Origin of the sequence: Marinobacter sp. (genome assembly GCF_048266785.1) — a bacterium.
GTDB lineage: Bacteria > Pseudomonadota > Gammaproteobacteria > Pseudomonadales > Oleiphilaceae > Marinobacter.
Genome location: NZ_JBLWYX010000011.1, coordinates 57,672 through 115,342, shown reverse-complemented (window position 1 = coordinate 115,342; position 57,671 = coordinate 57,672). Strand labels below are relative to the sequence as shown.

The 57,671-nt window shown below is 55.0% G+C and carries 49 protein-coding genes, 1 tRNA gene and 1 pseudogene (1 of these 51 only partly in view); 33 read left to right on the top strand and 18 right to left on the bottom strand.

The features are described from left to right. Positions 1–109 precede the first annotated feature (109 nt). Both ACN0V1_RS15125 and ACN0V1_RS15120 read right to left on the bottom strand, forming a co-directional pair. Positions 110–292 (bottom strand): hypothetical protein, encoded by a 183-nt coding sequence (locus ACN0V1_RS15125; protein ID WP_417545785.1) that lies wholly within the window; start codon positions 290–292, stop codon positions 110–112. A 335-nt stretch (positions 293–627) separates the two neighbouring features. After that, complete coding sequence (locus ACN0V1_RS15120; protein ID WP_417545784.1) at positions 628–1,695, bottom strand: AraC family transcriptional regulator; 1,068 nt, start codon at positions 1,693–1,695, stop codon at positions 628–630. A gap of 135 nt (positions 1,696–1,830) precedes the next feature. Here ACN0V1_RS15120 and ACN0V1_RS15115 point away from each other — a divergent pair, with 135 nt between their 5' ends. From ACN0V1_RS15115 to ACN0V1_RS15095, 5 genes are all read left to right on the top strand, one after another. After that, positions 1,831–2,973, top strand: coding sequence for an acyl-CoA dehydrogenase family protein (locus tag ACN0V1_RS15115; protein ID WP_417545783.1), 1,143 nt, complete (start codon positions 1,831–1,833; stop codon positions 2,971–2,973). A gap of 50 nt (positions 2,974–3,023) precedes the next feature. Next, positions 3,024–4,211, top strand: a complete 1,188-nt coding sequence (gene bktB, locus ACN0V1_RS15110) for a beta-ketothiolase BktB (protein ID WP_417545782.1) — start codon at positions 3,024–3,026, stop codon at positions 4,209–4,211. 110 nt (positions 4,212–4,321) lie between these two features. Beyond that, positions 4,322–5,083: an SDR family NAD(P)-dependent oxidoreductase gene (locus ACN0V1_RS15105; RefSeq protein WP_417545781.1), complete on the top strand. Its 762-nt coding sequence runs from the start codon at positions 4,322–4,324 to the stop codon at positions 5,081–5,083. A 25-nt stretch (positions 5,084–5,108) separates the two neighbouring features. Then, positions 5,109–6,260, top strand: coding sequence for an acyl-CoA dehydrogenase family protein (locus ACN0V1_RS15100; RefSeq protein ID WP_417545780.1), 1,152 nt, complete (start codon positions 5,109–5,111; stop codon positions 6,258–6,260). 18 nt (positions 6,261–6,278) lie between these two features. After that, entirely contained in the window at positions 6,279–7,460 is a 1,182-nt protein-coding gene (locus ACN0V1_RS15095; RefSeq protein WP_417545779.1) for an acetyl-CoA C-acyltransferase, read from the top strand. A gap of 5 nt (positions 7,461–7,465) precedes the next feature. On the opposite strand, the gene ACN0V1_RS15090 is transcribed toward ACN0V1_RS15095, so the two are convergent. Genes ACN0V1_RS15090 through ilvG form a run of 3 tightly spaced genes read right to left on the bottom strand, consistent with a single transcriptional unit; the run spans position 7,466 to position 10,678 of the window. Next, the gene (locus tag ACN0V1_RS15090) at positions 7,466–8,668 is read right to left on the bottom strand and encodes an MFS transporter (protein WP_417545778.1); all 1,203 of its coding nucleotides are present in this window, start codon (positions 8,666–8,668) and stop codon (positions 7,466–7,468) included. Between the two features lie 28 nt (positions 8,669–8,696). Beyond that, positions 8,697–8,981, bottom strand: coding sequence for an ACT domain-containing protein (locus ACN0V1_RS15085; protein WP_339781724.1), 285 nt, complete (start codon positions 8,979–8,981; stop codon positions 8,697–8,699). Next, positions 8,978–10,678: an acetolactate synthase 2 catalytic subunit gene (gene ilvG / locus ACN0V1_RS15080; protein ID WP_417545777.1), complete on the bottom strand. Its 1,701-nt coding sequence runs from the start codon at positions 10,676–10,678 to the stop codon at positions 8,978–8,980. Before ilvG ends, ACN0V1_RS15085 begins: the two co-directional genes overlap by 4 nt. A gap of 334 nt (positions 10,679–11,012) precedes the next feature. On the opposite strand from ilvG, the gene ACN0V1_RS15075 reads away from it, so the two are divergent. Both ACN0V1_RS15075 and ACN0V1_RS15070 read left to right on the top strand, forming a co-directional pair. After that, positions 11,013–12,095, top strand: a complete 1,083-nt coding sequence (locus ACN0V1_RS15075) for an efflux RND transporter periplasmic adaptor subunit (RefSeq protein WP_417545776.1) — start codon at positions 11,013–11,015, stop codon at positions 12,093–12,095. 5 nt (positions 12,096–12,100) lie between these two features. Then, positions 12,101–15,178 (top strand): efflux RND transporter permease subunit, encoded by a 3,078-nt coding sequence (locus tag ACN0V1_RS15070; RefSeq protein ID WP_417545775.1) that lies wholly within the window; start codon positions 12,101–12,103, stop codon positions 15,176–15,178. Positions 15,179–15,214: 36 nt separating this feature from the next. Here ACN0V1_RS15070 and ACN0V1_RS15065 read toward each other — a convergent pair whose 3' ends face one another. Together ACN0V1_RS15065 and djlA are read right to left on the bottom strand one after the other, a co-directional pair. Then, entirely contained in the window at positions 15,215–15,478 is a 264-nt protein-coding gene (locus tag ACN0V1_RS15065) for an amidase family protein (RefSeq protein WP_417545774.1), read from the bottom strand. A 115-nt stretch (positions 15,479–15,593) separates the two neighbouring features. Then, positions 15,594–16,370 carry a co-chaperone DjlA gene (gene djlA, locus ACN0V1_RS15060; RefSeq protein WP_417545773.1) on the bottom strand — a complete coding sequence of 259 codons (777 nt, stop codon included), beginning with the start codon at positions 16,368–16,370 and terminating at the stop codon, positions 15,594–15,596. 197 nt (positions 16,371–16,567) lie between these two features. Between djlA and alkB the strand changes: the two genes are divergently transcribed. Next, positions 16,568–17,218, top strand: a complete 651-nt coding sequence (alkB, locus tag ACN0V1_RS15055) for a DNA oxidative demethylase AlkB (RefSeq protein ID WP_417545772.1) — start codon at positions 16,568–16,570, stop codon at positions 17,216–17,218. Positions 17,219–17,229: 11 nt separating this feature from the next. Here alkB and ACN0V1_RS15050 read toward each other — a convergent pair whose 3' ends face one another. Beyond that, a complete protein-coding gene (locus ACN0V1_RS15050; protein WP_417545771.1) occupies positions 17,230–18,510 on the bottom strand; it encodes an MgtC/SapB family protein in 1,281 nt (426 codons plus the stop codon). Between the two features lie 194 nt (positions 18,511–18,704). Between ACN0V1_RS15050 and ACN0V1_RS15045 the strand changes: the two genes are divergently transcribed. The 3 genes from ACN0V1_RS15045 to ACN0V1_RS15035 all read left to right on the top strand — a co-directional run bounded on the left by ACN0V1_RS15045 (position 18,705) and on the right by ACN0V1_RS15035 (position 21,861). After that, a complete protein-coding gene (locus ACN0V1_RS15045) occupies positions 18,705–20,192 on the top strand; it encodes a SulP family inorganic anion transporter (protein WP_417545770.1) in 1,488 nt (495 codons plus the stop codon). Position 20,193: 1 nt separating this feature from the next. After that, positions 20,194–21,075: a universal stress protein gene (locus ACN0V1_RS15040; RefSeq protein WP_417545769.1), complete on the top strand. Its 882-nt coding sequence runs from the start codon at positions 20,194–20,196 to the stop codon at positions 21,073–21,075. A gap of 246 nt (positions 21,076–21,321) precedes the next feature. Then, positions 21,322–21,861: a type 1 glutamine amidotransferase domain-containing protein gene (locus ACN0V1_RS15035; RefSeq protein WP_417545768.1), complete on the top strand. Its 540-nt coding sequence runs from the start codon at positions 21,322–21,324 to the stop codon at positions 21,859–21,861. 50 nt (positions 21,862–21,911) lie between these two features. Here the strand turns inward: ACN0V1_RS15035 and ACN0V1_RS15030 are convergent, their stop codons facing one another. From ACN0V1_RS15030 to ACN0V1_RS15020, 3 genes are all read right to left on the bottom strand, one after another. Beyond that, positions 21,912–23,105: an NAD(P)/FAD-dependent oxidoreductase gene (locus ACN0V1_RS15030; RefSeq protein WP_417545767.1), complete on the bottom strand. Its 1,194-nt coding sequence runs from the start codon at positions 23,103–23,105 to the stop codon at positions 21,912–21,914. A gap of 61 nt (positions 23,106–23,166) precedes the next feature. Further along, a complete protein-coding gene (locus tag ACN0V1_RS15025) occupies positions 23,167–23,973 on the bottom strand; it encodes a PhzF family phenazine biosynthesis protein (RefSeq protein WP_417545766.1) in 807 nt (268 codons plus the stop codon). Next, complete coding sequence (locus ACN0V1_RS15020) at positions 23,970–24,251, bottom strand: hypothetical protein (protein ID WP_417545765.1); 282 nt, start codon at positions 24,249–24,251, stop codon at positions 23,970–23,972. The genes ACN0V1_RS15025 and ACN0V1_RS15020 overlap by 4 nt, the downstream gene beginning before the upstream one ends. Positions 24,252–24,480: 229 nt before the next feature. Between ACN0V1_RS15020 and ACN0V1_RS15015 the strand changes: the two genes are divergently transcribed. Then, on the top strand, positions 24,481–25,896 hold the full coding sequence (locus tag ACN0V1_RS15015; RefSeq protein ID WP_417545764.1) for a PLP-dependent aminotransferase family protein: 1,416 nt from the start codon (positions 24,481–24,483) through the stop codon (positions 25,894–25,896). Between the two features lie 20 nt (positions 25,897–25,916). On the opposite strand, the gene ACN0V1_RS15010 is transcribed toward ACN0V1_RS15015, so the two are convergent. Then, positions 25,917–26,570 (bottom strand): response regulator transcription factor, encoded by a 654-nt coding sequence (locus ACN0V1_RS15010; protein ID WP_417545763.1) that lies wholly within the window; start codon positions 26,568–26,570, stop codon positions 25,917–25,919. Next, positions 26,563–28,041, bottom strand: coding sequence for a sensor histidine kinase (locus ACN0V1_RS15005; RefSeq protein ID WP_417545762.1), 1,479 nt, complete (start codon positions 28,039–28,041; stop codon positions 26,563–26,565). The genes ACN0V1_RS15010 and ACN0V1_RS15005 overlap by 8 nt, the downstream gene beginning before the upstream one ends. A gap of 175 nt (positions 28,042–28,216) precedes the next feature. Here ACN0V1_RS15005 and ACN0V1_RS15000 point away from each other — a divergent pair, with 175 nt between their 5' ends. The 5 genes from ACN0V1_RS15000 (at position 28,217) to ACN0V1_RS14980 (ending at position 33,728) form a co-directional block, all read left to right on the top strand. Then, positions 28,217–29,845 carry an acyl-CoA synthetase gene (locus tag ACN0V1_RS15000; RefSeq protein ID WP_417545761.1) on the top strand — a complete coding sequence of 543 codons (1,629 nt, stop codon included), beginning with the start codon at positions 28,217–28,219 and terminating at the stop codon, positions 29,843–29,845. Positions 29,846–29,941: 96 nt separating this feature from the next. Then, positions 29,942–31,318 carry a solute carrier family 23 protein gene (locus tag ACN0V1_RS14995; protein WP_417545760.1) on the top strand — a complete coding sequence of 459 codons (1,377 nt, stop codon included), beginning with the start codon at positions 29,942–29,944 and terminating at the stop codon, positions 31,316–31,318. Positions 31,319–31,430: 112 nt separating this feature from the next. Then, positions 31,431–31,802 (top strand): metal-dependent hydrolase, encoded by a 372-nt coding sequence (locus tag ACN0V1_RS14990; RefSeq protein ID WP_417545759.1) that lies wholly within the window; start codon positions 31,431–31,433, stop codon positions 31,800–31,802. A gap of 219 nt (positions 31,803–32,021) precedes the next feature. Then, complete coding sequence (locus ACN0V1_RS14985; RefSeq protein WP_417545758.1) at positions 32,022–33,056, top strand: hypothetical protein; 1,035 nt, start codon at positions 32,022–32,024, stop codon at positions 33,054–33,056. Between the two features lie 51 nt (positions 33,057–33,107). After that, positions 33,108–33,728 carry a LysE family translocator gene (locus ACN0V1_RS14980; protein ID WP_417545757.1) on the top strand — a complete coding sequence of 207 codons (621 nt, stop codon included), beginning with the start codon at positions 33,108–33,110 and terminating at the stop codon, positions 33,726–33,728. A gap of 73 nt (positions 33,729–33,801) precedes the next feature. Here the strand turns inward: ACN0V1_RS14980 and fdxA are convergent, their stop codons facing one another. Together fdxA and mutS are read right to left on the bottom strand one after the other, a co-directional pair. After that, positions 33,802–34,125 carry a ferredoxin FdxA gene (gene fdxA, locus ACN0V1_RS14975; RefSeq protein ID WP_096783204.1) on the bottom strand — a complete coding sequence of 108 codons (324 nt, stop codon included), beginning with the start codon at positions 34,123–34,125 and terminating at the stop codon, positions 33,802–33,804. A 148-nt stretch (positions 34,126–34,273) separates the two neighbouring features. Beyond that, positions 34,274–36,892: a DNA mismatch repair protein MutS gene (gene mutS / locus ACN0V1_RS14970; RefSeq protein WP_417545756.1), complete on the bottom strand. Its 2,619-nt coding sequence runs from the start codon at positions 36,890–36,892 to the stop codon at positions 34,274–34,276. An 82-nt stretch (positions 36,893–36,974) separates the two neighbouring features. On the opposite strand from mutS, the gene ACN0V1_RS14965 reads away from it, so the two are divergent. From ACN0V1_RS14965 to ACN0V1_RS14930, 8 genes are all read left to right on the top strand, one after another. Then, the gene (locus tag ACN0V1_RS14965) at positions 36,975–37,475 is read left to right on the top strand and encodes a nicotinamide-nucleotide amidohydrolase family protein (protein WP_417545755.1); all 501 of its coding nucleotides are present in this window, start codon (positions 36,975–36,977) and stop codon (positions 37,473–37,475) included. Between the two features lie 165 nt (positions 37,476–37,640). Next, the gene (gene recA, locus ACN0V1_RS14960; protein WP_417545812.1) at positions 37,641–38,687 is read left to right on the top strand and encodes a recombinase RecA; all 1,047 of its coding nucleotides are present in this window, start codon (positions 37,641–37,643) and stop codon (positions 38,685–38,687) included. Positions 38,688–38,707: 20 nt separating this feature from the next. Continuing rightward, positions 38,708–39,178: a flavodoxin family protein gene (locus tag ACN0V1_RS14955; RefSeq protein ID WP_417545754.1), complete on the top strand. Its 471-nt coding sequence runs from the start codon at positions 38,708–38,710 to the stop codon at positions 39,176–39,178. A 444-nt stretch (positions 39,179–39,622) separates the two neighbouring features. Next, positions 39,623–40,651, top strand: a complete 1,029-nt coding sequence (locus ACN0V1_RS14950) for a hypothetical protein (protein ID WP_417545753.1) — start codon at positions 39,623–39,625, stop codon at positions 40,649–40,651. A 91-nt stretch (positions 40,652–40,742) separates the two neighbouring features. Then, positions 40,743–41,783, top strand: a complete 1,041-nt coding sequence (locus ACN0V1_RS14945; protein WP_417545752.1) for a 2Fe-2S iron-sulfur cluster-binding protein — start codon at positions 40,743–40,745, stop codon at positions 41,781–41,783. Between the two features lie 433 nt (positions 41,784–42,216). After that, positions 42,217–44,625 carry a Lon protease family protein gene (locus tag ACN0V1_RS14940; protein ID WP_417545751.1) on the top strand — a complete coding sequence of 803 codons (2,409 nt, stop codon included), beginning with the start codon at positions 42,217–42,219 and terminating at the stop codon, positions 44,623–44,625. Positions 44,626–44,664: 39 nt separating this feature from the next. Beyond that, a complete protein-coding gene (gene fixJ, locus ACN0V1_RS14935) occupies positions 44,665–45,291 on the top strand; it encodes a response regulator FixJ (RefSeq protein ID WP_417545750.1) in 627 nt (208 codons plus the stop codon). Positions 45,292–45,337: 46 nt separating this feature from the next. Further along, positions 45,338–46,930 (top strand): response regulator, encoded by a 1,593-nt coding sequence (locus ACN0V1_RS14930; RefSeq protein WP_417545749.1) that lies wholly within the window; start codon positions 45,338–45,340, stop codon positions 46,928–46,930. On the opposite strand, the gene ACN0V1_RS14925 is transcribed toward ACN0V1_RS14930, so the two are convergent. After that, a complete protein-coding gene (locus tag ACN0V1_RS14925; protein WP_417545748.1) occupies positions 46,927–47,802 on the bottom strand; it encodes a MaoC/PaaZ C-terminal domain-containing protein in 876 nt (291 codons plus the stop codon). The genes ACN0V1_RS14930 and ACN0V1_RS14925 overlap by 4 nt on opposite strands. Before the next feature lie 170 nt (positions 47,803–47,972). Between ACN0V1_RS14925 and ACN0V1_RS14920 the strand changes: the two are divergent. Continuing rightward, a pseudogene (locus ACN0V1_RS14920) lies at positions 47,973–48,122 on the top strand (helix-turn-helix domain-containing protein); the annotation flags it as partial. A 134-nt stretch (positions 48,123–48,256) separates the two neighbouring features. Beyond that, positions 48,257–48,333 (top strand) — tRNA-Asp (locus tag ACN0V1_RS14915). A 49-nt stretch (positions 48,334–48,382) separates the two neighbouring features. On the opposite strand, the gene ACN0V1_RS14910 is transcribed toward ACN0V1_RS14915, so the two are convergent. After that, positions 48,383–49,303: a LysR substrate-binding domain-containing protein gene (locus tag ACN0V1_RS14910; protein WP_417545747.1), complete on the bottom strand. Its 921-nt coding sequence runs from the start codon at positions 49,301–49,303 to the stop codon at positions 48,383–48,385. 197 nt (positions 49,304–49,500) lie between these two features. On the opposite strand from ACN0V1_RS14910, the gene ACN0V1_RS14905 reads away from it, so the two are divergent. Both ACN0V1_RS14905 and fghA read left to right on the top strand, forming a co-directional pair. Next, a complete protein-coding gene (locus ACN0V1_RS14905) occupies positions 49,501–50,628 on the top strand; it encodes an S-(hydroxymethyl)glutathione dehydrogenase/class III alcohol dehydrogenase (RefSeq protein ID WP_417545746.1) in 1,128 nt (375 codons plus the stop codon). A gap of 53 nt (positions 50,629–50,681) precedes the next feature. After that, positions 50,682–51,521, top strand: coding sequence for an S-formylglutathione hydrolase (fghA, locus tag ACN0V1_RS14900; protein WP_417545745.1), 840 nt, complete (start codon positions 50,682–50,684; stop codon positions 51,519–51,521). A 70-nt stretch (positions 51,522–51,591) separates the two neighbouring features. Here fghA and ACN0V1_RS14895 read toward each other — a convergent pair whose 3' ends face one another. After that, positions 51,592–52,656 carry an AraC family transcriptional regulator gene (locus ACN0V1_RS14895; RefSeq protein WP_417545744.1) on the bottom strand — a complete coding sequence of 355 codons (1,065 nt, stop codon included), beginning with the start codon at positions 52,654–52,656 and terminating at the stop codon, positions 51,592–51,594. A 146-nt stretch (positions 52,657–52,802) separates the two neighbouring features. Between ACN0V1_RS14895 and ACN0V1_RS14890 the strand changes: the two genes are divergently transcribed. The 4 genes from ACN0V1_RS14890 to ACN0V1_RS14875 all read left to right on the top strand — a co-directional run. Then, positions 52,803–54,872, top strand: a complete 2,070-nt coding sequence (locus ACN0V1_RS14890; protein WP_417545743.1) for an FAD-dependent oxidoreductase — start codon at positions 52,803–52,805, stop codon at positions 54,870–54,872. A gap of 113 nt (positions 54,873–54,985) precedes the next feature. Then, entirely contained in the window at positions 54,986–56,230 is a 1,245-nt protein-coding gene (locus ACN0V1_RS14885) for a DNA repair protein (protein ID WP_417545742.1), read from the top strand. Positions 56,231–56,367: 137 nt separating this feature from the next. Then, positions 56,368–57,252, top strand: a complete 885-nt coding sequence (locus tag ACN0V1_RS14880) for an NAD(+) kinase (RefSeq protein ID WP_417545741.1) — start codon at positions 56,368–56,370, stop codon at positions 57,250–57,252. Between the two features lie 2 nt (positions 57,253–57,254). Continuing rightward, positions 57,255–57,671, top strand: partial view of a metallophosphoesterase gene (locus tag ACN0V1_RS14875; protein WP_417545740.1) — the start only. It continues 603 nt past the right edge of the window; only the first 417 of its 1,020 coding nucleotides appear in the window; it begins with the start codon at positions 57,255–57,257; its stop codon lies beyond the right edge, outside the window.

Genomic DNA, 57,671 nt, shown 5'->3' with positions numbered 1-57,671 from the left:
GGATTGTAACAGAAGGCATTCAGGGGCTGTGTGGGCCGCAGAGGGCGGTATAGCGGTCTTGGGGCGCCCGGCTCACTCCAGAAGCGGTGAGCCAGGCGAGGAAGGGCCTTTAGCCGAGGTCGTCTCTGAGCTTTCGTTTCAGCAGTTTGCCTGCGGTGTTCTTGGGCAGTTGTTCTCCGGGTTTGCAGTCTTTGCCGGTTGCCGGATCCACGATTCGGGTCATAACGGTTTGCATGGGACGGCCGGCACCGGGTAGCTTCTCGCCAAGCTCTTTCACAACCTGGCCGGGCATGATGGACGCGCCGTAGTAGAGCTTGTTCAGGTGCTGCAGTTTGTCCGGGTTGAATTGCGGATGATGCAGCAGTGCAATCCAAACGGTAGGCGGCGCAAAAAAGGCGTTAAGCCGGTCGCCGACAATCAGCCCGGCTTTTGCGCAGAGCCCGCTGGATACCCGCCGATACGGAGGAAGAAGCGGATGTACGGGAGTTGTTCACGCATATACCCCTTTAGCTGTTGTTATTTCGTGCGTGCAGGCATTAACTCAGAGGAGTGGACCCAACGGGAATGATCGGTCAGGTCGAAAAAATTGACCCAATCGGTCAGCGCGGTGTTTTAACCGGCGGATTATTATCCAGGCCACTGGGACGGCGATTTGCCAGTCCAGCGCTTGAAGGCCCGGCAAAACGAGGCCGTTTCTGAAAAGCCAACACGCTCGCTCACATCTGCAACGCTCAGGTTTTCCGTGCTCATGAGCTTTATCGCGTACTCCCGTCGCAAAGACGTCTTGATCTTGCGCAGGGAGGTGCCTTCTTCCTGAAGCTTGCGCCCAATGCTTCTGGGCGTCATGTGCAGGCGTTGGGCAAGCTCATCCAGGCTCGGCATGTCCCTGAGGTTTTGCCGGACCAGCAGAGCGCGAATCCGGTTGCGCAGGCTTTCGTCATGATCCGGTCGGTGCAGGATGTAGGCGGGCGATTCCTTCAGGAAAACGGCGAGCTCGTCCTCGCTCCGGGTATTTGGCAACTGCAGGTATTTTCCGTGCAGGTAAAAACCGCAAACAGATTCATCAAACTGCAACTCGGTTGGGAACATGGCCCGGTATTCGGCAACATGCGGCGGCGATGGGTAACTGAACTGCGTGGTTGCAAATGGAATCTGCTGGTCCACCAGCCAGCATGCGAACCTCTGCCACATGAGCAGCAGGAACTCCTGCAGCATGTGGTCAGTGTCCTGGCTGGCGTCTTCAAGGCTCAGGCGGAAAAACACCAGTTTGTTGCAGTTGCTTTCACCCAGTCCGATATCCACGTTATCGCAGGCGATACTGAAAAAGCGCGCACTTTTTCTCAGCACGGCGCCGAGGGTTGCAGATCCGAGACAGTAATCTGTCATTAGTGCGAATGTGCCGTTCTTGCAGCGGCTGTTGGATAGCCCCATGAATTCGTCGCGCGTTACCCGCCATACCGTCTTTATAAGCCGGGTGAATTGTTCTTCGGTGATCAGTTGCTCAGGCTTGCTGAACCACGCTGCTGGCACACCCGCGCTGGCCAGCAGCGCCTCGCGCTGAAACCCTTGTCGTTCGGCACCGCGAATGGATGCCTGAAGATAGTGGTTTGCAATATGGGGTCTGGGCTGGAAGTCGCGCATGGCTATGACGATTCTGGTGCGTAATGTGTCAATTATTTCGGCTTGTACGGCCATTCTCGCGGAACAGAATAACCCTTTAAATGGTCGACTGCCTGATTAATCAGTTTTACTACGGGGTTATTTAGAGACTATTTAGAGATTATTTAGAGAGTAGTAAGAGGCTATCAAGAGGCTATCAAGAGGCTATGTATGTCCGAACATCAAGAAGATACTGAGTTGTTTCACTCCATGATCAACAGGGTGCTCGACAAGGAAGTCGCACCTTTCTACGAGCAGTGGGAGGAGGAAGCCGCCATCCCGCGCGACGTATGGCGTAATCTGGGGCAGGCCGCAATGCTCGGCATTGATATGCCGGAGGAGTACGGCGGGGCGGCGGCGAGCTTTGAAATCTCACAGCTGGCGATTGAAGAAATGGCCCGCAAGGGCTTTGGTGGCCTTGCCTCAGGCTACAATATTCACGCCAACATCGTGATGCCCTATATTTTGCACCTTGGCTCCGAAGCCCAGAAACAGCGTTATCTGCCTGATATGATCAGCGGCGATGTGCTCAGTGCCATCGCCATGACCGAGCCGGGTGCAGGCAGTGATCTGGCGGCTATGCGCACCACGGCACAACGCACAGAAAAGGGCTATGTGATCAACGGCGCCAAGGTGTTTATCACCAACGGTTTGCAGGCGGAGCTGGTGATCGTGTGTGCCAAAACCGATCCCGGAGCCGGCGCCAAAGGCGTATCCTTGTTTCTGGTGGATACCAGCCTGCCCGGGTTTTCCCGGGGTAAAGGCATCCGCAAAATCGGCCAGCACGCCAGTGATACCGCCGAACTCTTCTTTTCGGATCTTGTGGTTCCCCATGGTGCCCTGCTGGGTGAGGAAGGGCGCGGATTTGCCTACCTGATGCAGGAATTACCGCGTGAGCGCCTGGGCGTTGGCGCCCAGGCAGTGGGGGCGACCGAAGGTGTGCTGGCGATTACTCTGGATTACGTGCAACAACGTAAAGCCTTTGGCCAGAGAGTGGCCGATTTTCAGAATACGCGGTTCAAGCTCGCCGAAGCCCGTGCACGGCTGGAGATGGCGAAAGCCTACCTGAAGCAATGCATCGCAAAATATCTTAAAGGCGAGATGGGGCCAACAGACGCTGCCATTCTGAAGCTGATGCTCACGGAAATGCAGTGCGATATAGCCAACGATTGTCTGCAACTGTTTGGCGGTTACGGCTATACCGTTGAGTACCCCGTATCGCGCTTCTTTGTGGACGCCCGGGTACAGACCATCTACGCCGGCACATCTGAAATCATGAAAGAAGTGATTGCTCGCTCCATGCTGGGCAAATAGATTATTCGTTCTCCAGACTTTTATTGACCTGAAACTTGAGGAAACAAACGATGAAACTGACCGATGTAGTAATTCTCGACGGCGCACGCACGACCATCGGCGGCTTTGGTGGCAGCCTGAGCTCGCTGAGCCCCGCCGAGCTGGGAACCTGCGCGGCGAACGAGGCTATCAAACGCTCGGGAGTGCCCGCAGAAGACATCGACCATTCCATTTTCGGACATATTATTCCGACTGGCCCGGCAGATGCCTACGTTGCGCGTCACATTGGTCTCAATGCCGGTCTGCAAAAAGGTTCTGCGGCGCTCAATGTGAATCGCCTCTGTGGTTCCGGCGTTCAGTCGGTTATCAGTGCCGCGCAAATGATCATGATGGGCGACAGCCGGATTGCACTGGCCGGTGGTGCCGAAAGCATGAGCCAGGGGGCCTATATTCTGCCCAATGTCCGCAAGGGCTTGCGGATGGGTGATGGTAGAGCGGTGGATATGACGCTGGGCACGCTTAGCGATCCGTTTGGCAGTGGCCACATGGGCATGACGGCGGAGCGAATCGCAGAAAAGTATGGCCTCAGCCGTGAAGACCTGGATACCTTCTCGGCAGAAAGTCACCGCCGTGCCAGCCACGCCATTGAGAGCGGTTACTTTAAAGAGCAGATTGTGCCGGTGACCGTGAAACAGGGCCGCAAGGAAGTGACTTTTGAGCAGGATGAGCATGTGCGTGCTGGCACCACAGCAGAAAGCCTTGCGAGCCTGAAGCCGGCCTTTACCAAAGAAGGCATCGTAACGCCGGGCAACGCTTCCGGTATTAACGACGGTGCGGCCGCCTTGGTGCTGACCAGCGCGGCAGAGGCCGAAAACCGTGGCTTGAAAGCGCGCGCACGCATCGTGGGCTACGCGTTTGCAGGGGTGGATCCCAGCGTAATGGGTCTGGGCCCGATCCCTGCCGTGCGCAGTGTGCTTGAAAAGACCGGCCTGAGTGTGGCAGATCTGGATGTGATCGAGTCCAATGAAGCTTTTGCGGCTCAGGCGCTTGCCGTCAGTAAGGAGCTCGGCCTGCCGGCCGACAAGGTTAACCCGAACGGCGGTGCTGTTGCCCTTGGCCACCCGGTGGGTGCTACGGGTTCCATTCTCATCATCAAAACTCTTGCAGAGCTTGAGCGCACCGGTGGTCGCTATGGCCTGATTACCATGTGCATAGGCGGCGGTCAGGGGATTGCGCTGATTGTTGAAAGTATCGCCTGAGCACGCGGTTTTATTTCTTTTTGAGGCTGAATTGAGTAAAGTTTACGTTAACGTAAAGATTGGCTTGTTTCCGATTCAGCCGACAACACCTGATGCGAAGGGAGAAAGTGATGGAATTCAAAAATATACCGGCCATTGTAACAGGTGGTGCCTCCGGGCTTGGTGAGGGTGCAGCCCGTGCACTTGCTGCTGCCGGCTGTAAAGTTGCCATCCTGGATCTGAAAAAAGAGCAGGGCGAGAAGGTTGCTGCGGATATTGGCGGCATTTTCGTACATTGCGACGTGAGCTCGGCTGAAAGTGCCGAAGCGGCGTTGGCGACAGCCCGTGACGCCCACGGACTCTGTGGCATTGCGGTTAACTGCGCGGGTATTGCGCCGGCGGCGAAAATTCTGGGCCGCGACGGTGTTATGCCGCTCGAGAACTTCAGCATGGTCATACAGATTAACCTGATCGGAACCTTCAATATTCTGAGACTGGCGGCCGCCAGTATGGCGCAGCGCGAGCCCAACGCAGAAGGTGAGCGCGGCGTGATTATCAATACCGCTTCGGTCGCCGCTTACGAAGGGCAGATTGGACAGGCGGCTTACAGCGCTTCCAAGGGTGGCGTTGTTGCTCTGACTATTCAGTCGGCCCGGGAGCTGGCCCGCGAAGGTATCCGCGTGAATACCATCGCACCGGGCCTGTTTATGACACCCATGATGTCCGGCATGCCGCAAGAAGTGCAGGACAGCCTGGCGGCCACGCTGCCGTTCCCCAAGCGCCTGGGTAAGCCCGAGGAGTTTGGCATGATGGTGGATCAGATGGTGCGCAACCCGATCCTGAACGGAGAAACTATCCGGCTGGACTGTGCCTTGCGTATGGCGCCTAAATGAATTCAAGCACATAAGGGAGAGCGCAATGACTAGCACTGTGGATCAAGAAGAACTCGCACTGTTCCGGTCGTCCGTCATCAAGGCTCTGGAAACAGAAGTAGCGCCGCATTACGAGGCCTGGGAGAAATCCGGCCTTGTACCTCGCGAACTCTGGAACACGCTCGGCGATGCCGGCATGTTATGCGTGGACATTCCCGAGGATTGCGGCGGCTGCGGCGCACCGTTCCAATACTCCGTGGTGGTCGGCGAGGAACTGGCTCGCATGGGGTTTGGTGCGCTCTCTACCAATGTGATGGTGCACTCAGACATTGTGGCACCCTATATTAGCCACCTGGGTAACGAGGCCCAGAAACAGCAGTGGTTGCCGAATATGGTGTCTGGAGAAGTGGTGGGCGCTATCGCAATGACCGAGCCGGGTGCCGGCAGTGATTTGCAGGCAATGCGCACCAGTGCGGTGCGGGACGGCCACGACTATGTCCTGAACGGCTCAAAAACCTTCATTACTAACGGTCAGCATGCCGATATGGTGATTGTTGCGGCGAAAACCGACCCTTCTGCGGGTGCCAAGGGCATCAGTCTTTTTCTGATCGATACCACCTTGCCGGGTTACAGCAAAGGGCGGAATCTCGACAAGATAGGCCAGCACAGCGGTGATACATCCGAGATGTTCTTTTCGGATATGCGTGTACCGGCATCGGCGCTTGTGGGCGAAGAGGGCAAAGGCTTTGTTTACCTGATGCAGGAGTTGCCACGGGAGCGGCTGGTGATCGGCGCGCTGGGCGTGGCGGCCGCAAGAGGAGCGCTGGATCTGACCATAGCTTACGCCCACGAGCGGGTGCTGTTCGGACAGAAGTTGGCGCAGCTGCAGAATACTCGTTTTGAAATCGCCCGTATGGAAACCGATTATCAGGTTAACAAGGCGTTTGTGGCTCAGTGCATAAGTCAGTACGAAGCCGGCGAGCTGGATGCGCCTACCGCGTCCATGGCCAAATACAGTGCGACCGAAATGCAGTGCCGTGTGGCAGATGGTTGCCTGCAGTTGTTTGGCGGTTATGGCTACACCACGGAATATCCGATTTCCCGTGCGTTTATGGATGCCCGTGTTCAGCGCATCTATGGCGGCACGTCGGAAGTCATGAAAGAAATCATCGCCCGCTCCGTTCTGGGACGAGTCTGAAATCAGTGAGGTTTGAATATGAGCGATAACAGCGTTGTGATTGCGGGTTCTGCACGTACTCCCATAGGTGGCTTGATGGGGTCGTTGAGTTCCGTGCGTTCTCCGGAATTGGGTGCCACTGCCATCAAAGCCGCCATTGAGCGCAGTGGTTTGAAACCTGTGGACATTCAGGAAGTGATAATGGGTTGCGTGTTGCCGGCCGGGTTGGGCCAGGCGCCGGCACGTCAGGCTTCTCGTGCTTCCGGCATTCCGGACAGCTCGGGCTGCACCACCGTGAACAAGATGTGTGGTTCCGGAATGCAGGCGGTGATCATGGCCCATGACCAGATCAAGGCAGGTACCAACGACATCATGATTGCCGGTGGCATGGAGAATATGAGTCAGGCGCCTTACCTGTTACCCAAAGCTCGCGGAGGCTTTCGCATGGGCCACGGGCAGGTGATGGACAGCATGTTTCTTGACGGCCTGGAAGATGCCTACGAAGGTGGCCTTATGGGCGGCTTTGCCCAGCGCTCGGCCGATGACTACAAGATCACCCGTGAGGCCATGGACGAGTTTGCCATCGGCTCACTGAACAAAGCGCTGGCGGCGATAGAGAACGGCTGGTGCAATCCTGAAATCGCGGCGGTTAGCGTTCCCGGCCGTGGTGGCGAAACCCTGGTAGATACCGATGAGCAGCCGGGTAACGCCAGGCCGGAAAAAATCCCCACGCTCAAACCGGCTTTTGCCAAAGACGGCACGGTTACCGCCGCTAACTCCAGCTCCATCAGTGACGGTGCGTCTGCTCTGGTGCTCGCTTCTGCCGCTGAAGCCAAAGCCCGTGGGCTGACCCCGCAGGCCCGTATTGTGGCCCATGCGACACACGCCCAGTTGCCGGCCGAGTTCACTCTGGCGCCCATCGGTGCGATCGAGAAGGTGCTGAAAAAGGCAGGTTGGAGCAAGGACGATGTGGATCTGTTTGAGATCAACGAAGCCTTTGCGGTCGTTTCCTTGCTGGCGATCAACGAGCTGGGATTGGATGCTGAGAAAGTAAACGTCTACGGCGGCGCCTGCGCTCTCGGGCACCCGATTGGCTCGTCCGGTTCCCGGATTATCGTAACGCTCATCAATGCGCTGAAGCAGAAAGGGCTGAAACGAGGAGTAGCTTCCCTTTGTATAGGCGGCGGTGAGGCAACCGCGGTTGCTGTTGAGCTGATCTGACGCAGTCAGTATTGATGCTGGCTCTGGCATTCCTGGTTGTTGAGCCGGCGCATTGACCAGAGTCCCAGGACCGGGCCAGGCAGCAGCCAAAGTGTTACCCAGGCCCCTTGGGATTCCCAGAGATTGCTGGTGATCCAGATTGCCGGTAGGGTCAGTGCAAAGCCGATGGCATTCATTACGGCCAGCGATGCACCAACGAATTCTCTGGGCGCTGCGGCTGCAGCCAGTGCAGAAAACTGGGGAGAGTCGGCAATGACGGTTATTCCCCACAACGCCAGCAGGAAAAGTAGCGTTCCGGGCGGAGCCCAGGGAAGAAACGGGTAGGCAAGGCAGATTATTCCTGAGATTGCCAAGGACCCGTTTGCTACCCATTCACTCCCAAACCGTCGGCTGAGTTTACCGCCGCCTATACACCCCACAAACCCCAGTCCGATCACCACGAACGAAAGTAGGGGTATCACTGTTGGAGATGCTTGCATGCGCAGCACTTCCCGTGTGATCAGCAGAGGTGTCAGTGTCCAGAAAGCATAGAGCTCCCAGCAATGGCCAAAGTAGCCGCCGGCTACTGCCCGAAACCTGAGCGATCTGAGCCCGGCGAGCCCGGTGCGCAATCGCGTTTTTGCAGTGCTGATGGGCAGGTGAGGGCCATCCCCCAAAAACAGAATCATCATGCCGCCAAGAAGGGCCAGAACCGAGGAGCCCAGTAGCGGCCATTGCCAGGGCAGGCCGGGCGTTATGCCGCGTAACAAGTGCGGCATGGCGGTACCAAGGGTCAGCATGCCAACCAGCCAGGCCAGCGCCGTCCCCGTGTGTTTGGGGGTCCAGCCTATAACCAGTTTCATACCGAGTGGGTAGATGCCGGCAAGACAAAGGCCCGTCAGAAAACGCATGAAAAGGTCAAACGGTGGAGAAGATGCTGTTAGCACAAAACCGGCGTTCATCAGAGCTCCAAGCAGGCTGGAGCATGCAAAAATGTAGCTGGCCCGATAGCGATCAGCTAGCCCTGTAATGGCAATGGCCAGCGTGCCGATGATGAAGCCGGCCTGTACAGAGAGCGTCAGGCTTCCCAGGTCTGATTCAGATAGCCCTAGCTCCCGGGAAAGTGATAGCCAGACCCCGTTTATACTGAACCACAGCGAGGTGCCGCAAAGCTGTGCCAGGACTATGACAAATAATGGATGGCGTTGCGCAGTTTTGCGGAGTATCACGGGGTTTCCCTGTCGTCGTCCCGAACTGTCAGGCTGTGCGGCTTGTTGCAGGTGCCGGGACTGGTGTGGTTAGTATAACCTCTGCCACAGTGTGCAGCTTTTTCAACTGCGATTGAAGCATAGTTAAAGGTCGGGTGCCTTGAACGGTCAGAGCGATATCCAGAACGCCGCCCGAAGTTTCCACCGCCATCTTTTCAATCCGGAAGCCACGGATACGAACCACTTGGCACAAGCGCTCAAGCGCGGCCGCTTCGTGGTTCATCCGACAGGTAATTGTATAGCTGGGCGTTTTATTGCTGCTCTCAGTGGTCATGCAATGTTCTCCTTTTTATCCGCAGTGGAGCGGCGGGTTTCATCAATCATTTCCTTGTTACTTCCACCCGGCTTTACGATCGGCCAGACGTTTTCTTCCCGGGCAATAGCCACATGCAGAAGCATTGGTCCGTTATAGGCGAGTATGGTTTCAATTCCCCTCCGAACCTGATCAGTGCGCTCAATTTTCAGGGCAGGGATGTCGAACGCTCGGGCCATGGCGACAAAGTCCGGATTGTCGTCCAGATTAATCTGGCTTTCCCGGTTGTTGTAGAACAGCTCCTGTTGCTGACGCACCATGCCCAAACACTGGTTATCCATGATGATCAGCTTTACTGGCAGGTTATATCGGCGAATAGTGGCCAGCTCCTGCGCGTTCATCATGAAGGAGCCATCACCGGTCACGTTCAGAACGGTGCTTTGGCGGTCGGAAAACTGGGCGCCGATTGCCGCTGGCAAACCAAAACCCATGGTGCCGAGACCTCCGCTGGTCAGGTGATGACGCGGGTGAGCAAACTGGTAATGCTGGGCGACCCACATCTGATGCTGGCCTACGTCACACGCAATAATCGTGTCATCCGGGGCAACTCGGGAAAGCTGCCGGATGAACGCAGGGCCGGTAATTGGCGCCAGCGGCTCTTCGTTGTCTGCGGTCTGAAATCCGCCCGTCGTGCGCCAGGTCTGGCATTGTTTTCGCCAGTCGCTGATCGCCAGAGGTGTTTCTCTGAGCGCCCGCGTCAACTCGCCGAGGATGGCGTTCAGATCACCGCGAACTGCCAGCTCTGCGCTTCGGAGCTTGTTGAATTCTGCTGCATCGGCATCAATGTGGATTGTCCGGGCATTGGGTGCGAAGCCCTCCAGCTTGCCGGTGGCCCGGTCGTCCAGGCGGGCACCAATAACCATTAAAAGGTCACACTCGTCCACCGCACGGTTGGCGGCGCGGGAGCCGTGCATGCCTAGCATGCCGAGATTGTGAGTGCTGTATTTACCGGGGTTCCCGATACCCTTGAGAGTCACAACCGCCGGCAGTTCTGAGCATTCAACAAACTTGCGAAAGCTGTCTTCCGCATGAGCCAGGCTAATGCCACCACCGCTGTAAAGCAGCGGGTTTCGGGCCGCACGCAGCAAGTCTAATGCACCCGTCAGGTCCGGGCAGGCCGCTTGCGGCTGCGCAGGCGTCGGGATGGGCGCAGTGGTGGCTTCTGTCAGTAATACATCCTTGGGGATGTCGATCCAGACCGGCCCGGGCCGCCCGCTTTGGGCAAGCGCTATGGCTTCTTCCAGAATAGCGGGCAGCTCGTCTGCACTTTCAACCAGATAACTGTGTTTTACGATGCCAAGCGTCATCCCCAATACATCGGTTTCCTGAAACGCATCGGTGCCGATCAGGGGTGAGGGAACCTGGCCGGTAATAACCAGCATGGGAATGGAATCCCGGTGCGCGTTGGCTACGCCGGTTATCAGGTTGGTCGCGCCGGGGCCGGATGTCGCAATACAAACCCCCAGCCAGCCGCTTGCCCGGGCATAGCCGTCTGCGGCCAGGGCGCAGCCTTGTTCGTGGCGGCAGAGCACATGTTCCACGCGTACATCATCCACAAGGGCATCGTACAGGGGCATAATGCAGCCGCCCGGATAGCCAAAAACCGTCTGGATGTTGTGGCGGTGGAATGCTTCAAGAATGTGCTGTGCGCCGTTCATTGTCGTTTTTCCTGTTTTTTCTTCCGCAAAAAAGAAACCCCCGGGACCTTGCGGTGCCGGGGGTTTCTGGTGTTTTGTCAGGTTTGTCGCTATCTCACCCGCTTATCCACGCAAAATCCCCCGGAAGGTACCACTACCACCAGGACGAGCTTTGCAAGAATAATTAATGAGTTGAGGTTCATAAAAAGGACATACTTCATCTGAATTCGTAAAAAGATTCTGTGTAGAATCTACCCCACGTTTTTAACCGGTTGCAACCGTTTTAATCCTGTTTTTTCAGATAACGTCTTTTTTACTGTCATCATTCACCAATTTCGGGCTGTGTAGGTATTTCATGAGCAAAGTAAAATGGAGTTCGCTGGGGCTGTCTGTGGTGGTTGTGGTCGTTCTGGTGATCTGGATGGCAACGGGCGATATCAAGGTTGCGAGTACCAAAGCGCCGGCACAACAGGAAGTTGAGCAACAGGAGCGCACACGGGTGCAGGTAACAACCCTCAACGCGCGATTATATGAGCCCGGTCTTTTGCTTCAGGGTCAGCTTGAACCATGGAGTGCTGTAAACGTGAGCGCCAGGGTAGCTGGCACAGTCGAGAGCATTGAAGCAGACCTCGGTGATTCGGTAAAAGCCGGTCAGGTGCTTTTAACCTTGTCTGAAGACGGCCGTGGTGCAGGGGTTGATCGCTGGCAGGCAAGGGCCAGGAAACTGGAAGCGGATTTGGTGGCAGTGAGGAAATTGGGTTCCAGAAACCTGGCGTCGCAATCAGATATTCTCGATGTGGAAAGCGAACTGGCGGCCGCTCGGGCGGAATTGAAGAGCGCTCAGCTTGCAGTTTCTCACCTCAGGCCGACGGCGCCGTTTGATGGGCTGATTAACAGCAAAAACGTTGAGGACGGAAGCTTGGTCGAGGTTGGCTCTCCCTTGTATGAGTTGGTTCGTATAGACCGGCTCAAGGCCAAAGGACAGGTGCCTCAGCAGTCTGTTGCACAAGTGTCACCGGGCCAGAAGGTGCGAGTGCGCCCTCTGGATGGAGATGCGCTTGACGGCGTAGTCACCTTTGTAGCCAGTGCAGCAAACGCCGATACCCGCAGTTTTGCCGTAGAGATCGCCGTTGAAAACCCGGATCAGAAACGCATTGCAGGTGGCAGTGCCAACCTTCGTGTTGCCTTGGCCGATGTTCAAGCCACGTTTATTTCCCCGGCTTATCTCTCCCTTGGGAACGACGGGCGCCCGGGCGTGAAGTATGTTGATGAACAGAACCGGGTCGTTTTTCGCACGGTAAAGTTGCTCAGTGTTTCTACTGAAGGTGCCTGGGTAACGGGCTTGCCAGATGAGGTTCGCCTGATCACCCGTGGTGCGGGCTTTGTAAGCGAGGGTGAGTATGTTGAGCCTGTCGATGCGGCTGATGAGCGGGGCTGAGTAACATGCGCTCACTTATTTTCGCGGCCATAGACCGCAGCCGCACCACGCTTCTCACTCTGTTGTTCCTCACGGTGGGTGGCATTGCGGCATTTCAGACGATCCCCCGGGAGGCAAACCCCGACGTCACCATTCCCATGATATATATCTCCATGACCCTGGAAGGTATAAGCCCGGAAGATGCGGAGCGCCTACTGGTGCGGCCCATGGAGCAGGAGCTGCGCTCGCTTGAGGGCGTCAAGGAGATGCGTGGCACAGCCTCCGAGGGGCATGCCTCCGTGATGCTGGAGTTTGATGCAGGCTTTGATCCGGATACCGCCCTGGTGGATGTTCGGGAAAAAGTCGATACAGCCCGCAGCAAGCTCCCCCGGGAAGCAGACGAACCGCGGGTGAATGAAATCAACGTTTCCCTGTTCCCGGTATTGTCCATTGGCCTTTCGGGACCGCTCTCTGAGCGTGAACTTATAACGGTTGCCCGTGGACTTCAGGATGCCATCGAAGCCATTCCCGAAGTGCTGGAAGTTGACATTGGTGGCGACAGGGAGGATCTGCTGGAAATTGTTGTAGACCCTCAGGTGCTGGAAGGCTACGGCATAGATTTCGACCAGCTCAGCAATCTGGTCACCCGCAATAACCAGTTGGTGGCAGCTGGGTCGCTGGATACCGGCAATGGCCGTATGACACTAAAAGTGCCCGGTGTTATCGAAAATATCGAAGACGTTATGTCCATGCCTATCAAAGTTGATGGCGATACGGTGGTCACCTTCGGTGACGTTGCCATGCTGCAGCGCACCTTTAAAGACCCGACGGGATTCGCCCGCATTAACGGCGAGCCGGCACTTGTGCTGGAGGTGTCCAAACGCACAGGGGCCAACATCATTGAAACCGTGGGCCAGGTGCGAGAGCTGATTGCCCGGGCAAAACCGCAGTTGCCGGATCCACTGGATATTCGCTACATCATGGATCAGTCCGAAGACGTCCGCGACATGCTGAGCGATCTGCTCAATAACGTGTTGACCGCCATTGTGCTGGTCATCATCGTGATCATCGCCGCCATGGGGCCGCGTTCGGCCATGCTGGTGGGGCTTACCATTCCCGGTGCGTTCCTTACCGCTATTCTGGTGATCTGGAGTATGGGCCTCACCCTCAATATCGTTGTGCTGTTCAGCCTGATTCTGGTAGCTGGCATGCTGGTAGACGGCGCCATTGTGGTATCAGAGCTGGCAGACAGGAACCTGTCGGAAGGGCAGACGGTGAAAGACGCGTGGGCAGAGGCCGCAAGCCGCATGGCGTGGCCGATCATTGCGTCTACGGCGACCACTCTGGCGGTGTTCGTACCGCTTCTTTTCTGGCCCGGCGTGGTAGGCGAATTCATGAAATTTCTGCCTATTACCGTGATCATTAGTCTGACAGCTTCTCTGGCAATGGCCCTCGTGTTTTTGCCGGTTCTGGGTGGCGTGAGTGGCGGCCATCGGGCCCGTACCGTCAGTGAAAACGGGCGAATGATGCAGGGCTATCGCCGGCTGCTCTCCACACTTCTTTCCTCGCCTGGTTTCACTCTGGCAGGTGTGCTGGGAGTGGTTTTGGTGGTCTACGTCGCCTATGCCAAATTCAACTATGGTATTGAGTTCTTCCCCAGTGTGGAGCCGGATTCGGCACAGGTGCAGGTGCGCGCACGCGGGGACCTGTCGGTTCTCGAGCGGGACGCCATTGTGCGGCAGGTGGAGGGCCGTTTGCAGGGAATGCCGGAAGTAAAAGCGCTTTATGCGCGATCAATGGTGAGCGCCAGCACGCAAATGGCACCGGATGTGATCGGGGTGCTCCAGTTCCAGTTTACCGACTGGTTTACCCGCCGCCCGGCCAGCTCAATCCTGGATGATTTCCTCGCCCGCACGGAGGACATTCCGGGCATTGCGCTGGAATTCCGTAAGCAGGAGAACGGCCCCGCTGGTGGCAAGCCGATCGAGCTGCAGATCAGCAGCCGCGACAGTAGCAAGCTTAACGGGTATGTGGATCAGATCGAGAATCAGATGCGCGCCCAAGGCGGTTTTCTGGATATTGAAGATGACCGCAGTTTGCCCGGTATTGAATGGCGCCTGGAAGTGGATCGCGTGGCCGCTGCCCGTTTCGGAACCGATGTGCTCAGCATTGGCAGTGCGGTTCGCCTGGTGACCAATGGCCTTGTGCTGGCAACCTACCGGCCTGAAGACGTGCGTGACGAGGTGGATATTGCCGTGCGGGTTCCCAACAACTGGCGTGAACTGGATCACTTGCAACGCCAGACGCTCAACACATCGCGCGGGCAGGTGCCGCTGTCGCAGTTTCTTGATCTGCAACCGGGACACAAGACCGGCAGCATTGCCCGGGTGGACGGGCAGCGAACGGTCACCATCAAATCAGACATTCAGCCTGGCGAGCAGGTGGATAGCTTGCTGAAAGGGCTGCAGGCTGAGCTGCCGGAGGCACCGGAAGGTGTTACTGTCAAATTTGCCGGCGAAAACGAAGATCAGCAGCAGGCTTCCAATTTTCTGGTAGGTGCGTTTCTGGTTGCGATTGCCATGATGCTGCTCATTCTGGTGACCCAGTTCAACTCGTTGTATCAAAGCTTTCTGATTCTCTCAGCGATTGTGCTCTCCACGGCCGGGGTTCTTCTGGGACTGCTGCTGAACGGCCAATCTTTCGGGATCGTGATGGTGGGTATGGGGATCATTGCGTTGGCGGGCATTGTGGTGAACAACAACATCATTCTGATAGACACCTACAACCACATGAAGAAAGAGGGAATGGCGGCGTATGAGGCGGCGCTGGAGACCAGTTGCCTGCGTTTGCGGCCAGTGCTGCTCACCGCTGTGACCACGGTGCTGGGCCTGATGCCGATGGTGCTGAGTATCAACGTCGACCTGCTGACACCATCCCTCGGGCTGGGCGCGCCATCGACTCAGTGGTGGGCGCAGCTTTCCAGCGCCATTGCGGGCGGCTTGGCGTTTGCCACCATACTGACACTACTGTTGACGCCGGCCATGCTCGTGCTTGGTGACAAGGTCGGACAGAAAGTAAGAGGCTTGGCCCCCAGGTACTCATGACCAATCCGCTTACAGAGCTGTTCCGAAAATTAACACTTATTGCAGATAGAACCAGGGATTATCGGCATCGAGCCCAAACGCGATCTCCAGGAGCGTGCGGTCGTCCCCATGACGACCCATAAGTTGCACTGAAACGGGCAGGTTCTCGGGTGTCAGCGCCATGGCAAGTGAAATGGCGGGCGCGCCGGTTAAGTTGGCCAGCGGCGTGAAGTTGGCATACCGGGTATGTCGGTCGAACAAGGTATCGAAAGCTACGTTCGGGCTGAGGTGGCCAAGTTTGGGCGTGGTATGGCCCAACATTCCTGGAGGAATACTCTACTCGAACGCAAAACACGACGACATGTCATTTCAGGTATGAGTTCACAAGCCCGCTATCTTAAGTGGGCTTGCAGGGTGTTTGAGGAGGAGTGCTGTGTCAGGCGCTGTTTTTGCGGGATTCCTTGATGATATCGTAAGCGTGTGTGATTTCCTGCGTACGCTCTTGTGCCATTTCACGCATGCTTTCCGGAAGGCCGCGCCCTGCGAGTTTGTCGGGGTGGTTTTCGCTCATCAGCTTGCGATAAACCTTCTTGAGTTCTGCATCGCTGACAGAGGGGGATACCCCCAGAATTTTGTAAGCATCCTCATTCTGCTGAGCGCTGGACCGTTGGCTGCCAGCCTGCCCGGCATGAGCGCCACGCAACATGGCTTCCAGTTGATCCACCTGGCTCTCGGGCAGGCCAAGGCCGCGGGCTATGCGAACCAGCATTGCGTGCTCAGCCGGGTGTATAACGCCATCTGCCGCAACCGCAGAAACCTGTACCTGAAGAAACATCTGCAGAAAAGCCGGTTGGCGACCGCTGATGCTTAAAAAGTGGTTCAGCTCTGCATCCAGATCAAAGTCTTCGGCCTTACCACGACTGAACGCGGCTTTGGCTGTTTCTCTTTGGGCTTCGTTCAGGCGAAAGCGCACAAACATGGCTTCGGCCATCTGTATTTCATCTGTCGATACAACGCCATCTGCCTTGCAAAGGGCGCCCATAACCGCAAAAACAGATTCAATAAAGCCCGATTGGATGTTCTGGAGCTTGCCAATCAGGCGGCTTTTCGCGCGGTTCAGCAGAAATGCACCCAGAGCGGCCCCCACCAGCAAACCGGGGAACTTGCCAAAGGTGTAACCAATCAGACCACCAATGATAATTGCAAACAGCATTAAAGCGTCCTTAAGGGATAATGAATCAGGCTACAGAATATACGTGTTTTTCAGTGAATCTTCATGAACAGGCTTTCATTCAGGCCATCTGTTTTTAAGTGAGCCTGGGGGTTGGCAGGTTTTTCGTGTTAAAAATATGGACTATGGCTTGCGCTTTAAATGAACCGTTGATGACTTTCGTTTCATAAGAACCGTTGATGACTCCTGACCTGTTTGCAGACCAGCCGATTGACGCGACTACCGAGATTCTTTCGGAGGGTGGGGTTGTGCTCCGGCAATTTGCTACTGCGCAAGGGCCGGATCTGCTGAGCGAGATCGAGCAGATAACGGCAGCCGCTCCATTGCGGCATATGAAGACACCCGGCGGGCACAGCATGTCTGTTGCCATGAGCTGTTGCGGAAGCTGGGGTTGGGTCACCGACGCGCGAGGGTACCGCTATCAGGCGGAGGACCCTTGTTGCGGCGCGCTCTGGCCCGCCATGCCATCCGCTTTCACCAATTTGGCCAGGTCGGCCGCATTTGCGGCGGGGTATTCGGAGTTCACGCCGGACTCCTGCCTTATCAACCGTTATGAGCCAGGCGCAAAAATGGGGCTGCATCAGGATAAGAATGAGCGCGACCTCTCGCAGCCTATTGTGTCTGTGTCTCTCGGGTTGTCCCAGGTATTTCAGTTTGGCGGGCTGACGCGGAGCGAGCGGCCAAAGAACATTCCTCTGGGGCACGGTGATGTGGTGGTGTGGGGTGGACCTTCGCGGTTACGTTACCACGGGGTGCTTACATTGAAGGCCGGAGCGCACCCGCTGACCGGCGCCAGCCGTTACAATCTGACCTTTCGCTGCGCCTGCTAACGGTTGCGTGGCTACTGAAACCATGCCACCAAAAGCCCCGCGCCCAGCGATAGCAGCATGGGGCCTGCCACATAAAGCCCTGTTTGCCGGTTACCGATCACCCAGGCCATGCCGGATTTGACCAGGTTGTTGGTGGCCGCCGCAATAACGATACCAAGAACGGCAGCGTCCATTGCCAGACCGTTGTTGGACATACGGGTGAGGGACAGGGTAATCGCATCCACGTCTGCAATGCCCGAGGTGGCCGCCAGCATATAAATACCGGCATCGCCCAGCCAGTCGTTCAGAAAAACACCAAGTAGCAGAATAGCCGTCAGCAGCAGGCCAAAAACCAGAGCGGATTTCAGATCCAGTGGGTTTTGGCCAAGCACAGGCTGGCTGACCTGGCTGGTTTCGGAATCCCTGCGCCAAAGGATGAGCGCCGGTAAATAAAGCAGAACCGTCATAACGGCCACCGGCCAGATCAGGCTTGGCAGCAGGTCACGGTTGATGACGAAGCAGTACACCAGTATGCGCGGGAACATGGTGCCACAGGCAATCAGAATGCCGGTCGCAAACTGTGCGTTCAGGGCCGGGTGCCGGTCGGCTTGGCGGGCAAAGTGCAGGGTTAGTGCGGTGGATGAGCTCAGGCCAGCAAACAGGCTGGTAAAGAGAATGCCTTTGCTGGTACCCGCCACTCGCATGGCGAAATAACCTACGAAGGATATGGATGCAATCATCACCACCATCCACCAGATTTCCCGGGGGTTAAGCACGCCACCTGGGCCCATTTGCTCGTTGGGGAGTAACGGCAGCATCACCACGGAAATAACAAGCAGCTTGAGTGCCGCATCCAGCTCGTGGGCCTGGAGTTTGCGTACCCACCCGTGAATTTCTTCCTTGTTATCCAGAAGAATCGCGGTGATGACAGCGGCGGTGGTTGCCATCACCGGGTCTACGGCCACTGCTATGGCACCAAAGCAGAACGTTAGCACCATGCTAACCATACCGGTAATGCTGAAATTGCGGATGTGATCAAGCCGTTCGCTGTAGGCCACGATTGCCATGGCGACCACGCTCAGCAAAAGAACGGGAAACGCCCAAATCGTAATTTCCTGGGCCAGAACGGCAGAAATGCCGCCCAGAAGACCAATAAGGGAAAACGTGCGAATACCGGCTATGCGCTCGCCGGATTTCTGTTCGCGGGCGCCCCAGCCCCGCTCCAGGCCTATGATGGCACCAAGAAGAAGCGCGACGGCAAGGTTCAGCGTTGTTTGATTAGCGGCCAGAAACTGGGATGCAACATCGTCCATGAACGAATGTAATTCCTTTTGATGGTATGCGGTGCCTGAATAATAGCAGCCAGCAAGGCTGGGAGCACAGGCGCCCTTACGCCGGAACCCGTATTTTGATAGACTTCGCGCCCTTTATTTTGCCGTAATCCGTAATTCAAGTGACGGCAATCCGACGTTCATTAAACCGCGCAGCCACCCGGGTACTCAAAGCTATGCTAAATACACTGAAAACCACCTGGTTTTCCAACACCAAAGGTGATCTGCTCGCAGGAATCGTGGTGGCCCTTGCCTTGATTCCGGAAGCGATTGCTTTCTCGATCATTGCTGGAGTGGATCCCAAAGTAGGGCTTTACGCCTCATTTTGTATTGCCGTGATCATCGCCTTCGTGGGCGGCCGCCCCGGGATGATCTCTGCGGCAACTGGCGCCATGGCGCTGTTAATGGTAACGCTGGTCAAGGAGCACGGCCTGGAATACCTGCTGGCCGCCACGCTGTTAACCGGTGTGATCCAGATTGTGGCGGGTTGGCTGAAGTTGGGCAGTTTGATGCGTTTTGTGTCGCGCTCGGTTGTGACGGGCTTCGTGAACGCCCTGGCCATCTTGATCTTTATGGCCCAACTGCCCGAGCTCACCAACGTAACCTGGCATGTCTACGCCATGACCGCCGCCGGACTGGGTATTATCTACCTGTTCCCTTATGTACCGGTGCTGGGAAAACTGTTGCCCTCGCCACTGATTTGCATCGTGGGTCTGACCATCGTCGCAGTGCTGTTCAATATTGACGTGCGCACCGTGGGTGATATGGGCGAACTGCCTGATACGTTGCCGATCTTTCTCTGGCCAGACGTGCCGCTGAACCTCGAAACCCTGATGATCATTCTGCCGTATTCCATTCCGCTGGCCGTAGTGGGTTTGCTGGAATCGATGATGACCGCCACCATTGTGGACGATCTGACCGATACGGAAAGTGACCGCAACCGTGAATGCCGAGGGCAGGGTATTGCCAACATCGGATCTGGCCTACTGGGTGGTATGGCTGGTTGTGCAATGATTGGCCAGTCGGTTATCAACATCAAATCAGGTGGTCGCACCCGGCTGTCCACGCTCACGGCGGGTGTGTTCCTGATGGTGATGATACTGGTGCTGGACGATGTACTGGTGCGCATTCCCATGGCCGCGCTGGTGGCGGTGATGATCATGGTGTCCATTGGTACGTTTTCCTGGGAATCCATTCGTAATCTGAAAACCCATCCGCTTTCTACCAACATTGTGATGTTGGTAACCGTGTGCGTGGTGGTGGTGACTCATAACCTGGCGCTGGGTGTGTTTGCCGGTGTACTGCTTGCGGCGCTGTTTTTTGCCAACAAGATCGGGCACTTTATGGAAGTGCAGACAACGCTGGACGAGTCCTCGGGCACACGCACCTATACAGTGACGGGGCAGGTATTTTTCAGTTCATCAGAAAAATTCGTTGCAGCGTTTGATTTCCGCGAAGTGGTCGATAAAGTGGTCATAGACGTGAGCCGTGCCCATTTCTGGGACATTACTGCGGTGGGCGCACTCGACAAAGTGGTTATCAAGTTCCGCCGTGATGGTGCGGAGGTGGAAGTGATTGGCATGAACAAGGCCAGCGCGACCATTGTTGACCGCTTCGGAGTACACGACAAGCCGGAAGGCATTGATCAGCTGATGGGCCATTAATATGCAAGACGCGACAGGAAATTCCCAGGATACACTGCAGGTTGTGGCCTGTATTGACGGCTCCGGCGCGGCGCCGGCGGTATGTGATTACGCCGCCTGGGCCAGCAAACATATGGACTCACCGCTGACCCTGCTGCACGTGCTCGATGAAGAGCGCTATCCGTCGGAGCCGGACCTGGCCGGGAATATTGGCCTGGGTAGTCGCGAGCATCTGCTCGATGAGCTGGCGCAACTGGATCGCAAACGGGCCAAACTGGCTCTGGAACACGGCAACCATATGCTGGATGAGGCCACACTCAGATTGCAGGAGGCCGGGGTTAGCGAGATCAAAAAACGCCAGCGCCACGGTGATCTTACGGAATCGCTGCTGGCCATGCAGGCTGAGATCCGTGTGCTGGTGATGGGGTTGCACGGCGAAAGCAGTTCAGACGGTGAACAACGCATTGGCAGCCAACTGGAAACCGTCATCCGTAGCATGAGCCGACCGATCCTGCTGGTACCGAATGAGTTTTCAGCGCCCAAAAGCGCCATGCTGGCTTTCGACGGCAGTGCCACGGCGTTTCGCGGAGTTGAGCACCTGGCCGCCAGTTCGGTACTCAAGGGTATGCCCCTGCACCTGGTGATGGTGGGTAATGAAACCTCAGAAGCCATGGCCCAATTGCGCAAGGCCGAGGCTATGCTGGCTCCTCTGGAGTCGGAAATTACACTGGCTATTCGAAGTGGCGAGGTAGAGCCGGTATTGCACGGTTATCAGGATGAGTTCGATATCGACATTCTGGTGATGGGCGCCTACGGCCACTCGAAAATTCGCCGCTTTTTATTGGGCAGCACGACGACCAGTATGCTGACATCGGCTAAAAAGCCGTTGGTGATTTTGCGGTAGCCAGTCACCATCGTGGATAGCGACTCATAAAAAAGGCGAAGCCGCATTGATGGTTTCGCCTTTTTTATGGCTGTGCCACGAGTTCAGGGGCCGGGTATCTCGGCCCCTGAACTCGTGGGTCTCAAATAAATTACGTGAAGGTTCTTGTTACCGGTGTATTGCCATCGTTTCATATGTGTCTACACGCAGAAAAATCAGGCGTAATATCTTTGTTGTAGTCCCACTAATTAATCAGGAGGCCTGCAGATGAGTGCACCACTGAATGGTAAAAAAATTGCATTTCTGGCAACAGACGGCGTAGAGCAAATTGAGCTAACGCGTCCTTGGAATGATTTGCAGGGAGCGGGCGCGACATTGGAATTGGTATCGCTCAAAGAGGGCGAATTAGACTGCTATCATCATCTGGATAAGGCTAAAAGTTTTCCAGTGGATAGCGTCGTTAGTAACGTAGATGCGAATTCTTATGATGCTCTGGTGCTTCCCGGTGGCGTGGCAAACCCGGATGCTTTGAGAATGGATGAGCATGCTGTCAGTTTTGTGAAGCAATTTTTCAACAAAGGGAAAACGGTGGCTTCGATTTGTCACGCGCCCTGGACCATTATTGAAGCAGGAATGGTAAAGGGCCGCACACTGGCCGCATGGCCTAGCCTTAAAACCGACATTGCTAATGCGGGCGGCACTTGGGTAGATGAGCCGGTTCACTATTCCGATGGTTTGATCAGCAGTCGCAATCCAGACGATCTGGATGCATTCTGTGCAAAGTTGATTGAGGTGCTTGCCGCCTAGTAATCACGCCTGAGTTATAACGCCCGTAGTCCCGTGCCGGGTGTTATAACTCAAGTTGCCTCGCCTGCCGCCACTCCCGAAGCCCAGGCCCATTGAAAATTGTGCCCGCCCAGATGCCCCGTTATGTCCACAACCTCGCCGATGAAGTAAAGGTTTGGGTGCTCCAGAGCCGCCATGGTTTTTGATGAAAGCTGCCGAGTGTCTACACCGCCAAGTGTGACTTCAGCCGTGCGATACCCTTCTGTTCCCGCTGGCTTCACCGTCCATTGCCTAAGCGTGTCTGAAATCTGCTCAAGGTCGCTGTTCTTGTAGCTCTGAAGCGGGCCGTTCCAGCCGAAAAGCTCGTTGAAAGCCTGCGCGAAACGCTTAGGCAAGTGCTGAATAAGGTATTGGGCAACGGTTGATTGTGGCTTCTGTTTGCGCAGGGATAGCAGGTCTTCCAGGATGTTGCGATCTGGCAGCAGGTTGATTGTCAGCGGGTCGCCGGGCTGCCAGAAGCTGGAGATCTGTAGCATCGACGGCCCGCTCAGGCCCCGGTGCGTGACCAGCATGGGCTCCCGGAAATGCTGGTTGTTGCAGGCTGTATCCACCGGGCAGCTGACGCCTGAAAGCGGTGCCAGCTGCTGTTTCAGCTCCGGGTGCAGCGTGAAAGGCACCAGCCCGGCGCGGGTGGGCAGAACTGTGAGCCCGAACTGCCGGGCAATCTCGTAACCGAATCCTGTGGCGCCCATGGTTGGGATGGATAGACCGCCGCAGGCGATAACCAGGGATTCACAGGTGAGGGTGCCTGAACTGGTGTTAACCCGGTAGTGCCCGGCGCTTTGAGCTATGCCTTTAACGCTGGTTTTCATGCGAATTTCAGCACCGGCCCAGTCGCATTCCGTCAGCAGCATGGTGAGTATGTCTTTCGCACTGTCTTTGCAGAACAGCTGGCCGGCGGCTTTCTCTTCGTGCTCGATGCCGTGGCGTTCAACAAGATCCAGAAAATGCTGCGGGGTGTAACGCTTGAGAGCGGAAATGCAGAAGCGTGGATTATCTGATAGAAAATTGGCAGGCGTGCTATTGAGGTTGGTGAAGTTACAACGCCCGCCGCCAGACATAAGGATTTTTTTGCCAGGCTTGTTGGCGTGATCCAGTACCAGAACTTTGCGCCCGCGATAACCTGCGGTAGCAGCGCACATCAGGCCGGCGGCGCCGGCACCGATAATGATTACGTCGTACTGGTTACTGGAACTTGCCGTCATTACTGCCCGCCGATTGGTTAATGAGGCGCGCAGTATACCAGCCTCAGAGCGGCTTTATGGCTCATTCCAGATGAACCGTTCCTTCCATGTAGAAAGCCGCTTGCCCGGCAATAGCAACACGGTCGCCTTTCAGCTCACAGCGTAATACACCGCCCCGTGCCGACAGTTGCCGGGCTTCAAGTTTGGTTTTGCCGAGCTTTTGGGCCCAGTAGGGCACCAGAGCACTGTGAATCGAGCCGGTAACCGGGTCTTCATCAATGCCTGAGCCGGGTGCGAAGTACCGGCTGACAAAGTCGGCCTGGTCGCCGGGGGCGGTGACAATCAGGCCCATATTGCCCAGTTGCTTCAGTATCCGCATATCCGGCTGCACAGCTCTAACTGCTGCTTCGTTTTCCAGAACGATCATGTCATTCGTGTCGCTCGGCACGTGAAAGGCCGTCGCGGGCGCATTTTTGACGGCTTCGAGAATGATTGCGGGTGTCTTCTGCTCTTCGATCGGAAGGTTAGGGAAGTCCAGAACCAGCCAGTCGTTCGGAGACTTCTGAACGCCCAGAGGACCGCTTCTGGAGTGGAAATGAATCGAATTTTCGGCCCAGCCCAGTTTGTTAAAAATGACCCAGGCGCTGGCCAGAGTGGCGTGCCCGCAAAGCGGCACCTCAATACGCGGAGTGAACCAGCGTATATGGAAGTCTGCGCCATTAGCGCCGGTTTCGCGCACGAAGAATGCCGTCTCTGCGAGATTGTTCTCGGCGGCCAGTGCCTGCATGGTTTCGTCTGGAAGCCATGCTTCCAGGGGCATAACAGCGGCCGGATTACCCTTGAAAATCTCGCCGGCAAACGCGTCTACCTGATAAATGGGGTATCTCATGTCCTGTTCTCCGGGAGCAAACGCTTGGCGTAATGGTGAGCCTTGTAGCTGGCAAACTGCGCCAGTTCACGCTCACTGTAAAAGTGTAGCTCGGGCAGAGGGTTATGATGTGTGACTACCCAGTGCTCCTGATCTGCCTGACTGATAGAAAATCCGAGATCTTCCAGCCACTGACGGCTGGTGTTTAATCCGTCCCCATACAGGACGGGAACGTTGGACTGAAGACCGAAAAGATTGTTCCGGGTTGCTGCCAGAGCGTGACTGTTTGCTATGCCCATGATGAAACTCCTTCTTCTGTTTGCGATGTTGTTATTGTCCTCCCGTGCTGACAGCCATAACAGATTCAGATAATCTGTATTTGAACCGGTACAGAGTGTAAATTCTATCATCTGTACCGTCTGCTTTTTGGGGTATCTGTACTGTTCCGGTCTGATGCCAATCTGTTGCAATAGGAGTGTTGGTTGCCTATGTGAGCGACAGCTTTCCTGATTCGGTGAGGTGAATGGAATGGGCGTTTTATATAACCAGGTAGCAGACAGGCTTCAGGCACTGATACAGGACAGCGTATACCGGGATGGAGATCGCCTGCCGGGAGTAAGAGTTTTAAGCAAACAGTTTGGAGTCAGCATTTCGACCGTGCTGCAGGCGCATCAGACGCTTGAGGCCCGTGGTTATCTTCATGCCCGGGAACGCAGTGGCTATTTCGTGCGCTTGCCCGCAGTCGATGCCCCGGAGCCGGTTATGCACAAGCATCGGAGCCGTCCGATTCCGGCCAGTGCGCGAGAGATGGCTCTTGAGCTGTGTGCCGACGAGCAAAAGCGCATGGTGCCGCTGGCGACCGCCATTCCCCATGCGGACTACCTGCCGTTGCGGCAGATTCAGCAGTGTACCCTCTGGGCGGCACGGCGTGGTCTTGAAACGCTCGACTACGCATTTCCCGGCAAAGAAGTATTTCGCCGGCAGATCGCACAGCGTATGGCCTCCGTGGGCGTGCCTGTTACGCCGGACGATGTGCTTGTTACCAATGGCGCCCAGGAAGCCATCATTCTCGGCTTGCGTGCGGTTACTCAGCCCGGTGACATAGTGGCGGTTGAGTCGCCCTCGTTCCCTGGCATTCTGCAGGCTCTGGAAGTCGTCGGGTTGCGGGCAATGGAAATTCCGACCCACCCATCCGATGGTCTCAGCCTTGAAGGCCTGCAGCTGGCCCTGGAACAGTGGCCTCTGAAAGCCTGCGTGGTGGTCACCAATCACAGCAATCCCATGGGCGCCAGAATGCCGGATGAGCGCAAGAAACAGCTGGTTTCGATGCTTGCTGCTGCCGGAGTGCCGTTGATTGAAGATGATATTTACGGAGATCTCTACCACACGGGCGAAAGGCCGAAGCCTGCCAAAGCCTTTGATCGCACGGATAACGTGATCTACTGCAATTCGTTTTCAAAAACCATTTCTCCCGGGCTCAGATTGGGCTGGATGCTTCCCGGGCGGTACATGGCCAGCGCCAGACAGCAAAAGTACTTTTCCAATCTGGCTACGGCGTCCATACCACAACTGGCGGTGGCGCATTTTCTTGAGCAAGGTGGCTATGATCGGTATTTGCGCACTGCACGGCAGAATTACCGGGAGGCGACAGAGCGTATGAGAGCGGCTGTGGCGCGGTCATTTCCTGTTGGTACCGCGGTGAGCAGGCCCCAGGGTGGCTTTGTACTCTGGGTGCAGTTACCCGCTGGCGTTTCCGGAACCCGGGTTTATCAACGTGCCCGGGCGGAAAATATTAACGTGGCACCTGGCCTGATGTTCTCGATTTCAGACAAGTTTGAATCGTGCCTGCGGCTGAACGGCGGCAATCCCTGGAGCGAACGTATCGATCAGGCAATCGCGAGGCTTGGTGCTCTTGCCCATGAGGAGCAGGCTCAAATCGATTAAGGTGGCTGGCGGGAGGTTGTTCAGAGCCCAGTGCGAAGGTTCAATGGGTCAATTAACCCGGCGGTAATGGCTATGCCCGTAATGTCGGGCAGTCGCTCCGCACCGAGTCGCTTCATTACGCGGGCTCTGTAGAGGTCAATGGTCTTGATGCTGACACCCAGTTGGTCGGCAATTTCCCGACTGCTATAGCCTTGCGCCATAGGCAGAAATACATCCCGCTCCCGGCGCGTGAGCGTTGCAATGAGCGCCTCAGTCCGTTCGTCACCCAGCTGCAGATGGCTGGAGTGTTGATGGGCCTCCAGTGCCTGCTGCACGCTGTCCAGAAGTAGCTGCTCGTTGAACGGTTTCTCGATAAAATCAAAGGCGCCAGATTTGAACGCGCGCACCACAATAGGCACATCTGCATGGCCAGACACGAAAATAATCGGCAACTCAATGCCTCGTTTTTGCAGCTCTTCCTGAACGTTAAGCCCGCCGAGGCCTGGCATCCTTACATCCAGAACCACACAGCCGCCCCGGTTGTCTCCCAGAGCGTCAAGAAACTTGCGGCCATCGCTGTACGCCTGCACGTTCAACCCGACCGACTCCAGCAGCCACTGGGTTGATTCCAGCATGCCGGCGTCGTCATCAACAACGTACACAGTGGTCGCCGCCGGGGCAGGTTGTTCACTCATCGGCTACAGCCTCCGTGTTTGGTGCGCGTTTGTTTGTTGATGCTGCCGGGAAGCGACAGGTTAGCGTAAGGCCGCCGGTTGCAGCAGGTTGAGCATCCAGAAATCCGCCAAACCCTTCAATGATGGAGCGGCTCATGGAAAGCCCAAGCCCAAGCCCCTGAGGTTTGCTGGTATAAAACGGCTGGAACATCTGTCTGATTTCCTGTTCATCAAGTCCGGGGCCTTCATCCGTGACATCAATCAGTGTCTCGCTTTCGTTATTTATCGACGTTGAGATCATCAGGCGGGAACGTAGGCCGTCTGGTTGAGAGTTCCGCGCTTCCACATTTGCTTCGATGCCATTACGGATCAGATTGATCAACACCTGCTCCAGCAATACCGGATCTGCGATGATGCTCGGCTCGCAGGTGGCAGGTGCACAGATAATCTCCACGTTGTTTTTGTCCGCGTCCCATTGGCACAGCCGGGCGACATTCGTCAGGGTCTGGTTTAGCAAAACCGCTGCGGTGCGCTTCTGGCCTTTGCGGAGAAAGGCGCGCAGGCGCCTTATGACTTCGGAAGCGCGATTGGCATGATGAATGATTTTCTCAAGACCATCGTCTACACGCTCGAGATTTTCAGGATTTGTACCGGCGCTTTTAAGGTAACGCTGGCTGGCACCGGCAAAATTGACGATTGTTGCCAGCGGCTGGTTCATTTCGTGGGCAATGCTTGAGGCCAGTTCGCCGAGAGTTGCCAATCGTGCCGTGTGGGCAAGCTCATCTGCCAGTTTGCGGCTGTTTTCTTCCGACTCCACCCGTGCCGTGATATCCCTCGATACGCTGACCACCTCAACAACCGCCCCCGTGTAGGTTTCCCGTATGGCGCGGCTTGCAATTTCGAGCCAGCGTTTGCTGCCGTCACGATGAGTTATATCCAGGGTCATGGTGGCGTAGCCGTCTTCCGTCAACAGTCTGTGACTTTCCATCAGTTGCCGGGCCGTACTGTCAATATGAAAGATATCCTCCAGCGCTTTGCCCCGGAGTTCTTCTGGCCAGTAACCGAGCAGGCGCCATGAAGCCGGGGTTGCATCGATAAAACGTCCATCCGGAGCATGACGTGAAATGAGGTCGGTGGTGTTTTCGGTGATTAGCCGGTAAAGGCGGTTCGATCGAATGGCTTGTTCGTGGGTGCGGACATCCTCTGTGGCATCTCTGCCACGGGCAAGCACCTCGCCTGTTTGCGGGCAGGGGATAAACGTCCACATGAGAATAGTGTCGTTGAACCGGGCTTCCGCATTCTCGATTGATCGTGCCTGTTGCAGGGCAGCTTTTACCAGTGCCTGCACATTCGATGGGAGCAGATCAGCGAGGCTGGGCAGGCTGTTTCCCGCCCGCAATGTTTCGGCGGCCTGATTGCTGTGTAACAGGGTGGCGCTTGCGCCAAGTATCAGGCCGGGTTGCGGATCTGCATCTGACAAACTAAAACCCATAGTAGTAACAGCGTCGCTCGTAAGGGGTGGTATATAGTATTTGCACTATAATACGTTGGTGTAATTTCTATATGTTGGGCTGTTAAATATTATATCGCTCTATGAAAGTATAGCGACCCCAGCGATTTTGCTGAATACACCACAAGAACAATAGGCTTATACAGAGGACCACACAATGACCTCGATCTTTGATCAGGATCTAACGCCTGTCGGCGCCAATTACGCTGTTCAATCTCCCGTTGATTTTATTGAACGTACTGCCAGTGTGTATCCGGATTTTCCGTCCATTATTCACGGAGCTATCCGCTATAACTGGTCGCAGACCTATGATCGCTCCCGGCGGCTGGCGTCGGCGCTGAAAGGTCGGGGCATTGGCAGGGGCGATACGGTCGCCGTGATGTTGCCGAATATTCCAGCGATGGTGGAATGCCATTTCGGGGTACCCATGATAGGTGCGGTGCTTAATACGCTGAATGTGCGCCTGGATGCTGAAGCCATTTCCTTCATGCTCGAGCATGGCGAAGCAAAAATTGTAATCGCCGATCGCGAATTTGGCCAAGTGGTACGCGACGCTGTCAGCCAGTTGGAAGACAAGCCTCTGGTCATTGATGTGGACGACCCGGAATACGGTGAGGGCGTTCAGGTAAGCGATCTGGACTACGAAGAGTTTCTGAAGGAAGGTGACCCGCAGTTTCAGTGGAGCTTCCCGGATAACGAATGGGATGCAATATCGCTGAACTACACCTCCGGAACCACCGGTAACCCCAAAGGTGTGGTGTATCACCACCGAGGCGCTTATATCAACGCTCTGGGTAACCAGGCCGTGTGGTCAATGGGTATGCACCCCGTGTATCTGTGGACGCTGCCCATGTTCCACTGCAACGGCTGGTGCTTCCCCTGGACAGTGACAGCCATGGCCGGTACTCACGTTTGCCTGCGCCGGGTTGATCCGGAAAAAATCCTGCAACTGATCCGTGATCATCAGGTCACGCATATGTGCGGCGCGCCCATTGTGCTGAACGCCTTGTTGAATGTGCCGCCCGAGTCCAAGGCCGGCATTGATCACGAAGTCCGCTCTATGACCGCAGGCGCGGCGCCTCCGGCTCAGGTTATTGGTGCTGTCGAGGAAATGGGCATCAAAGTGACTCACGTCTATGGCCTGACGGAGGTCTATGGCCCGGTAACGGTCTGTGCGTGGAAGTCGAAGTGGGATGATCTGCCGCTGCATGATCGGGCGAAGATAAAAGCCCGTCAGGGTGTGCGTTATCACACCCTTGCCGGCACCATGGTGGGTGACATCGAAACCATGGAACCGGTTCCAAAAGACGGCAAGACCATCGGTGAAATCTTCCTGCGCGGTAATACCGTGATGAAAGGTTATCTGAAAAACCCGAAAGCCACTGCGGAAGCGTTCCGTGGCGGTTGGTTCCATACCGGCGACCTGGCCGTATGGCACGAAGACGGCTACATGGAGATCAAGGATCGTCTCAAAGACATCATTATTTCCGGCGGCGAGAACATTTCCACCATTGAGGTAGAGGATACGCTTTACCGTCACCCGGCCGTTCTTGAGGCTGCGGTAGTGGCTCGCCCGGATGAAAAATGGGGCGAAACTCCCTGCGCCTTTGTAACTCTCAAGCCGGAGGCTGGCGATGTGAGCGAGGACGATATTATCAACTTCTGTCGCGAACACCTGGCTCGCTTCAAGGTACCCAAAACCGTTGTTTTCTCTGAATTGCCCAAGACCTCCACGGGCAAGATCCAGAAGTTCGTACTAAGGGATCAGGCCAAAAAACTGGACTGATTTCCTGACCGGCAGCGCCAGCCCTGGCGCTGCCGGATATCGCTACTAAAACAAAATGTCAGGCACACGCCCAGTGCGTGTGCCGGGAGATTCGCTATGCAAATTTTTCACCGTAAGAATGGGGAGCAGCAGCCATACTGGCCAGCCGGTCCTTTCCAGATCCGTCTTCCGTTTGTTCACTATCGCTGGGAATTTGCGGAGATGGTGCAGGCATTGATCATGTTTGTGGTTAGCCTGGCCATGATCCCTCTACTGCAAAAATATCTGGGTCTGCCCTACGACGTAGCGCTGGCTTATGCAGTGATCTGCGGTATTGGTTTTATGTTGCCAGCCCTGCTGGGTGTACCACTGGTGCCCGGCTGGATAACGCCGGGTATCCCCGTGGTGCTGCTTTTTCTGAGTGATTTTGAGCCTGGCCCGGAGGCAATCCAGGCGATGTTCGCACTGCAGTTTCTGGTGTTTATCATTTTCCTTTTTCTCGGCGTCAGTCGTTTAGGTAGCAAGTTGGTTGATCTGATACCTCGTTCCATGAAGGGCGGTATTATTATCGGTGCCGGTATTGCCGCTCTGATGGGGGAAATTGAAGTGGGCGGTCGCGTGGCCAATACGCCCATATCACTGATTGTTGGCGGCCTGGTTTGCCTGTATCTGATGTTTTCTGTGTCTTTCAAGGGCTTTGTTGAGGTCAACTCCCTGGCTCGCAAGGTGGCCAATTACGGCATGGTCCCGGGCATGATTGTGGCCATTGTGGTGGGGTTTGCTACCGGCGAATACGAGGTGCCGAATGTTGAGTGGGGCATTACCAAGCCGGCTTTTGACGAGTTGTGGAACTACCTGCCGTTTACGGTTGGATTCCCCAATCCCGAAGTATTCCTCTATGCCATTCCAACGGCAGTCATTGCCTACATTATTGCCTTCGGGGATATCGTAGTGGGTCAGTCCCTTATGAATCGTGTGGATCATCTTCGTAAAGACGAAGATATCGACAACAGTATCGACCGCGTGCACCTGGTAACCGCCATCCGGAACGGCGGGCATGCCTTCTTTGCTCCTTACCCCGGGCTAGCTGGCCCAATCTGGACCGCCGTAACGGCTACCATGGCTGAGCGTTACAAGTATGGCCGCAACGCCATGGACTCTATCTATAGCGGTGGTGGCACCTTCTGGATTACCGGCTTTATTGCCCTGTTTATCCTGCCGCTGGTGAGCTTTTTCCAGCCGGTACTGCCCATTGCGTTGTCTCTGACGCTTTTGTTGACTGGCTACATCTGTTTGATGGTTGGTCTGGAGCAGTTGGAGAACAACACTGAGCGGGGCATTGCCGGCACCATGGGCGTGGTTTTGGCGGTTTATGGCGCAGGCTGGGGCCTTGCGACGGGTGTGGTTCTTTACCTGTTGATTGAACGAACCAAGCTGCTTGGCTTTACCTCAGACCCTGAAGCCCCGGGGACAAAGGCAGAAGTAGAAGACTGAATTGGTGGCCTCCGGTTTGCGCCGGAGGTCGTCCAGACCCTGTGTGTCTTTGGGGAGGCGGAATGCCTCCCCTTTTTTGCCTACGATCCCGCCAATGACGGTGTGTCATTTTGTGACAATCTGTCCGTTTTACCAGCTTCACCCTTCCTTCTTGTTTTCAGGACTAAAGTTTCCGGATGGCGAACAGCAGTTTATCAATGTGGTGCGGCTGTACCGGGACAGGATTGAAGATCCCAAGCTGAAGGCCGAGATTCGCGGCTTTATTGGCCAGGAAGCCTTGCACAGCCGTGAGCACAAAGACTACAACGAGGCGTTGAAAGCTCGGGTTATGACATTGACGGGCTGGATCGCCGTTTTCGCAAGCATATGGAGCCTTCGCACCTGGATGGGCGGGCTCAACTTTCTGTGGGGAAAGCCCGGCATTTTGCGCCAGTGCCTGCCTGATTTTCTGGCGTATTTCCGCAAGGACTTCCATTCGTGGTAGCAGGACAACAGGGCGCTGCTGAAAAAAAACTTCCAGAAACTGGATGTTGCAGCTTGATCTGAATTGAAAGTCAGACACTTGCGGGGTGGGCGACACTGGCCTGCCCGCAGTGAATCAACCGCATTTATAGCGAACCTGTTTTGTCAGTCTTCGTGTTAGCCTCATGGCCTCCAAAGTAAATACAATCTTATTTTTAACCTCAACAGGGCCGTCAATACCATGACCAAGGATAAGACCGATCCAGCCAGTCAAATGCTTGAATTGCATGTCAAGCATGAGGTTGCATCACTTAAGGGCGCAAAACTCCGCAAGTTTCTCAAGCAGGAGGTCAGTGAGCTTCTTGATCTTGCGGGTGGTATCACGCTGAATCGCATCGCCTCGGAAAACCAGGTGATGGAGACCATTCAGCGTGTTGTCGTGAACATGGAACTGGACGCAGGCATTCCGGAGCTGGCGGGTGAAATGGCCACCGAGGTGCTGAATGCGCCGGTTCAGGCAAAGACAGCGCTGGGAGACATTATCACCCGGGAGCAAGCTACTGGCTTTGTGGAAGAAATGCTTGAGCTCAGGCAGCAACGTGAGCGGGTGATCAGCGAAATCATGGCTCATCCGGTTTATCAGGAACTGGTTTCGAATGTGGTGTATCAAGGGGTGGTCAATTACCTCTACGAAGACAACCTGATCACCAAGTCGGTCCCCGGCGTTGGTTCCATGATGAAATTTGGCAAGCGTATGGCCAATAAAGCGGTACCCGGGTTGGATGAAACCTTTGAACGACGGCTCAAAGCCTGGCTCTCCGACAGCCTGCCAGGGCTGATCAATCGCAGTGAGCAGTTTCTTCAGAAGGCGCTCTCCGATGATGAGGTGAGGGATACGGTTATGGCGGCCTGGGTCGCCATGGAGGACCGAACGCTTGCGGAGTTGCAGGAAGGCTTGGGTGATGTGGAATTGCAGACCTTTGTGGTGCTGGGCTATGAGTTCTGGCTGCAGTTCCGGAAGACCGACTACTTTGAAGGTTGCGCCCGTGCAGTGGTTGCGCACCTGTTTTTGAAATATGGTGACCGACCGCTTACCGATCTGCTCGACGACGTTGGCGTTACCGAGGATTTGATCATGGCAGAAGTGGACGCCTGGGCCATTCCGATTATAGACGTGCTCCGGGAAGAGGGTTATGTTGAGACTCTTGTGCGTCGGCGGCTGTCAGCGTTTTATAACTCCGCAGCCGCACGCAAAATTCTTGAGCAGGAGGCCTGACAGCTTCAGTCTTCCGCAACAAAAGATGTGGAGGTCTGTCTGGTTTTCGAGTTGTTCTGGGCTTATCTGATTGCCATAAGTCTGTTAACCGTAACGCCGGGTGTGGATACGCTCCTGGTTATGCGCAATGCCGGTCGCGGTGGCTTCCGGGATGGCTGCGCAACCAGTGTGGGTATTTGCTGTGGCTTGTTTATTCACGCCACTCTCTCGGCACTGGGTATCTCCCTTCTTTTGCTGGAAACAGCCTGGGCATTCTCTGCGCTCAAGTGGGCCGGAGCCTTTTATCTGATCTGGCTTGGCCTGGGTTCGCTCAGGCACGCGGTAAAGGGCGATCCCGATACTGGCGCAGGATCACCTGCGGTCGCCCGCCGCAACGTTCCACTGCAGGTGTCGTTTCGTGAGGGCCTGCTCTCCAATGCTCTTAACCCGAAAACTGCTCTGTTCTACATGGCTCTGTTGCCGCAATTTCTGGATCCTTCGGGAAGTGCCTTTCAGCAATCTTTGGTGCTGGCAGGCGTGCACTTTCTGCTGGCGATGTTCTGGCAGTGCGCGCTGGCCTGGATGGTGGTGCGTTTTCGGGGCGTGGGTGTTGGTGCTGGGGTAAAGCGAATGCTTAATGGGCTGACCGGGGGCTTTTTTATTGTGATGGGTGCAAAACTGGCAGGTAATTGACCGGGTATATAAAAAAGGGAAGCCGGAGCCGGCTTCCCTTTTTTTCAGGCGGTTGTACTAAACCGCACTGGAATTACTTCTCCAGATATTGAAGCTTGTTGGGCTTGCCATCCCACTCTTCAGCCTCTGGTAGAGGGTCTTTCTTCTCGGTGATGTTCGGCCACTTACCCGCCAGATCGGCGTTGAGTTCCACAAACTGAACCTGATCTGCCGGCAGTTCGTCTTCCGAGAAAATCGCCTCGGCCGGGCACTCAGGCTCACACAGCGCGCAGTCGATACACTCGTCAGGGTCGATTACCAGAAAGTTCGGTCCTTCGTAGAAGCAGTCTACCGGGCACACTTCCACGCAGTCTGTGTATTTGCACTTGATGCAGTTATCGGTAACGATAAACGCCATAATCAGATCCCTGGTCCAGTGGTCAATCTCATCCGGAGCGTGATGTCAGGCTCCATGGTTATATTTTAATGGGCGATATTGTAGGGAGCCACCCTCACAGCCGCAAGCGTTTGGCTGCTATAACCTTATTACCCAGATCAACTTTGTATCAGTTTTTCAGTAATCCCTTCAATTCATAGAGCCTGTTCATGGCTTCCCTGGGTGATAGTCCGTCCAGATCGAGACCCTGCAGGGCCTCCTCTACGGCACTGGGCGCCGCACTGGCAAACATGTCACCCTGATAAACAACTTGGCTGGATGCCCCACGATTCTTCGTGCTCGCCTCGGCTACTGCTGCGGGCTGCGTCGTTGCGGCCACTGCACTGTTTTCCAGCAGTTTCAGCTGCGTTTTGGCGTTGTGTATAACGTTCTGGGGTACGCCAGCCAGTTTCGCTACCTGCAGGCCATAGCTCTGGCTGGCCGGACCTTCGTGCACGTTATGCAGGAAAACAATACTGTCGTCGTGCTCGGTTGCCGTCAGGTGCACGTTGACCGCAAGCTCAAGATCGTCCGCCAGCTGTGTGAGTTCAAAATAGTGCGTGGCGAACAGGGTGTAGCAGCGAATTTCTTTTGCCAGGTGCTCTGCTGTGGCCCATGCCAGTGACAAACCGTCAAATGTGCTGGTGCCGCGGCCGACTTCGTCCATCAGAACCAGGCTGAACTCGGTAGCATTGTGCAGGATGTTGGCGGTCTCGGTCATTTCCACCATGAAGGTGGAGCGCCCGCCGGCGATGTCATCCGATGATCCCATGCGAGTGAAGATGCGATCCACCGGCCCCAGTACAGCACGGTTGGCGGGCACAAAGCTTCCGGTGTAGGCCAGCAGGCCAATAAGCGCAGCCTGGCGCATGTAAGTGGACTTGCCGCCCATGTTGGGGCCCGTAATCACCAGCATCCGGCGTTTTGCGTCCATTAGCAGGTTGTTGGGCACGAAAGGTTCATCAAGAAGCTGCTCCACCACCGGATGGCGGCCATCCTCAATATCAAATCCCGGGGCATCGCGGAATTCCGGTGCGACAAAACGCAAGGTGGTGGCTCGTTCGGCAAAGTTGCTGATGACATCCAGCTCTGCCAGCGCCTGAGCTGCATCCTGCAGCGGTGCGAGTTGTTCCGCGACGGTTTCCAGCACTTCATCGTAGAGTGCTTTCTCTCTTGCCAGCGCCCGGCTTTTGGCACTCAGGGCTTTGTCTTCGAATTCTTTCAGCTCGGGCGTGATAAAGCGTTCTGCGTTTTTCAGTGTCTGGCGGCGAATGTAATCAACCGGCGCCTGAGCAGATTGGGCCCGGCTGATTTCAATGTAATAGCCGTGCACCCGGTTGTAGCCAACTTTCAACGTGCTTATGCCGGTGCGCTCTTTTTCCCGGGTTTCCACATCAAGCAGATACTGGCCGGCGTTTTCACTGATGTTGCGCAGTTCGTCCAGCTCTTCGTCAAAGCCCTCACGGATCACGCCACCTTCACGGATGACAACCGGGGGGTTGTCGATAACGGCGCGCTCCAGAATATCGGCCAGCTCGGGGTACTCACCAATCACAGTGGCGAGCTTTACGATATGGTGTGAATTAACCGGCTTCAGTGTTTCTTGCAGTTCTGGCAGCACCAGAAAAGCATCCCGCAGGCGGGCCAGATCTCTGGGCCTGGCCGAGCGTAACGCCACACGGGCCAGAACGCGCTCGATATCGCCCACGGCCTTCAACAGGCTGTGTACCGGTTCGTAATGGAAGCCCTCAAGCAGAGCGGATACTGCGAGCTGACGTTGTTGCACCAGCTCCACATCCCGCAGCGGGCGATTCAGCCAGCGCCTGAGCTCCCGGCCACCCATGGAGGTTGCGGTCCTGTCCATCACCCAGGCCAGGGTGTGCTGGTGCCCGCCCATGAGGTTGACATCAATTTCCAGGTTACGGCGACTGGTGGCGTCGAGAATAACCGCCTCGTCGCGGCGTTCCCGGGTCAGCTTACGAATGTGGGGCAGGGCGGTGCGCTGGGTTTCTTTCGCGTACTGCAGTAAACAGCCGGCTGCACAAATGGCCAGGCCAAGATCTTCGCAACCGAAACCGGTGAGGTCGCGAACCTGCAATTGCTGGGTGATTACTCGGCGAGCCGTATCGGATTCAAATAGCCAGGGCCCCTGGCGGCGAACGCCTGTAAGGCCGGCAAGCACCTCCTGAAACGGGAAATCTTCACTGATCAGGATCTCCGCCGGTCGCAAACGCTGCAGCTCTCCCTGCAAGGCTTCCAGGCTTTCCAGCTCGGAAACCACAAATCGACCGCTGGAAATATCCAGTGATGCAAAGCCGAACTGCTCGCGGTGGTGGAATATGGCGGCCAACAGATTATCGCGGCGATCTTCCAGATAGGCGTCATCGCTGAGGGTGCCGGGAGTAACGATTCTGACCACCTGGCGATCAACCGGCCCTTTACTGGTTGCCGGGTCGCCAATCTGTTCGCAGATGGCGATGGATTGACCCGCTCTGACCAGCCGTGCAATGTATCCTTCGGAAGCATGAAACGGGATGCCCGCCATGGGAATCGGGTTGCCGCCGGACTGTCCCCTTGCTGTGAGGGTTATATCCATCAGCTCTGCAGCTTTTTTGGCGTCATCGTAGAACAGCTCATAGAAATCACCCATACGGTAGAACACCAGCTCATCCGGATGTTGACCTTTGATTTTCAGATATTGCTGCATCATCGGGGTGTGCTTTGGTAAATCGTTCTGAGCTGCTGACATGGACGAGTCCGGATAATCTTGCTTTGGGTGAAGCCACGGATTGTAAGAAAATAATGCCCGCGATGAAACGAAGGAGAACATTATGCCTGCCAGTGACCATGAACTCGAACAAGCAGGAGAAAAGTTGGCTGAGCAGTTAATGGCAGTCGGTCTGACTATGGTGACTGCTGAGAGTTGTACCGGTGGCTGGGTCGCCAAGGTGCTGACTGATAAGGCGGGCTCCTCTGCCTATGTGGTTGGCGGTCTGGTTACCTACAGCAATGACGCCAAACAGAAACTGCTCGGAGTGACCGGTGCCTCTCTGGATAATCATGGCGCCGTCAGCGAGCCGGTGGTCCGGGAAATGGTTGCAGGCGCATTGGCGACAACAGGAGCCGGTGTTGCGGTGGCTGTTAGCGGCATCGCGGGGCCTGGAGGCGGCAGTGAAGAAAAGCCCGTTGGCATGGTCTGGTTCGCTTGGGGTAGCAGCGTGGGAACTACTGAAGCGGTAGTGCGGCATTTCAGCGGGGATCGTGATCAGGTGCGTCGGCAGGCAGTTCTCTTTGCTCTGCAAGGTGTTAGCGAGTTTTTGGTGGGAGCATGAGTACTTCGGTAATAACAGGGGTTGGCCTCTCCCTCGGGGTATGTTTTAATACTGTTCAAATATACAGGGAATTCGCTGTTACCGTTGTACAGGTTCCCGCTTAACTACACCTCCACCGGCTTGCCATACCTTGCCGGCGGCCAAGGCAACAGAGGGTTTGCACTGATGGAAGACAACCGCAAAAAAGCATTGAGCGCAGCACTGGGCCAGATTGAGCGCCAGTTCGGTAAAGGCGCAGTCATGAAAATGGGCGACCAGCCCCGCGAAGCCATGCCTGCGGTCTCCACTGGTTCTCTGGGGCTGGATGTTGCTCTGGGTATAGGCGGCTTGCCTTATGGTCGGATTGTTGAAATCTATGGCCCTGAAAGCTCCGGTAAAACAACTCTGACCCTTCAGGTAATTGCCGAAGCACAGAAAGCCGGAAAAACCTGTGCCTTTATCGATGCCGAGCACGCCCTGGATCCGATCTACGCAGAAAAGCTCGGTGTCAACGTGGACGACCTTCTGGTTTCACAGCCGGATACTGGTGAGCAGGCTCTGGAAATTGCAGACATGCTCGTGCGCTCCAACGCGGTAGACGTCATCATTGTTGACTCCGTAGCAGCCCTGACACCGAAAGCTGAAATTGAAGGCGAAATGGGCGACAGCCACGTTGGCCTCCAGGCCCGATTGATGTCCCAGGCTCTGCGCAAGCTCACGGGCAATGTGAAGCACGCCAACTGCCTGCTGGTCTTTATCAACCAGATCCGTATGAAAATCGGCGTAATGTTTGGCAGCCCGGAAACCACCACCGGCGGTAACGCCCTGAAATTCTACTCATCTGTACGTCTTGATATCCGCCGCATCGGCGCGGTAAAAGAAGGCGACGAAGTTGTTGGTAATGAAACCCGCGTTAAGGTCGTAAAGAATAAGGTGGCCCCGCCTTTCCGGCAGGCCGAGTTCCAGATTCTTTATGGCAAAGGCATCTACCAACTGGCTGAAGTGCTCGATATGGGCGTTAAAGAAGGCTTTGTGGATAAATCTGGCGCCTGGTATGCCTACAATGGTGACAAAATTGGCCAGGGCAAAGCCAACGCCTGCAAGTTCCTGGAAGAGAACATGGACATTGCGAAGGAGATTGAAGCCAAAGTGCGTGACAGGCTGATGCCGAAGCCGGTTGCCAAGAAAGATGCTGCTGTCGCTGAAGTAGAAGCGGACGCTGAAGTGCTCTAAAACAACCCGGGAGGTGCGTTATGGACCGCAAAAAGAAATTGCTGATTGTTTCTCACGCGCCCTCCCCGAATACACTCTCCCTGCGCGATGCAGTTGCGCAGGGAGCGCACCATGAAGACATTGAAAACGTTGAAGTAACCGTATTGGCACCACTCGATGCCGGCCCCGATGATGTTCTTGCCTGTGACGCCATTATCCTTGGCACCACCGAAAATCTTGGTTATATGAGCGGCGCTCTCAAAGATTTCTTTGATCGCAGCTACTACCCCTGCCTGGAGAAAACCCAAGGCCTGCCATTTGCCTATTACATTCGCGCCGGCCACGACGGCACAGGCACACAGCGCGCCATCGATAGCATCACCACGGGGTTGCGCTGGAAAGTTGTTCAGGAGCCTTTGATCTGCCGTGGTGAATTCCAGCCTGAATTTGTCACCCAGTGTGAAAAACTTGGCCTGTCTATGGCCGCTAGCCTGGATGTTGGAATTATTTAAAGCGGTTATCAAATCGCCATGGCGAGCTTCTGTTGGGTGGCAATCCCTCCGCGTTCCATATTGAGGCGTTCGCTATTGTGATGCCAAAATATAATGACAGAACGCTTTAAAACTTGGTCCAAGCCCACCTTTTTGTTACAAAAAAACCAGATTATCACGTCGTTGTGTATCATTTTAAAGGCGTTCGGTCTGAAAAGTGATGCGTCCTCACTTTATAAGAAGATACACATTAAATTATATATAACAGTGATATAGATGTTTTTTTTGGATAGAAAGGCGAGGCTTCAGCTTGATCTTTTCTCTGTGGTTAAGGGGTTGTAGATAAAACGTGATACAGAAAGCTTGACAAAGTTATCATGTATATTACATATTTATTTTGTCATATGCAGTAACACGACATCCAACGCAAATAATCAATGACCTTGACCCCTTTCAGGAGGAGTTATGACTAACAAAAAAGAGCGTTTTTCGGAAACCATGGAGTTTCCGCCCGAGATTGAGCAACCCAACGTCTACCCCCTATCCTGGCATCGTAAAAGCGATAAGCTGCAGGAGATCTGGGAGGCACACTTACGTGAATACTGGGACCCGGAAAAATTGCCCTGGGACACCTTCGATGTTGAGAGCTACTCCTGGGAGGAGCGTGAGTCGATAGCTTACTGGTGGACGTTGCTGTCGGTATTTGATGCTTCGGCCCCTCCAGTATTTGCTGAGGCTCTTATCAAGACCTACGAGGTCCACGAAGAAGATCTGGTGCGTAGGTGTTTCTTCTCAGTGACTGCCGACGAGCAGAATCACGAAATCATGTGTGGCCTGGCGATCACCAAACTTCTCGACCATCCCGATCCAATAACCTACGAACCCAAAACGGATATTGGCCGCCGCCTGCAAAAAAATGCAAAGTGGTTGTATTTTAATGGTGCGCGTTACTGGGACGGCTATAAAAAGGCTGTACCTAAGTACGATATTGCCGTGCTGTTCAGCTCCTTCCTGATGGGTGAGATTGCTGCTGCCACAATTTTCAAGCAAATGTTTGAAAACTCGAGGGAGCCTGTATTCAAAGAAGCTTTCGGGAACATTGGCCGTGACGAAGGCCGTCACATGGCAATTTGCATGGCGGTCATGGAACGCGACTATCCAGGCCTTAGTGATGAGCACAAGTCCATCGTCACCAAGCAGATTCGTGCCGGGTATCTGTTCCTGTCCGCTGTGCTTTTTGAGCCGCCAGCGGACTTCTGGGATTTGCCTGATGATTTTATTAAAAATCAGCGTGATGGTGAGGAGATCGCCCGCAATGCAGGCTTTGGTATTCCAGCCTACGATGCCAAGCTCGAGAACTGGAAAAACGCCATCCTCAATCTGAAGGGCGTTCTGGATCGATACAATATCCCATTCCCGGCAATCCCCGAAGTGGGTGTCTCTGGCGAAGAAGTCTCAGATGTGGATATGGATGACATCATTCCCGTTTTCTAAATCCACAAATGCAGTAAATGGAAGGTTCTGGCCGTTTTTCTGATCTGGAAGGCGGCCAGCCTTAACAAAACTTCGGGGATGGGATGGAAGCATGGCTAGTATAGTGATTCAGCCCTCTGGCAAGGTTGTTGAGTGCAAGGGTAATGATACCGTCTTAATGGCGCTCGAAAAGGCAGGGTACGCGTTGCCCAATAACTGCCGGGCGGGCGCCTGCGGCGAGTGCAAGGTGAAAGTGCTGTCAGGTCAGTTCGATCAAGGGATGGTTCTTGATATGGCCTTGAGTGCGGAGGAACGACGAGAAGGTTGTGGCCTGATGTGTATGGCCAAACCAATCTCCGAAGAGATGGTGATTGAATGGGGAACTGCCGATGCGCGACCTAAACTCTTTCCTCCCCGCGAAGGGGCTTTGTTTGTAGTCGTTGATCGGCGTGAATTGGCTGCTCGTGTGCTTGAACTGACCCTACGCCCGGTTGGTAAGCCAATTCGTTATTGGCCGGGGCAATATGTGACGCTGGGTGATGAGCGTGCGGGCATTTCACAGCGCGCCTATTCTATCTCGAACGCGCCGCGCCCGGACGGTGAGCTTGTGTTGCAGGTGGCGCGTGTCGAAGATGGCGTTACCAGTCGCTGGGTGCACGACACCGTACAGACCGGTGATAGCGTCAAGGTCAATGGCGCATATGGCACCTTTATCGGAGACCCATCTGTCGAGACGCCGGTGCTCTGCCTGGCGGCAGGGACAGGACTTGCGCCTATACTCGATCTGGCCGAGGCGGCCTTACGCCGGGGCTACAAAAAACGCGTGGATCTGGTGTTTTCAGCTAAAACCGTCGAGGATGTATACGGTCAGGGAATAATGGCTTGGTGGCGGGCGAAGCATCGCAACTTTGACTATAAGGTCACCTTGACACGCGAGGAACGTGAAGGATACCTGCATGGGCGCATCGATGCTTTATTACCGAGTATGTACCCTGACTTGTCCAAACACAGTCTATTTATTGCGGGTAGTCCGGAGTTTGTGGATGCATGCGTTGTTGCCGCCAAGGCACTTGGCGCGCAGGATGACATGGTCCATAAAGAAGGCTTTTTCGAGCAACAACAAACGATCGGGAAGGGCGGACATCGGTCCTGAACCTTGAGGGACAAAGTCTGTTGCCACACCATTTGACTCATTCATCATTGGATGGATTGAGAAGCCGCCTTCGGTTATAAAAACCTTCGATACGTGACAAAGCGTTATCCGCAGCTCTGGAATACCCCTTTTAGGCAGTAAGCCGGGTAGCGATCCTTGATCCTGCGATCGGCGGAGTCACTCGTCATAGATCGGCATCCATTCGTATTTTGTCGTTGTTATTACCCGCCATCAGACTGAAGCATAATGGTCGTGAGGGTAAGTGTAGTGTGCGGACAAAGATCAGGACAATGATGCCCGGCAAGAAAGTGATTTTGATCACAAAGCGGCGCTTTCGGGAGCGTTTACTACAATTCTTTTCCCCGGGCGCGACAGACCGGTCTGCAAAACCTACAATGACCGGCCAATGAGTCAACCGTTACAGGACCCAACCTTGAAGTCACTGTCTCTGCATCAGCTATACAAAGCCTGTGTTCTGAAAGATCTGCCATTCAAGTCCACCAGACAACTGGTGCCTCTGTCCGAAATCGTCGGCCAGAACCGTGCCCAGGAGGCGGTGCGCTTTGCGCTGGCCATGCCCCACGGTGGATATAATGTATATGCCGTAGGTCGTAACGGTTTGGGCAAGCGCACAATGATGCTGCGCTACCTTGAGCATCATCTGGATACCGAACAGCAAAGCCACGATTGGTGCTACGTCGCCGATTTTGAAGAACCCCGGGTTCCGAAGCTGCTTCAGTTGCCAGCAGGCAAGGGTATGCGGCTCAAGCAGGACATGGAAAAACTCATGAGCCGGCTGGTCAAGGTTATTCCGCAGACCTTCGACAGTGACAGCTTTCTGGAGCGCTCCGAGCAACTCAAGGAAGAGTATGGGAAGAAGCAGGAAGACGAGCTTGAGAAAGTAGCCGCGCAGGCGCGTCGCAAAAAAGTCAGCCTTACGATTACGACGCCCGGTGGCTATCGCCTGGTGGCGATGAAAGGTGACAAGCCCCATACCGCTGAGACATTCAAGGCGCTGACAGAAGCACAGCGGGAAAAGTTCGAAGATTCCGTCAACAAGCTAGAAAAAAAGCTCCGGCAGGCGCTGCGCAAACTGGCTGATTGGGAACAGGAGTACGCCGATAAGCAGCAAGCACTGAACCGGGAGACTCTGGAGGGTATATCCGGTCATCAGATTGACGAGTTGATCGAGCATTACAAGAATCTTCCGGACGCGGTTGCATACTTTGAAGCCGTGCGGGCAGATCTGGTTGAGAATCTGGAGATCTTTCTCGACGACAACGAAGAGCAGGCGGCCATTGCCTATGCGTCGTTGGATAAAAAGATGCCGCGACGCTACCTGGTGAATGTTCTGGTGCACCAGAAAACCAATGAAGTTCCAATGGTGGTAGAAGACAACCCGACCTACCACAACCTGTTCGGGTACGTTGAGAACGTTACCTACAAGGGCACCGTGTTCACGGATTTTTCCCTCATTCGAGCAGGCAGTCTGCACCGGGCCAACGGCGGCTATCTGTTGATGGATGCCATCAAGATGCTCGAGCAGCCCTTTGTCTGGGATGGGCTCAAGCGAGCACTGCGAGCCCGGTCCATTCAGATCAACTCCCTTGAGCGTGAGCTAACGCTTTCCGGCACTATTTCCATTGAGCCTCAGGGGGTGCCGCTGGATGTAAAGCTCGTGCTTTTTGGTGATCGCGAAACCTGGATGCTGTTGCAGGATTACGATCCGGAGTTTGCGGAACTGTTCCGGGTAACGGCAGACTTTGAGAATGAAATGTATCGCTCCGATGACAGCCAGGTGATGTACGCAAAGTTTATTGCCAGCGTGGTCAAAGAAAAGAACCTTCTGCATTGCACCAACAAGGCGGTGGCAAGGATCATAGAATACAGCGCCCGCATGGCAGAGCATCAGGACAGGCTTTCATTGCACGCGGCAAATATTGCCAACCTGCTTCGGGAATCCGACTTCTGGGCGAGGCAAGCCGGCGCCAAGCTGATTCAGGATGTGCATGTTGAGCGTGCGCTGGAGAGTGCCAAATACCGCAGCAGTCGGATTCGTGATCAGTTTTACGATTCGATTCGTGATGGCTCTACGCTGGTATCAACTGAGGGTACGGTCGTCGGGCAAGTGAATGCGCTTTCTGTGCTGTCTACCGGCGGGTTTGAGTTCGGGCTGTCCAACCGGGTAACCGCGACCTGCTATTATGGAGATGGCGGAATTATCGATATTGAGCGAGACGTGAAGCTGGGCGGAAATATTCACTCCAAAGGCGTGATGATTCTCAGCTCCTGGTTGGCTTCCCACTTTGCCGTGACTGATCCAATGCACCTCTCCGCAAGCCTCACGTTTGAACAGAACTATGGCGAGGTGGACGGCGACAGTGCGTCACTGGCTGAGCTCTGTGCGCTGATATCCTCGCTGTCGGGTATTCCGGTGCGGCAAGACCTTGCTATTACCGGTTCTGTAAATCAGTTTGGTGAGGTGCAGCCGATCGGTGGAGTTAATGAGAAAGTTGAGGGCTTCTTTGCTACCTGCCAGCTCAAGAGTGGACTGACGGGTTCCCAGGGCGCGATCGTACCTGCGAATAATGTCCAGAACCTCATGTTGGACAGCGAAGTGGTGCAAGCTGTTCGTGAGGGCCGATTTGCCGTATACGCTGTTTCGAATGTTGACGAGGCCGTTACGTTGCTGTTGGGCAAGCCAGCCGGGAAGGTAGACAGCAAAGGCAACTATCCGAAACAGAGCGTTTTTGGCATTATCCAGCAACGGCTTGAGAAAATGCGCGAACACGAGCGTCAGGAACACGCCCGGGACGATCAAAAAGATCCGTCAATTCACTGAGCGGCGGCCACAATAAAACAGACAGGAGAGAACACGCCCATGACTGATATTCAGCAAACTGTATACGTGGTAGAGGACGACGAGGCCGTTCGTGACTCACTGGAGCTGTTACTGAAGTCCGATGGCAAACTGGTCAAAACCTATGAGAATGCGGCTGTGTTCCTCAAGGATTACTCCGAAAAGATGGCCGGCTGCGTCGTGCTGGATATCCGCATGCCGGGTATGGATGGCATGGAGCTGCAAAAGAAACTGAACGAGAAGCACTCCATCTTGCCCATTATTTTTGTGACCGGGCACGGTGATGTGCCCATGGCGGTCGATGCCATGAAAGAGGGCGCTGTAGACTTTATCCAGAAGCCCTACCGTGAAGAGGCACTGCTTGAGAAAATCGAAGCTGCGCTGGAGCAGGATCTGGAACAGCGCAAAACGCTTGATGAGAAGCAGGAGATTGTTCGTCGGATCAAGAGCCTGACCCCTCGGGAGCACGAAATCATGGATCGAATGATAGAAGGCCAGGCCAACAAGGTCATTGCAATCGAGCTGGAGATCAGTCAGCGCACCGTTGAGATTCATCGCTCCAGAGTCATGCACAAGATGGGTACCCATTCACTGGCACATCTGGTTCGCATGGTGCTGTCCGTAAAGAACCTTATCGACGCACGGTAATACCACCGGCATCATGGGGTTATCTTATTGACCGGCCTTTTACTATATGACTGAAGTTGTCAGCGAAAATGCAGAGGTTACGGTTCTGCTTGTGGATGACAATCCTCAGAACCTGAAAGTGCTCTATGAGACACTGAAAGACAAAGGCTACCGGCTCCTGATCGCCAACGAAGGCGAAAAAGCACTGGATCTTGCTCACCGGCACCAGCCTGAAGTCATCCTGCTTGATATCATGATGCCTGAAATGGATGGTTATGAGGTGTGTCAGCGCCTCAAAGCCAATCCGGCTACCTCCGACTGTGCAGTTGTCTTCCTTTCAGCGCTGGATGATCTGCAAGCCAAGGTAAAAGGTTTCTCTCTCGGCGGCGCCGATTATATTTCCAAGCCTTTCCAGTCTCTTGAAGTCATTGCCAGAGTTAAGACCCACGCCCGCGTAATCCGGCTTGAGCGTGAGTTGCAGGCGCGTAATCGGGAGCTTCAGGGTGACCAGACCCGCATCCTCAACTCCATCAGTGAAGGCATTTACGGCCTTGATGAGCACGGCACAATCGAGTTCGCCAATCCTGCTGCGGGCGTCATCATGCGATGTCCGGTAGAGGATCTGATTGGCCGTAATTTTTTTGAAACTCACTTCTCAACAGCCACTGAAGGCCAGCCGGGCCTCCCGGTTTACGCCACCTGTCGCGAGGGTATCGCCGAGAATCAGCGCAATATCCGGATGCAGCGTACGGATGAAACGGGATTTCCTGCTGAATATCGCTCCACTCCCAAACACGATGGCGATGAATTGCACGGAGCCGTTGTTGTGTTTCGTGATATTACCGTTGAACTGGAGAACGAGCGGGCGCTCGATGAGGCGCGCGAGCTGGTTCAGGAGCAGCGCGACCAGTTGGCGCACACGTCCCGGCTGACCACCATGGGCGAAATGGCTGCGGGTGTTGCCCATGAGGTAAATCAGCCGCTGACGGCGATTGCCAATTACGCCCGGGTTTCCAAGCGGATGATGTCTGTTGAGAACCCGAACCTGACAGTGCTGCAGGAAACCCTCGACAAGATTGAGGCTCAGTCTCACCGCGCCAGTGAGATTATTCGCAGGATCCGGCGATTTGTGAAAAAGCCGGCGACGGGTAAGGAAATTCTGTCCTTATCAGCACTGCTGGAGGACACGCGTCAGTTTGCAGAGGTGGACGCGCGTAATAATGATGGGGCAATTGAGCTGGCCGTGCAGGCGGACTTGCCAGATGTTCTGGCCGACCCGATTCAGGTGCAGCAGGTTGCCCTGAACCTGATACGAAACGCGCTTGAGGCTACGCGCAGTGCGGAATCTGAGTCGCCAGTGGAAGTAAGCGCCAGGGTTACAGTTGACGGCGGTGTCCGGGTTGAGGTTCGCGACCACGGTATCGGGCTTGCGGACGATGCAGAAGAAAAGCTGTTTTTGCCTTTTTATACCACTAAAGACGAAGGTATGGGCATTGGCCTGCCTACCTGTCGCTCCCTGATACAAGCTCAGGGAGGTGAAATCGGCTTTGAGCGCCCGGAAGGTGGCGGCGCCTGTTTTTTCTTCACGCTTCCGGTTGCCGGCGCACCCGGCACAACTTCATGTCCGTCCGGTGATGGGGGCCCTTCTGGCGCCGTTTAAAGCCATTCTACCTGACCGCTGAGGTGCGGTGCATCGCCTCTGGCGTTCAGCAGTTGATAATCCAATCCAGCTTTTTCTGTTCGCCAGTTTAACTGCGCAGTGCCCGGTAAAAAGAGTGGCTTCTTGAACTGACAGCTCACTTTTACCGGGCCCGGCTGCCACCCACCCTGTTGTTCCAGGATAGCCAGCGCATGGGCCTTGCTCCACATCCCGTGTGCTATTGCCCTGGGAAAGCCAAAAGCCCTGGCGCTCAACGCGTGCATGTGAATTGGATTACGGTCTCCGGAAACTTTTGCGTACCGGCGCCCGGTGGATTCGGGCACATCAATTTGTGTTGTGTTTGGGTAGTGCTCCAGAGGCGGTGGTGCCGTATTTGGCGCGGTCCCCGCTTGCGCCCGTGGTTGGCGGAAGAGCATGGTGCTGGTCTCCTCCCACACCACTGTGCCGGCGGAGCTGGCGTTGGTAATCACGCCAAATTCTATGCCGCGGCTGGTGCGCTCCTGATTCCCCAGACAGACATCCAGTTTCAGGGTTTCACCCACCCCGATGGGTCTGTGCTGGGTTATGGTGTTGCACAGATGCACCAGCCCCAGAAGCGGTAATGGAAAAGCCTTTTCGGTCAGTAGCTTCAGGTGAAGCGGAAATGCAAGAATGTGGGGCCAGGTCATAGGTATGTGGTTGCCGGGTCTGAATCCACACGCGCGTTCATATTGACTCAGGTTATCGCCAGCAGTGTGAGCACAAAGCAGTTCAGCACAGAGTTGTGGAAGTGTAATGTCCGCACCGGAAAGGCCTTTTTTCGGCAAGAGAGCCTTGCCGAAGAGCGGGAGCAGTGCCGGTGGGGTGTCTCGATAAACAAGAGTGTCTGGCATGACTTTCTCCCTGATAGTTGGTGTATTCGTGGATGGAGTACGAAGGATTGACAAAAGATGACGAATGCTGATGCCCGTTATGTCTGGATCCTGCTACAACTGTGAGCCTGTGGCCGATATGCTCTAATGTAAGACGATAGTATGATGCCTGTATGGTGCTGGATGCCACCTCGGACGAGTCTATTGATGAGATTGTCTATTTGACCGGATTTTCGGAGCCGAGTACTTTTTATCGCGCGTTTAAGCGCTGGTCAGAGATGACCCCAATTGAGTACCGGAAAACAGCGCAAGGCAGAGATGCGATGGTTGATGCCATGTAATACGCTGGTTTTCTGAATTTTTTCAGAAAAGGCGTTGACATAGTCAGGCACCTCTTTATAATGCGCTCTCGTTGTTACCGAGCAATCCGAGAATGGTTGCAAAGCCTTAAAAAGCAATCGGTTATGACTTTTGCGGAGCGGTAGTTCAGTTGGTTAGAATACCGGCCTGTCACGCCGGGGGTCGCGGGTTCGAGTCCCGTCCGCTCCGCCACTTTTTCGAAAAGCCGTTAGCTATGACATAGCTAACGGCTTTTTTCGTTTCAACTCCCATTGAATTGCGTGCCCGTCTCTTTTGCCAGGTGCTTGCTGTTTGGCTGAAGGGATTCGCGCAGATAGTCCAGTAACATGCGCACCTTCGGTGATAAATGGCGATTATGGGGATAGATGGCCCAGATGCCGTCATCGGCCTCCTGGCAATACGTCAGAAGAGGAATCAGTTGGCCCGAATCCAGAGAAGACTGCACATAGTAATCCGGCAGTTGGACAATGCCGATGCCTTTCAACGCCGCATCCAGCAAACTCCAGCCGCTATTACACCTGATATTGCCTGTGATCCGGATATTGCGAGGCTTGCCCAGCTCCTGAAAGCGCCAGTAATCCAGATTGCCTTGCAGACAGTTATGCTGCTCCAGCTCCGATAGAGAGTGGGGAACCCCATAGGTCGACAGATAATCCGGTGAGGCACAAACATACAGGGTTCTTGACGACAACCGCTTGGCCATCATGCTGGAGTCCTCCAGCTTACCCATTCGCACTGCCAGGTCATAGCCTCCTGCAACCAGATCCAGCTGTTGGTTGGTCAGATTCATTTGCACCTCAAGTCCGGGGTAACGCAGTACAAAGTCGTTAACCAGAGGAGCGATGACTTTTTCCCCGAAGGTCACCGGCGCAGTCAGTCGCAACCGGCCCTTGGGAACGAGCTGAAGATTGGTCATCGAGCGTTCCGCCTCTTCAAGCTCATCAAGTACCTGCCGGCAGTGTTGATAATAGATCTGCCCGGCTTCAGTCACCGATACTTTGCGGGTTGTTCGATAAAACAATTTGGTTGATAGCCGGGCTTCCAGCGCGCTGACCTGACGGCTAACCTGAGCCGTCGAGATGCCCAGTTTTTTCGCGGCTGCGGTAAAGCTCTCTGCCTCCGCCACTGCTACAAACTCACTAACCCCTTCCCAAATAAACATTCTCTGATCCTTGCGCCACAGCTTGAGTGGGCGTAAACAAAAAAAGCAGTGGATTGGAAAATCACCGGACCATTGTTACTCGGTGGTAAAGGTGAATTGACATGATATGGGATTATCTATTCTCAGGATAGGAATACAATGGCTCCATCAACATGGCGGAACCCTCTGCCTGAGCCCTACAACGACCGGAGAGCCATATGACTCAGACCATCAAATCCAAAGCAGCCATTGCTTGGGGACCCAATCAGCCACTGTCTGTTGAAGAAGTGGATGTTATGCCGCCGCAGGCTGGCGAAGTTCGAATCCGCGTTGTGGCCAGCGGTGTGTGCCACACCGACGCGTTTACTCTGTCCGGTGACGATCCGGAAGGCATTTTCCCGGTGATTCTTGGCCACGAAGGCGGTGGCATTGTGGAATCAATCGGCGAAGGCGTGACCAGCGTTGAGGTAGGCGACCACGTAATCCCGCTGTATACCCCCGAGTGCGGCGAGTGCAAATTTTGCACATCCGGCAAGACTAACCTGTGCCAGAAGATTCGCGAAACTCAGGGTAAGGGCCTGATGCCCGACGGCACCAGCCGTTTCTCCAAAGACGGTCAGCCTATTTTCCATTATATGGGATGCTCGACTTTCTCCGAGTACACGGTGCTACCGGAAATTGCTCTGGCCAAAGTTAATAAAGAAGCGCCGTTGGAAGAAGTGTGCCTGCTCGGTTGTGGTGTCACCACCGGCATGGGGGCTGTAATGAATACGGCCAAGGTAGAAGAGGGTGCCACAGTGGCCATCTTCGGCATGGGTGGCATTGGGCTATCGGCCATTATCGGTGCCACCATGGCCAAGGCCAGCCGCATCATCGCCATCGACATTAACGAGAGCAAGTTCGAACTCGCCCGCAAGCTGGGCGCTACCGACTGCATCAACCCGAATGACTACGACAAACCGATTCAGGATGTAATTGTCGAGCTGACCGATGGCGGCGTGGATTATTCTTTTGAATGTATTGGCAACGTCAACGTAATGCGTTCGGCCTTGGAATGCTGCCACAAAGGCTGGGGCGAGTCCGTGATCATCGGTGTCGCCGGTGCCGGCCAGGAAATCTCTACCCGCCCATTCCAGTTGGTAACCGGTCGGGTCTGGAAAGGCTCCGCCTTTGGCGGCGTCAAGGGCCGTTCTGAGCTGCCCGGTATTGTAGACCGTTATATGCAGGGTGAGTTCAAGCTTGACGATTTCATTACTCACACGATGGGCCTGGAAAGGATCAACGAAGCTTTCGACCTGATGCACGAAGGCAAGAGCATTCGTTCCGTTATTCACTTCGACAAGTAATAAAAATGGTCGCCCGTGCCTTGTGCGGGTGGCCGTTATTTTGAGAGATTGCCATGAATATTGAAAATCTGAGCCGTAACAAGAGCTTTGGTGGCTGGCACAAGCAGTACAGCCATTACTCGGAAACGCTGAATTGCACCATGCGTTTTGCAATTTACCTGCCACCGCAGGTGTCAAAAGGCGACAAGGTGCCGGCTGTGTACTGGCTGTCCGGCCTGACCTGCACGGATGAAAACTTCATGCAGAAAGCGGGTGCCCATCGCATGGCAGCTGAGCTGGGTGTAGCCATTATTGCACCGGACACTAGCCCTCGCGGTGATGACGTGGCGGACGATGAAGCCTACGACTTGGGTAAGGGCGCAGGTTTCTACGTGAATGCCACCCAGGCACCCTGGAGCCGGCATTACCGTATGTACGATTATGTGCTGAACGAACTGCCAGAGCTTATCGAATCCATGTTCCCGGTTAGTGATCAGCGCTCGATTTCTGGTCATTCAATGGGTGGGCACGGAGCGTTGGTTCTGGCATTGCGCAACCCTGAGCGCTATCGCTCGGTGTCGGCCTTTAGCCCAATCAGTAACCCGGTTAATTGCCCCTGGGGCAAGAAGGCCTTTGGCGCATATTTGGGCAAAGATACTTCCACTTGGGCTGACTATGACGCCAGCTTGCTGATGCGTAAGGCCGGCGAGTTTGTGCCAGCCTTGGTAGACCAGGGTGAGGCCGACGATTTTCTTGTCGAGCAACTCAAGCCGGAAACTCTGGAAGCTGCGGCCAAGCACAGCGGTTATCCACTGGAGCTGAACCGGCGTGAAGGCTTTGATCACAGCTACTACTTTATTGCCAGCTTCATTGAGCAGCACCTGCGTTTTCACGCCGGGCACCTGTTTCAGTAATAACCTCGCCCTGGAGGATCTTTTCTTCCGGGGTTATCAGTAGGTGTCGAAGTGGCGTCACTATAAAAAATTACCGCCCTTGTTTCGTCATTTCACGGAACTGCTTACGATGTTCTCCCGGGCTGAGACCAAACCAGCGGCGGTATGCCTTGTGCAGTGCAGCAGGATTGGAAAAACCGAGAAGCCAGGCAATTTCGGATAATGAGGTTTCAGTTTCCCGGATATAATCCCTCGCCAGCTGTTTTCGGGTGTCATCCATAAGTTCCCGGAACCCGGTGTTCTCTGCGGATAGCTGTCGTTGTAATGTCCATGGTGTAACCCCCAACTTTGAAGCAATTGTCTCAAGGCTTGGGGTTTCTCCCTTGAACAAAGGAGTGAGCAGGCCTCTTACCCTGTCTCCGGTTGTCCAGCCGCGCTGAATTTCCCGCATTTCCTCGTCACAAAGGCGAACCAGTTTTTCGTGCATGGCCTGTTGTGTCTGCACTGTTCCCTGATTCCACACGTCCTGTCTCACGGTTACGCTGTTCATCGCCGCTCCGAACTGAACTGGACACCGAAACCAGGCTTCAAACATCTCGTCCAGGCCTGTGGAAGGATATTCTATGGTTACCTTCTCCAGTACATCCCACTGCCCGGTAACCGTGCGTAAAAACTGGGTCCAGGCACTCAGTACCGAGTCCACAACAAAATAATTGAAGGGGTTGTACGGACGAATGGAGTAAAACTGCAATCTCCGCTTTTCCGGTTCTGCCTCTGGGGTTCCCCGGCTGTTGCGGCTCGTCAGAAGAGAATAGTGGATCAGCGTCTGTATGGCGGCGCCGGCGGTGCTCGAAGACTCGCCCGCAAGGCCTGCTATGCCAGCGTCAACAGGCCGTGACAGAGCTCCCATGCGTAATCCGAGGGCGGAATTGCCGCAGGCCTGAATGGCAGCATGGCCCAGTCTCATGAATCGTGGAATGCTGATGCGCGCAGCGGATGACGTGAGAGTCTGCTCACTGAGTTGAAAACGACCTGTCAGATCCTCCACGTTGACGCCCTCCGCTTCAGCGGCCCGGAGCAATACGTTCACATAGAGAATGCTGATGTCACCAAGAGGATCCTGGTTGGGGAGAGGCTGGCGATCGTATGGATCCATGGTAGCTCACCTGGAGTCTGTCGTCTGAAGATAGCAGAATGTTATTCAGGGATATTGTTGAAGGCAACTCGCATCGGTAATTTAGTCATCATTAAATGGAGTGGGGCACCGAAGTTCCTGCCAATGATTATTTGAGGAGACCCGTTATGACCACCAACACGATGCCAGGCCTTATTAAATACCCGAATTTGCTTGAGCCGCTTGACCTTGGATTCACCAAGCTGCGCAACCGGACACTGATGGGCTCCATGCATACCGGGCTGGAAGAGGCAAAAAACGGCTTTGAGCGTCTTGCGGCATTTTACGCGGAGCGCGCCAGAGGTGGTGTGGCACTGATCGTTACCGGTGGTATCGGTCCCAACCCTGAGGGCGGCGTTTTTCAGGGCGCGGCCAAAATGACCAACGACGAAGAAGTAGAAAAACACAAGATTATCACCAGCGCCGTGCACGAAGCCGACGGCAAGATCTGCATGCAGATTCTTCATGCTGGCCGTTATGCCTATTCCCCGGCGCTGGTTGCCCCCTCTGCTATCCAGGCGCCCATCAACCCGTTCAAGCCCAAGGAGCTGGACGAAGCCGGTATTGAAAAGCAGATAGAAGATTACGCGGTGTGCGCGCAGCTTGCGCAAAAGGCCGGTTATGACGGTGTTGAGATCATGGGTTCTGAAGGCTACTTCATTAACCAGTTTATCGTTTCTCACACCAACCACCGCACGGATCAATGGGGTGGTAGCTATGAGTACCGCATCCGCTTGCCCATTGAGATTGTGCGCCGCGTTCGCGAGCGCGTCGGCGAAAATTTCATTCTGATTTACCGCCTGTCCATGCTCGATCTGATTGAGGATGGCAGCACTTGGGAAGAGGTGGTGCACCTGGCCAAGGAAATTGAAAAAGCCGGCGCTACTATTATCAATACCGGTATCGGCTGGCACGAAGCCCGGGTCCCCACCATTGCTACCTCAGTTCCCCGTGGCGCCTTTACCAAGGTAACCGCGCGTCTTAAAGGCGAGGTCAGTATCCCGCTGGTCACCACAAACCGGATCAACATGCCGGACGTTGCCGAAAAGATTTTGGCGGAAGGCGACGCGGATATGGTGTCTATGGCTCGCCCATTCCTGGCGGATGCGGATCTGGTGCTGAAAGCATCTGAAGATCGGGCCGAAGAAATCAATACTTGCATCGGTTGTAATCAGGCGTGTCTGGATCACACCTTCGGCGGCAAGCTGACCTCGTGCCTGGTTAACCCACGCGCTTGTCATGAAACCGAACTGACCTATGTAAAAACAGAATCACCCAAATCGATTGCTGTTGTGGGTGCCGGGCCTGCTGGAATGGCATTTGCCTCGGTTGCAGCAGAACGTGGTCATAAGGTGACGCTGTTTGATGCCGGCAAAGAGATCGGCGGTCAGTTCAATATCGCCAAACTCATTCCGGGTAAGGAGGAATTTTACGAAACCCTGCGTTACTACCGCGTGATGCTGGACAAGCACGGCGTAGATGTGCGGCTCGAAACCCGCGTGAGTGTGGATGACCTGAAAGCCGGCAACTTTGATGAAGTTGTGCTGGCAACCGGCGTTGCGCCCCGGATACCGGATATCGAAGGCATTGACCATCCGAAAGTGATCGGCTATCTCGATGCGCTCCTGGAGCGCAAGCCTGTGGGTGAGAAGGTGGCGGTTGTTGGTGCCGGTGGTATCGGTTTTGATGTGTCTGAATTCATTGTGCACAAGGGCACCTCCGCTGCGCTGGATACCGGTCACTTCATGCGCGAGTGGGGTGTGGATCTGACGGTGGAGCACCGTGGTGGCATCCTGGGTGTAACGCCGGAAGTTCCCGAGCCTGCCCGTGAGGTGTTCCTGTTGCAGCGCAAGTCGTCGAAAGTTGGCAAAAACCTGGGCAAAACCACTGGGTGGATTCACCGGACGTCTCTCAAAAATCGTAAGGTTCAGATGATGCCGGGTGTGACTTACCGCAAAATCGACGATAAAGGGTTACACATCACTGTCACTCCCAAGGGGGCAAAGCAGGGCGAAGATCGGATTTTGCCGGTGGATACCATAATTCTCTGTGCTGGCCAGGAGCCGTTGCGTGAACTGCAAAGCGGGCTTGAAGCGGCCGGGCTGCCCGTGCACCTGATCGGTGGGTCGGATGTGGCGGCGGAACTGGACGCCAAGCGTGCTATTGATCAGGGTAGCCGACTCGCCGCCAGTATCTAACCAAAGAGCCTGATCACAAAACGTTGCAGTTTTTCTCTTTGCACCGGACGCTCTCTGGCTAGACTATAAGCTTTGAGTCTGCCAGAGAGTTTTTGGATTTTAGGGAGTCTGCAATGGTTTCTGCCGGCCAGGCAACGGGCAATAATTCGGCGGTTTTCTTTTTCGAAGGTAACGAAGTAGCTCGTCAGATGCGTGCCAGCGAGTTTGGCGCGTTCCTCGATGGCTATGTCGGTCTGTCGGATCTTGCAGAAACCGATGTAAAAGCAGTATTGGTCGATCTGAGCAGCGATCTTCTGGTGCGTGCTCTAGTGTTTTTCCGTATCTGGTTTGATGAGGAAGGCAGGGCCGACAGTAGCTGGGACGTGCCCATTGAAGATCTAGCCGCCCGCGGTGCCAAAGGCCCGAACATGGGCGGCGGCGCTATTCGTCTTGTGTGTCGCAGCCAGTGCCCGGAACCCCAGTACGCCTCCGAGTTATGGGATCCGGATATGACCCCGGGCAATAACCATTTTCAGGTGATCCGCAAAGCCGTTAACGCAAACAATCTCAAATTTCGCCGTGTTGAGCCTGAGGAAGAAAATATTCCTGTGCTTCGTGCCGGGCAGGAAGACGCCGCTTTGTCTGAAGGGACTCGCACCGAGGCTGATCGTTCGCGTGTGGCTCAGCTGATCCGCGAGCAGCGGCTGCGCATCAAAACTCTGCAAAGTGTCCATCGGGACCTGCTTTCCGAGGTACAGCGTGAGCACCGGCTTGAGCTCAAAGCCCAGCGCAACGAAATCGAAGATATCAGCCAGAAGTATGAACGCCAGCGCCTGAGTAATGATCAGTTGAAGCAGCGATTGGCAGAGCGTAATCAGCAGTATCTGACCATGCAGGAGCAGATGGCGACCGGTGGCGCTGGCAAAGAGCGTGATGATGCCAATGTGAGCGCTGAGTTGGTATTGCTCAGGGAGCAGCTTGACCGTAAAAGGCGCGAGCTGGAACACAGGGATAAGAAATTTGTCGTTCTCGAACAGGAGCTGTACGAGCTCAGACACCGTGAGCCGCAGGAAAACTCCATTATGGAGCATATCAAGGGGCAGTCTGTTTTCCTGGTGGCCTATCACCCGGGTGTTGGACACCTGACCCTGCCATACGACGATATTGAAACCTACTTCCGTAACCCCATCGCTTATGCATCAGAGCGTTGCGGCATGAACGAGCCGTCGTACCTTCAATGGCTTGAACACTACGAGAATCCGGTGTGCCAGCACTCGGCCGAAAGTGGAGAACCGTGCGATGAACCTCTATTGCGGGTAAGTCAGCCCGGGGATTTCCAGCCCGGCGTTGATGACCGCTGCGAGCACCACCAGCCCTGAAGATTAACGGACATTTAAGCGGCCCCGAAGAACTTTTTTCAGTATCGGGGTGACTTTCGTTAGACTGTAGGTCAGATTGATATTGGCGCAGGCGGGCTTGTCCGCTCTCGCCGTATTCCGACACCACAGGAAGCTTCATGGATCAGTTCAGGAACATAGGCGTTATCGGCCGGATGGGCAGCGTTAAAGTGGTTGAGTCACTGCGCCAGCTCAAACAATACCTGATCGCCAACCATTATCATGTCATCCTTGAGGAAGATACGGCCAGCATGTTGCCTGGCCATGGCCTGCAGGTTGCCAGCAAGAAACTCCTTGGCGAAATCTGTGATCTGGTTATTGTGGTCGGCGGTGATGGCAGCTTGCTGGGCGCGGCCCGGGAGCTGGCAAAATCCAAGATTCCGCTGCTTGGTGTAAACCGCGGACGGTTAGGTTTCCTTACGGATATTTCGCCGGTTGACCTTGAAGAGCGTCTGGGTAAGGTACTTGAAGGCGAGTACATTGAGGAAACCCGGTTTCTGCTTGACGGCAACGTCGAGCGCAACGGGCAGCCGTTAGGCTTTGGTACTGCACTGAATGATGTGGTGTTGCACCCAGGCAAGTCCACCCGCATGATCGGCTTTGATCTGTATATTGATGGTCATTTTGTATACAGTCAGCGTTCGGATGGCCTTATTGTTTCCACCCCCACTGGCTCAACCGCCTACTCGTTATCAGCGGGAGGCCCGATTATGCATCCGAAGCTGGATGCCATTGTGCTGGTGCCCATGTTTCCCCATACGCTCAGTAGCCGGCCGATTGTTGTGGATGGCAAGAGCGAAATAAAACTGGTTATCGGGGAGACCAATGAAACCTATCCGCAGATCAGTTTCGATGGCCAGATGAACATCGCCTGTGCGCCGGGTGACATCATTCGTATCGCGAAAAAACCGTTCAAGATCCGGCTGATCCACCCCACAGACCATAATTTCTACGCCACCTGCCGTGACAAGCTTGGCTGGGCCAGCGAAATATCAGCGAGTTGATCATGGCTGGAAGCAACCCTACCGCAAGTTGTGGTTACGACATTATCGGCGATATCCATGGCTGCGCGAACACGCTTGCCCGACTGCTTGAACAGATGGGTTACAGCAAAGTAAATGGTGTGTACCAACATCGCCGGCGCCAAGCAGTCTTCATTGGAGATATTATCGATCGCGGCCCGAGAATCCGGGAAGCTCTTCACCTCGTAAGGAATATGGTTGAGCGGGGTTCAGCGCGGATCGTGATGGGAAATCATGAATACAACGCTCTGGGTTATTGTACGCGGGCACGGGCGGGCAGCGGCAAAACGTGGCTGCGTGAACACACCCCCCGTCATGACCGGCTGATCCGCGAGACCCTTGACCAGTTTGAAGCTCACCCCCACGAATGGAATGATTTTCTTGAATGGTTTTACACCATT

Bases quoted from the DNA above. Each gene is read 5' to 3' on its own strand.
- ACN0V1_RS15125 (WP_417545785.1), bottom strand. From the start codon at position 292: ATGCCCGGCCAGGTTGTGAAAGAGCTTGGCGAGAAGCTACCCGGTGCC.
- ACN0V1_RS15120 (WP_417545784.1), bottom strand. From the start codon at position 1,695: ATGGCCGTACAAGCCGAAATAATTGACACATTACGCACCAGAATCGTC.
- ACN0V1_RS15115 (WP_417545783.1), top strand. From the start codon at position 1,831: ATGTCCGAACATCAAGAAGATACTGAGTTGTTTCACTCCATGATCAAC.
- bktB (WP_417545782.1), top strand. From the start codon at position 3,024: ATGAAACTGACCGATGTAGTAATTCTCGACGGCGCACGCACGACCATC.
- ACN0V1_RS15105 (WP_417545781.1), top strand. From the start codon at position 4,322: ATGGAATTCAAAAATATACCGGCCATTGTAACAGGTGGTGCCTCCGGG.
- ACN0V1_RS15100 (WP_417545780.1), top strand. From the start codon at position 5,109: ATGACTAGCACTGTGGATCAAGAAGAACTCGCACTGTTCCGGTCGTCC.
- ACN0V1_RS15095 (WP_417545779.1), top strand. From the start codon at position 6,279: ATGAGCGATAACAGCGTTGTGATTGCGGGTTCTGCACGTACTCCCATA.
- ACN0V1_RS15085 (WP_339781724.1), bottom strand. From the start codon at position 8,981: ATGACCACTGAGAGCAGCAATAAAACGCCCAGCTATACAATTACCTGT.
- ilvG (WP_417545777.1), bottom strand. From the start codon at position 10,678: ATGAACGGCGCACAGCACATTCTTGAAGCATTCCACCGCCACAACATC.
- ACN0V1_RS15075 (WP_417545776.1), top strand. From the start codon at position 11,013: ATGAGCAAAGTAAAATGGAGTTCGCTGGGGCTGTCTGTGGTGGTTGTG.
- ACN0V1_RS15070 (WP_417545775.1), top strand. From the start codon at position 12,101: ATGCGCTCACTTATTTTCGCGGCCATAGACCGCAGCCGCACCACGCTT.
- ACN0V1_RS15065 (WP_417545774.1), bottom strand. From the start codon at position 15,478: ATGTTGGGCCATACCACGCCCAAACTTGGCCACCTCAGCCCGAACGTA.
- djlA (WP_417545773.1), bottom strand. From the start codon at position 16,370: ATGCTGTTTGCAATTATCATTGGTGGTCTGATTGGTTACACCTTTGGC.
- alkB (WP_417545772.1), top strand. From the start codon at position 16,568: ATGACTCCTGACCTGTTTGCAGACCAGCCGATTGACGCGACTACCGAG.
- ACN0V1_RS15050 (WP_417545771.1), bottom strand. From the start codon at position 18,510: ATGGACGATGTTGCATCCCAGTTTCTGGCCGCTAATCAAACAACGCTG.
- ACN0V1_RS15045 (WP_417545770.1), top strand. From the start codon at position 18,705: ATGCTAAATACACTGAAAACCACCTGGTTTTCCAACACCAAAGGTGAT.
- ACN0V1_RS15040 (WP_417545769.1), top strand. From the start codon at position 20,194: ATGCAAGACGCGACAGGAAATTCCCAGGATACACTGCAGGTTGTGGCC.
- ACN0V1_RS15035 (WP_417545768.1), top strand. From the start codon at position 21,322: ATGAGTGCACCACTGAATGGTAAAAAAATTGCATTTCTGGCAACAGAC.
- ACN0V1_RS15030 (WP_417545767.1), bottom strand. From the start codon at position 23,105: ATGACGGCAAGTTCCAGTAACCAGTACGACGTAATCATTATCGGTGCC.
- ACN0V1_RS15025 (WP_417545766.1), bottom strand. From the start codon at position 23,973: ATGAGATACCCCATTTATCAGGTAGACGCGTTTGCCGGCGAGATTTTC.
- ACN0V1_RS15020 (WP_417545765.1), bottom strand. From the start codon at position 24,251: ATGGGCATAGCAAACAGTCACGCTCTGGCAGCAACCCGGAACAATCTT.
- ACN0V1_RS15015 (WP_417545764.1), top strand. From the start codon at position 24,481: ATGGGCGTTTTATATAACCAGGTAGCAGACAGGCTTCAGGCACTGATA.
- ACN0V1_RS15010 (WP_417545763.1), bottom strand. From the start codon at position 26,570: ATGAGTGAACAACCTGCCCCGGCGGCGACCACTGTGTACGTTGTTGAT.
- ACN0V1_RS15005 (WP_417545762.1), bottom strand. From the start codon at position 28,041: ATGGGTTTTAGTTTGTCAGATGCAGATCCGCAACCCGGCCTGATACTT.
- ACN0V1_RS15000 (WP_417545761.1), top strand. From the start codon at position 28,217: ATGACCTCGATCTTTGATCAGGATCTAACGCCTGTCGGCGCCAATTAC.
- ACN0V1_RS14995 (WP_417545760.1), top strand. From the start codon at position 29,942: ATGCAAATTTTTCACCGTAAGAATGGGGAGCAGCAGCCATACTGGCCA.
- ACN0V1_RS14985 (WP_417545758.1), top strand. From the start codon at position 32,022: ATGACCAAGGATAAGACCGATCCAGCCAGTCAAATGCTTGAATTGCAT.
- fdxA (WP_096783204.1), bottom strand. From the start codon at position 34,125: ATGGCGTTTATCGTTACCGATAACTGCATCAAGTGCAAATACACAGAC.
- mutS (WP_417545756.1), bottom strand. From the start codon at position 36,892: ATGTCAGCAGCTCAGAACGATTTACCAAAGCACACCCCGATGATGCAG.
- ACN0V1_RS14965 (WP_417545755.1), top strand. From the start codon at position 36,975: ATGCCTGCCAGTGACCATGAACTCGAACAAGCAGGAGAAAAGTTGGCT.
- recA (WP_417545812.1), top strand. From the start codon at position 37,641: ATGGAAGACAACCGCAAAAAAGCATTGAGCGCAGCACTGGGCCAGATT.
- ACN0V1_RS14955 (WP_417545754.1), top strand. From the start codon at position 38,708: ATGGACCGCAAAAAGAAATTGCTGATTGTTTCTCACGCGCCCTCCCCG.
- ACN0V1_RS14950 (WP_417545753.1), top strand. From the start codon at position 39,623: ATGACTAACAAAAAAGAGCGTTTTTCGGAAACCATGGAGTTTCCGCCC.
- ACN0V1_RS14945 (WP_417545752.1), top strand. From the start codon at position 40,743: ATGGCTAGTATAGTGATTCAGCCCTCTGGCAAGGTTGTTGAGTGCAAG.
- fixJ (WP_417545750.1), top strand. From the start codon at position 44,665: ATGACTGATATTCAGCAAACTGTATACGTGGTAGAGGACGACGAGGCC.
- ACN0V1_RS14930 (WP_417545749.1), top strand. From the start codon at position 45,338: ATGACTGAAGTTGTCAGCGAAAATGCAGAGGTTACGGTTCTGCTTGTG.
- ACN0V1_RS14925 (WP_417545748.1), bottom strand. From the start codon at position 47,802: ATGCCAGACACTCTTGTTTATCGAGACACCCCACCGGCACTGCTCCCG.
- ACN0V1_RS14910 (WP_417545747.1), bottom strand. From the start codon at position 49,303: ATGTTTATTTGGGAAGGGGTTAGTGAGTTTGTAGCAGTGGCGGAGGCA.
- ACN0V1_RS14905 (WP_417545746.1), top strand. From the start codon at position 49,501: ATGACTCAGACCATCAAATCCAAAGCAGCCATTGCTTGGGGACCCAAT.
- fghA (WP_417545745.1), top strand. From the start codon at position 50,682: ATGAATATTGAAAATCTGAGCCGTAACAAGAGCTTTGGTGGCTGGCAC.
- ACN0V1_RS14895 (WP_417545744.1), bottom strand. From the start codon at position 52,656: ATGGATCCATACGATCGCCAGCCTCTCCCCAACCAGGATCCTCTTGGT.
- ACN0V1_RS14890 (WP_417545743.1), top strand. From the start codon at position 52,803: ATGACCACCAACACGATGCCAGGCCTTATTAAATACCCGAATTTGCTT.
- ACN0V1_RS14885 (WP_417545742.1), top strand. From the start codon at position 54,986: ATGGTTTCTGCCGGCCAGGCAACGGGCAATAATTCGGCGGTTTTCTTT.
- ACN0V1_RS14880 (WP_417545741.1), top strand. From the start codon at position 56,368: ATGGATCAGTTCAGGAACATAGGCGTTATCGGCCGGATGGGCAGCGTT.